Source organism: Vibrio sp. MA40-2 (assembly GCF_047302445.1).
GTDB lineage: Bacteria > Pseudomonadota > Gammaproteobacteria > Enterobacterales > Vibrionaceae > Vibrio.
Genome location: NZ_CP178627.1, coordinates 1,499,458 through 1,557,128, shown reverse-complemented (window position 1 = coordinate 1,557,128; position 57,671 = coordinate 1,499,458). Strand labels below are relative to the sequence as shown.

Below are 57,671 nucleotides of genomic sequence, written 5' to 3'. Positions count from 1 at the left end.
AATACCGACAATGAGAAAGGACCGAATAAGAATAGGCGCATCATGTTCTAGTTGAGTTACATGCGGCACGATACTGGCGAACAAACGACTGGTAAAAAACAGTGCCATAACTGACATAACAATTTTATTCATATATCCGGCTATTGAAGTAAGTGCGTTATATAGAACAAACTATCGGTAGATTGACTTCTTAACGAAAACAGATATGAGTTCTATGCGGATAAAAAAGAATGCGCCTCTCAAATGCAAGCGTCAATATTAAATCAATCTAAAATCGGTAAGCTAACATTTCATTTTTGAAAGTAACGCATGCAACTAAAAGTAACCCAAAATAACGCTATTATCCTATATTTTTGCAGTAATTTTCCGTAAAGCAGCTTGATCAACAATAGATAAACAACTATTTAGCCGTGTAAAAATGCATAAATCCCATTTTTGGTGCAATCCACCCACCAGTTATCACCATGATAGTGCTACCTTATCTTGAAAGCGCCTAACAAATGACCAAATTGAACAATAATAATACAAATCAAGCACTTGGTATGATATATGCTTCATAAAGCAAATGGAGTTATTACTCTAATTTAAGCTTACGTTACATTCATACATCAAATAAGTTGAAGTAACTAAGCTGACTACGTACCTAAGCTGACCATGTAAATAAGCTCAATACGTAAATAAGAAAATGTAATATAAAAAGCTAACTTTTGTTAAGTTCATTTCTATATTACTAATCAATGATCGTTATTAAATTATCTCTGTTGAAATAAATAGAGATAATTTTATGACGTTCATTATTTGTATTATTTAAGGACATTAAATGAAAAAAATCACATTACTATCATTAACATTAATGATGGCCTCAGGTTTATCGTACGCTGACAATGCAAAAGTATTCAAATACTCAAGCAATGGCACACCAACTACCTTTGATACAACACAAGTAGGTACGACCTATTCAAATACAATAGCCACTTCTGTATATGACACACTTTATGAGTATGAATATTTAGCAACACCTTTCAAACTAAAAACGAACCTAGCAACCACATTTCCAGTAATTTCTGATGATGGTCTAATTTATACGATCAAAATTAAACAGGGAGTAAAGTATGCAGATGATCCAGCCTTTCCATCTGGAAAAGGTCGTGAAGTAGTTGCAGACGATTTTGTTTACTCATTGAAGCGTCATTTTGATCCGGAAAATCGTTCTCAAGGTGCATGGCTATGGGCTGGTAAAATCGTGGGCTTAGATGAATGGAAAGCTTCAGGTTCTGACTACAATAAAGAGGTTTCAGGATTAAAAGCGTTAGATAAATATACCATTCAAATCACGTTAACGAAGCCTTACCCACAATTAATTTATACACTGACCATGGGTTACGCAGGCATTGTACCAAAAGAAGCGGTGGCAAAATACGGACGTGAGCTTTCGATTCATCCTGTGGGTTCGGGTCCATTCAAACTCATTTCACATAATAATACCAAAACAGTTTTGGTTAAAAATCCAAATTATCGCCATGAAACGTTTGATCTAGCTGCATCGGGATATGATCCAGAGTTGCAAGGAGAGACCGGCCTTGCAGAACTAGACGGAAAAACCCTACCAATCGTTGATCGAATCGAAGCCAACTGGATAAAACAAGGTTCAGCGCGTTGGAACTCATTCACTAAAGATAACGAGATTGTCAATACTAGTTTGCGCAACGAAGAAATGGAAACGGTATTGCTTTCGAAAGATCCCGTTCAATTGAAACCTGAATATGCGGAAAAATATAATTTTAAAGTCTCAACAGAAGCCGGTTTTGTCTATAACTTGTTTAATTTTGACGATGATTATTTTGGTTACTCTGATGACCCTAAAACAAATGCGCAAAATAAAGCGTTACGTTGTTCCATTATTAAGTCATTTGACTGGCCACAACGTATTGACCGCTTTTACCTTGGATTAGGTAAAGCTTATCCAGGATTTATTGTCCCTGGAACTGATGGTTTTGACCCAGATATGGATAAGACATCAATCACGCAAGATATTGAAGGAGCCAAAAAGCTATTAAAAGATAATGGCTGGACAGCTAAAAATCTGCCAGTACTTTATTACCCAAGTGTCTCAAGTACAACGGCTAAACAGTTCTTTGAGCAATTCCGTGGTAATTTAACTAAAATCGGCTATCCAAAAAACAAAATCAAATTTAAGACTTACGCAACTTTCGGCGACTTCAATAAAGATCTAAAACAAAGCAAGACCCAAATGATGGGGATGGCTTGGGGGTTAGATTATCCAGATGCTGAAAATACACTACAACTGTTTTACGGTCCAAACCGTTCACCAGGCTCAAACAGCTCAAATTACAATAACCCTGACTATAACGCACTCTATGAAAAATCGTCTGTTATGCAGCCAAGCCCTGAAAGAACAGCTATTTACAAACAGATGAATCAAATCTTAGTCGATGATTGCGTCGGGATAGGTAGCTTTTCTAGAACAAGTGTTAGTTTGTGGCATAAAAACGCCATAATGTGGCCACAGGAAAGCGTTATTGGTAATTACTTTAAATATGTTGATGTGAAGTAGGTCTAGCTACATGGAAACTATAAGATATTGTATTAAGAAACTGATTTATAGCATGCCACTATTGTTTGGCGTTACCTTGATCAGTTTTGTTCTCATGGTTTATTTCGGTCCGGATCAAACCTATAGCTTACTTGGTCGTAATCCTACCATAGAGGAAATCAATGAGATTCGTCATCAACTTGGCTATGATCAGTCATTTTTAGTACGGTACATGGAGTACATGCATCAGATTTTCACCTTTGATTTCGGTTACTCCGATTCAACTGGTGAAAAAGTCACAAGTATTTTAAGCAAGACTATCCCAGTCTCGTTTATATTACAGTTGCCCGGTTTTATAATCGGGCACCTTCTCGCTGTTGGGTTAGGCTTATTTGCCGCCCATCATCGTGGCACATTCATCGATAAATTAGTGATGTCATCATCGGTAGTTGGGATGAGTATTTCTTACCTGATTGTACTGATCTTGGCGCAATTAATATTCTGTTCAAGCTACGGATTAAATTTATTTCCAGTGTACGGTTGGGATATAAATTCCTTTTCAGATTATCTCTATTACACAACGGTACCGACATTCTGCTCTGTGTTTGTTTCGGTCGGCTACAGTACACGTTTTTATCGAGCGGTTTTGGTAGAAGAAACCAATAAAGATCATATTCGTACAGCTAAAGCATTTGGTCACAAACCTAGCACTATATTGCTAAAACATGTACTGAAGAACGCGATGATCCCAATTATTACCCGGATTATATTCTCTATTCCATTTGTAATAGTTGGTGGATCGCTGCTACTCGAAAGTTTTTTCGGTATACCAGGGATCGGATTAGTAACCTACGATGCAATCACAACAGGGGATTTACCTGTGTTAAAAGCAGTGACTGTACTCGTTACACTCTTATTTATCGCGGTAATTAGTATTGTCGATGTTATTTACCAAATGATAGATCCACGAATTTCTTTAAAATAAGGACGCATGATGTCAGAAACAGTATATGAAACGCTTAATGACGTTAAGCAACCTTTAAAACGAGAGTCATTGTGGAGTAAAGGGGTTGCCAAATTTATTCATGATAAAACCGGCATGATCAGCTTTGCTATCGTACTATTATTTTTCTTTATTGCCATTTTAGTATGGCTAGGCGTTATTGGACAGAATTGGGATACATTGTTAGCTAACGGATACTCTAGCCCATCTTCAACTTACTGGTTTGGTACCACTATCAATGGCCAAGACATATTTCAACGAGCCATTTTCAGTACCAAAACGGCGTTTGAAGTAGGTTTAGTAGTAGCAATATTTGCTACTGCTATCGGCGCGTTATCTGGTGCGCTCATCGGATACTTTTCAGGTTCATGGATCGACGAATTGATCCTATGGATAATGAACAGTCTCGATTGTATCCCATACATTTTAATGGTCGCGGCAATTTCAGTTTCACTTAATGAAAGTCCTTATGCCATGCATATAGCAATGATGGTTGCTTTTTGGACCGGCACTGCACGAGTAGTTCGTGGCGAAGTTATAAAACTCAAAAGCATGGAATTTGTAGAAGCCGCACACTCTCTAGGCGTTCCAACTTACCGTGTGATTTTTAAGCACCTTTTACCAAATACGGCGCATATTATTCTCATTGATATGACCCTATTATTTATTACCGCAATTAAAAGTGAAGTGATTTTAAGTTTTCTAGGGTTGGGAATCAAAGATAGCATCAGTTGGGGTGTCATGATATCCGAAGCCAGTGGCGAAGTAGCAGCAGGACATTTTTGCAACTTCTTTGCTGCATCAGGAATGTTATTTGTATTGGTACTCGCTTTCAGTATGTTTTCAGACTCACTGCAAGATGCGCTTGATCCAAGGAAACTGTAATCATGAATAATTTAAACACAAAGAAAATTGAACCATTGCTAACTGTTAATAACCTGACTGTCGATTTTTCGACAGATAAAGGAACCGTTAGAGCTATTGATGGTATCAGTTTTGATGTGCTACCCGGTGAAACATTAGCAATCGTGGGTGAATCTGGTTGTGGTAAATCCGTTAGTTCACTATCAATCATTGGATTAGTTCCATCGCCTCCTGGAAAAATTGTTGACGGCAGCATCAAATTTAACGACCGGGAATTAGTGGGTTTAAGCGAAAAAGAATATAGAAAAGTACGTGGTAACGATATTTCTATGATTTTCCAAGAGCCAATGACCGCACTTAACCCTGTATTGAAAATAAGTACACAGATGATTGATGTTATTCGTTTACATAACAATGTGAGTAAATCTGAAGCTAAAACCAGAGCGATTAAAATGCTGGAAACCGTCGGCATTCCCTCACCAGAATTACGTATTAATGAATATCCACATCAACTGTCAGGGGGGATGCGTCAGCGAGTTATGATTGCAATGGCACTCTCTTGTGGTCCGGATTTACTACTCGCGGATGAACCGACTACCGCTCTTGATGTAACCATTCAAGCTCAAGTGATGAAAGAATTGATCCGTCTCCAAAAAGAGCTAGGGATGGCAGTGATTTTAGTCACTCATGACTTAGGAGTGGTTGCTGAATCTTGTCAGCGCGTTGTGGTCATGTACTGCGGCCAAATCATCGAGCAAGCCTCAGTCACTGCACTTTTTGCTAACCCAAGACACCCTTACACAAAAGGATTACTTAAGTCCATTCCCATTGTTCGCGAACAGAAAATCCCAAGATTAGAAACGATCAATGGTATGGTTCCAGACTTACACAACTTACCATCAGGGTGTCGTTTTGCCGACCGTTGTGAGTACGCTACAAATAAATGTATGCAGGAAACTCCAATATTATCTGGACCGAAATCTCATCAAGTTGCATGTTTTACCCCATTAGGAGAATGTAATGAATAAGCCACTAATTGAAGTAAAAGGGGTTAAAAAACATTTTGTGGTTGGAAAAAATTTTCTTAAACGCCACCGCCAAGTTTGTAAAGCAGTTGATAATGTTAGTTTTACCATCGATAAGGGGAAAACCCTCGGTCTTGTCGGCGAATCAGGATGTGGTAAATCAACGTTAGGTCGGTGTGTATTAAGGTTATTTGACATAACAGCAGGTGAAGTCAAATTTGAAGGTGTTGACCTGTTCGATTTAGAGGCAAAAGATTTAAAAAAACTACGCCGAGATATGCAAATTATATTTCAAGACCCATTTGCATCGTTGAGTCCTAGAATGACCATACATGATATTTTACGTGAACCTCTAGATGTTCATAAAATAGGAACCATCGCAGATCGTGAAGCAAAAATAGCCGAAGTAATGGATATTGTTGGGTTAAGACCACAGGCGCTAAATCGTTATCCCCATGAGTTTTCCGGCGGTCAACGTCAGCGAGTGGGTATAGCACGTGCACTAGTTTTAGATCCTAAATTTATTGTTGCAGATGAACCTGTCTCTGCACTCGATGTATCAGTACAGGCGCAAGTATTAAACTTAATCGCTGAATTACAAGAAAAGAGAGGCATTTCATTTCTCTTTATTGCTCACGATTTAGCCGTTGTACAACATATTTGCGACGACGTTGGAGTAATGTACTTAGGCCGCTTAGTTGAGAAAGCGCCAGCTGAACTACTCTATAAAAACCCTAAGCATCCCTACACTAAGGCACTATTGTCTGCTATTCCAATACCTGACCCTACTATTACATCAGATAAAATCCATCTTCAGGGTGATGTTCCATCACAACTAAATCCACCAAGTGGTTGCACTTTTAGAACCCGCTGTCCTCAAGCAACGGTACGATGCAAAGAAGCCGTTCCTCTTACCTATAATACCGGTGAAAATGACAAAGAACACCTAGTAGCCTGTCACCTTTATCGATAAGAACGTTACATTAGCAACATAAAGGCCTACTTTTAAGTAGGCCTTTATGTTGTAAGCTCTCTTTATGCTGTTCACTAGCTTGATTATTCTACTAACTGATAGATAACCCATCCTCCTAGAGTCTTTGACTCAACATCATTTATACACTAAATCACTCAGTTTGTTATTTAGCTCAAAAAAACCAACATTTAATTATATTAATTAACATTTTAGTTAATATAAAAATCAACATAATTTATTTTAACAAAATAAAACAATCTACAAATATATAAAAAACGTCAATTTTACATATCGATCAGTGAGAAAAAATCCATTGCATTAAAAAATAAATTAATGCAACAATTAATCAATAAAAACAATGAAAACTTAAATTTAAAAAATAAAATCCCAATTAAAAACAAAATTAATTAACTATAGATTTTTAAATTAACTGATTTTATAATCACCAACAAATAATATTAAACTTTGCTATTTCAATAAGAATTATCTTAGTGACTATATAGACAAAAAAAATACCGCTGATTTTTTCAGCGGTATTTTTATAATTAAAAAGAAAAAAGATTAAAATTTAGCACCTAGAGTGATTTCTAATTCGTTATCTTTCCAACTATGTGTTCCTGCACTACCTTCAGATTTAAAATATTCATATTTTACAACATCATAAGAAACTGCAGCATAGCCATTTACGCTTTCATTTAGTTTCAGAGTATACTTCAACTCTGGAGCAATATGAGCATAAACCTCAGTAGATTTTTCGTCTATCGTATGATAAGCCTCTACATAACTTTCTACATTAAATGTAAAGTTTTCATTCAGTGGTAATGAATATGTCAAATAATCTTCCGTTCCGATCTGATAATCATACTCGTCGTCTTCTGAATCATAATAATTAAAATTATACCAAGATAAATTTAGTTCCCAGTTATCAGTTAACGCACCATCTAAATAAAAGTTCGTCTCTACACCACTGATATCTTGCAAACTACCTTCATTACTTGTCCCTACCTGAGCCCACAATTCAATACCTAGAGCGAAGTCTTTTTCTGCTATTTCCACTCCTTTACTTAACCAAGGAGTGATAATATATTGCTGTGCGTTACTAGAGTCACTGCCATCTTTTGTGTTCCAACTAGCGTCGTATCTTATTAAATATGAAAGAGAAACATCGAATCCAGCTAGTGTGGTCAGGTCGTGAGAAATACCAAATTGTGTATCCCATCCTTGTTGACTTGTACCATCCGATTTTTCGACAAAATCTTTATCTACATCGAATAGAAATTTATAATCATCATTCAACTGATATGATCCAAGACCCAGTGTCCATTCTGTTTTTTGGTATCCTTGGTCATAATCATTCACCTTAACTTGGTGAGAAAATGAGTTTAATTCTCCTGCAAAAACACTAGTACTTGTCAATGGCAAGCTAACTAATAATGCTGCTAGCGTTTTTGTTTTTATGGTATTCATCCTAGATTTTTTCCTTTTTTTATTTGTATTACATAATGCAACTTTATCTATAAGATGCTGTTATTAAGTGATATTTTTTAGGCAAATTATAGAAAAACCCTACTTTAGAGTTTTTGCACTAACACACTAAGCAAAAAGTAGGCCAAAACCAAAACCCCTTATTTAGTAAGGGATTTGTATGACAAGTGCTTTTTAGTTTGCACTATTTTAGTGCTTAACTGCACGTTAATGGGCGTGATATTTAAAATATTTCATCAATCATCTACTTACGACATCTCATAAATATTAAATTCACAATCAGATAGTTTTTATAAAAATCAAAATAAAATTTTTAATTCATTCTAAAGAATTATTTTATGGAATTTACGAATTATGTTTTTATAATTTATTATCTAATTTTATAAATTGCAATTTAGCTCAAACCTTGGATTGCTCGTTTTTAACCAACTTTAGACAAAGGGGACAAAGGGCACGGCGACGTAACTTGCAACTCGGCTATTTAGCCCAGCTATAATGCGGAACTAATGCGACAATAGAACGTGTTGATAACTGTACTGACAGAGGCGTATGTGAACTCAATCTCACTGCCCTCTCAATGTTTCATATACATTGACTAAACTACTTAGTGTCGATTGATTTTATAGGTATTGAGTTTGAGTATAAGAATTACACCAACCAGATTCGAAAAATCGAACTTAATCCTGGTAAATTAAAGGAAATACTCATAGCGTTAGCTCGTGAATACTTGAACGTTTTATTGTTACCACCGGCGTTACCACTGCATAAAAATTTCATTATTTTTATCTTTAAATAAACATTAGCAGTTACTAATATAAAAATAATGAGCCCAGCAATAAATTAATCAACGCAGACAATTACAATTTGAAATAATTTCATATATTTATTAGTATGATATAAGTCCCATCTATTAATTCACGCTATTAGATATGTTTATCTAAATAGATGAATTGATTCTTAGTGATCTTGGTTTTGAATGGAATCTCTAACCAATGAATAAGAATAGAATGGTCGGACACAAAAATCGAGCCATGTAAATAAATGAACCTCTCGAGTAAAGACACAGCATCAATAGCATGAGAGGCAAATTTAGACTTCCTTTAAATGCATCTGATTGCTTAATAGATTTATCAAATAGTCTTATCTCTTGAGAAGTTTTTGGATAAAAAACACCACCCATTGAAGTCGTCATTTGAATGCAATCAAATGAAAATAGAATATGGATAATTCATTAAATTAGGTTGCAAATGATTGAAAATAAAAAAGTTTTTCATACTCTCTGTATGATAATTAGCCTACTTTTTATCGCTGGCTGTCAAGCAACTAAACCACAGTGGTACTCTAAGCCCCAAGCCGATACCAATGAGTATATTTACGCGGTAGCACAAGCAAGAACTCTCCCTTCCGCTAAAAAAAGTGCATTAAATAACATCAACGAAAAGCTTTGGACACAAGTAGAATCCTCTTTTTATCTACGTGAAACTGCACGAGAAACCAATCAAACTGCAATTTCAAATAGCTTAGTTGACAACAAAGTTAATACCAAAACCGAGTCTCTTACCTTAAGCGGCGTAGAATATGTCTCAATGGAAGAGAATGATCTCGGCGCATTTGTTGAAGTTAAAGTTAAAAAATCATTGGTCATACAACAATTAACTCGCGAAATCAATGAGATAAACCATAAGTCTGTAACAGAGCTTGCGGCTCTTGAGCATGAAGACAAATTACTCTGGTGGTTAGACAATCGAGATGCTGACCAAATGTTGCACGATGTATCTGTACGTATTGCAATGCTCACACCTTTAATTCCAGAATATAAAGCCGACATCCGTTCTGTTCAAACGCTTGTTGAAACCCATCAAAAACTAAGCAGTCAAATTAATATTCGTCTGGCTTATGACAAAGAGTCGAAAAAAGCAACACAGTTACTCGGTAACCAGTTATCCAAGTTCAACATTGCTACCTCTACTTCAAAGAAAAATAATCAAACGCACGTACTACGCGTTGAATCTGAACGCCGACGAAATAAAGTGGCTGGTGCGTTCATTTCAACATTAGTTTCCAGTGTAAAAATAACGAATATTAAAGCAAAAACCATCTCTCGTAGTGAAATCATATCAACAGGCAATTCAGTGACCAGTTATCAGTACGCAGATGAAGGGGCGGCTCGCCATTTTAATGAGCAAATAGAAGAAAAAGGAATATGGACAGCATTAGGCTTGATTAAATAGCAAGCATAATGCGTGTCCCAAAATAATAAATTTCGCTTAAAATGTTCGGAGATGAATAGATGTTACAAAAAACGTTGATTGCTAGTACTGTATTAATCGCTTTAGCCGGCTGCTCCAGCCTTCCTTCGGATGAGGTTTGTACGCCAGATACACGAGTCGAGATAGAACAAGCTGACGTAAAAATCCCATCAACAGAAGATGTTAAGGTCGTTGTTCTTGCACCCAATATTACTTTTGATGATGAAGCAAAAACAAAATTAATTTCTTCTATGCGTAATGAACTTGAGACGCAAATATCTCACTCGGGCGCTGAACTGGTTGATCGCAGCTTAGCAAACAAGCTAAAAAAAGAAGTTATGTTTGCTGAACAAAGTGGCCGTTACAGCACTCAAGGAGCCTCGATTGCTGACATTGCAGTGATTACTGAAATTACAGCTTCTGATCTTACATATAAATACACAAAAGCGGGCAGTTACAAAAAAAGTAACGGTGAAACAGTTCGTTTCCCAGCAGAGTGTGACTTTAAGGTCAATGTCGAAGCCGTTGCAAAAGTGGTTGCTATTCCGAGTATGGAATTACTTAAGCGAATTGAGATGCAAGGTGATAAAACCGTTACGATTGAAGAAAGCAAATCTAGTTGTCCAATCAGTGTTGGGCAGTACCAAAGTCTTGCAAGTAAAGCCGCAATGGAAGCCGTTGAGTATACTTACGAACTTAAACAGATGTTAGCGGCAAGTGCACCAGTTTCAGAGTTCCGTCAATGTGAACATGGCAACATGGTTAAACTTAACATGGGAAAAAATAAAAAGGTGACACCAGGCTCTGAAATAATATTCACCAAAGGAATGCAATCTATGGAAGGTGATGTTGAAATTTTTCCTATTGGCACTGGTTATGTCGTAGACAATGAATATAACGCGGTTACCTCACAGAATTCTTGGGTATCCATTGATGATGAAACCGCATCAAAAATTCAAATAGGTTCTCTGGGTAAGATCGTTCCAGAAGATTGCCACTGGAGTAATCTTGAGTGTCTCATGAAATAAATTCGAAGATAGGATTATCGATAATGAAAAAAGTAATAATGACAGTAGTGGTTGCCACTGCATTAGCAGGTTGTCAAAGCACCGGCTCAACAGTTGAACAAACACAAAACTTTGCCGAATGTACGTTCCCTGACGCACCAACCGTTAAAGCGCCTGGTTGGATATGTGATGTAATGCCTACTGATCTCGCAGCAGGCGCTAAAGGATATGCGAAGAAAAGCGCAGCAGGTATGACCGTTATGCGCAAAATTGCTGTAAACGACGCTCGTGTAAACCTTGCCGCTGAACTTGAAACTGACGTGAGTAATCTATTCCAAGCTGCGACTGAAGGAACCACATCCACTTCTGCTGCAGAAGGGGTATTACTTGTGACTGAAGAAGTACAAGAAACGTTTGAAAATATTACTAAATCTGTAGTAAGTAAAACACTAACAAACAGCCGTATAGTAGTCAGTCAAACAAGCCCAACAGGTGGCTTATACGTGCTAGTTGGTATGGACCAAGCGGCTTACGATGCGAACATAAACAAAGTTATCGACGGAGTGAGTGATGATTCTGCATTATGGGATCAGTTTAATAATGAAAAAGCCGCTGCCGACCTTGCTGCAGCCTTCGATGCTTTAAAAAAATAATCACGGTTTGACGATTGGTCATAGAGAAAAGACCGCGAATATAGTCTTTTCTCTATACACACCCAGGGTACCCTATGTATAAAACAATCACTAAAACAGCATTAGCTGTTGCAATCTCTGCAACGGTTAGTTTCTCAGTACTTGCAGTATCCACAGACCAACAACAGCAGCTGGATAATGCAATTGCAAAAACAAACCAGTCTCAAGACGAGAAAATTCAAGAATTTCACACTTATGTAAATGCTTACTTAGATGAATATGAAGCATGGCGTGATGAGTACATCAATAACCTTGATGAGCGTCGTACAAGTCTTATTAAGACTTGGGGGGAAGGAGAGGTTTCTTCTAAAACGAAACAAGTCGATTACTCGCAAGACGATCAAGTTAAAGTCGCCGTTGATTACGAAAATAACACTGCCACGGTATCGGTTCTCGTTGATAAAAACAGCAGTGATCAAGAACTTGAAGAATTTATAAATAAAATACCGGTTGAGGTTGCAGGTCAAACTGTTGCACTGACAGATCTGAAAGCTGCAGATCATACAGTATTGTACTCCTTTGACAAGGAACAAGAAGAGAAAAACTTCGTTATTGAACAAACACAAAGCCAGATGAATGAACTTGATGTCCAAGCAGAACGATTAGTTCAATCAAACACAGGGATCCCTGATTCGTTCATCTACCAACGAGCTCATACCAAAAAAATGGCATTACTCGCTCAGGCACAAGAACGTATTACAGCTCAAGCTATTTTATATAAAGAAATGCGGGCGAAACATGGTATAAAAGTTAAGCAATCTGATTCTGTCGAACAATCAAATAAAACCAATCAAGATATTGCAGACATTGAACTCGCATCAGAACAAAAAACGCCAGAATCCGCTACCGATATCTCGACCACTCCAACTCAGTTGAAAAAAGTTGTCAGCTACAAAGTAAAACTTCCTGAGAACAGCTTAAAATCGCGGGCAAGCCAATACACCTCTCTTGCAGAGAAAGAAAGTGAACAATGGGCAATAGATGCAGCATTGATTATGGCCATCATGCACTCTGAGTCGGCTTTCCGACCAGACGCAAAATCACACGTCCCAGCATTTGGTCTTATGCAAATTGTTCCGACAAGTGCGGGCCATGATGTAAACAAGCAGGTTCGCAATATTGATGCGCCAATGAAGGCTGCAGATTTGTATCAGCCAGTCATTAATGTTGAAACAGGTACTGCTTATCTCAATATTCTAAATAACAAATATCTACGTAAAATAGACAACGATGAAAGTCGCTTGTACTGTATGATTGCTGCTTATAACACGGGTGCAGGTAACGTTGCTCGTGCATTTAACAAAGATGGTTCAACTAACATCGCTAAAGCTTCTGCAGTAATCAATAAACTTACACCAAAAGAAGTGTACAACCAATTAACTACTAACTTGCCGTACGACGAAACAAAAAATTACTTGAAAAAAGTGAACAGTCGTATCCAGCTATATAAATAAGACTTGTCGAAAGGCATAAACTTCATCCACCTTTAACATAATTAAGAGCAAAATGTATAAAATTTTCGCGTTATTTTTCCTTAGTATTGGTGTCTATCTAGGCCTTAATTACAGTAATGAAATGATGAGTATCATAGATAGCGATATTTTTGAGCAAGTACGCCAACATGTTGAAGAAGGCAAAAATTCATTGATGGATAAGATTGACGAGATTAAAGGTACATGATGTCTGAAGAACAAAATACTGGCGTTCAAAAAGAAATTCAAGACGAGCTACAAGAATTACAAGAGACGCAAGAATCATTATTAAATGCGCAAAAAAAAGGCGGTTTAGCGCGTACTATAGGTTTAGTATCGGTTATCTCAATCGCTTTAGGTGGTTTTAATGACAGCTTTGATGCTTTAACAAAGATCGCTGATTTTGGTCTGTCGCAAATGACCGATATCCCATCGCACAAGAAACTTGAGAAAATATACATCCGTTCATCGGCTGAAATTTTGGATCAAACATTTGGTGCCCCCGTGTACATCAAACGTTCGTCAAGCAATGACGTTATCAAATACTACCAAGACGATAACTTTATTCTTTCAGCTATTACCAGAGACAATGCCATTGCTGCTTATCTTGTGTTCCCAGATAAAACCTTTACACCAGAAACATTAGAACACGCAGGTGGTAGTGACTATTTCCATCAGCCTTTTAATGCAATAGAGAGTGTAAATGAAATTCGTGCATCGTTCGCCAAGACAGGAAACTATTACATCGAAGAAAATAATGGCGGCGAGTTTCGTTACCTATATTCTTCAATCAGTGGCGTGAGTGAATTCATTGCACCAATGACAGAGAACGATAAAAAATTGCTTGCTGAAGTAGTTGACTCTCTAACCATGAATAAAAACATTCAAAAGAGTGTCCATTCTTTACGCCTCAATGTAAAACCAAATTTCTACGGTTACAGTACCTTAGGCTTAGGTTCACTAGAAGAAGCGATTTTATCCAACACAGAATATCGCCTAATTCATAAAAGTTAACACCACATGGTTAGTGGTTTAGAGTTAGAAAAAAAGGCCAACATAATGAAGTGAAGTAACCCCATAACGTTGGCCTTTTACTTTTTTATATTAACTTATTAATAAGTAATTGTTATTTTTAGTTAATCCATCAAGCTCTTTGACTTAATCGCTTTCTTCGCTAACTCTTTGGCAAACACTTTAATATCGGCTTCAAACTCTTCGACACTTTGACGAATTTCATCCAGTTGAACCGTTTGCATTACACGGTTTTCCATCACGATCTGACCATTAACGATAGTGGTGTCAATATTACTTGGATTTGCCTGATAGACTAGCGTTGCGTAAGGATTATAACTTGGAAGCATGTTAGCTGATTGTGTCTCTACAATCACGATATCCGCTTTTTTACCCACTTCAAGAGACCCTATCTCATCTTCCATGTGCAGTGCTTTTGCACCACCTAACGTAGCCATCTCAATAACCTGTTCAGGAATCATGATAGTACGATCGGAATATTTCAAGCGTTGCATGTTAGCTGCGTAACTTAGCGTACGCATAATGTCGACTTGGTTTGAACTCATTGGGCCATCAGTCCCTAAACCTATTCTCATGTCGGCGCGATACATATCCCATGCTGGTGCGATTCCTGTTGCACCTTTGGCGTTCGCCATTGGGTTGTATGAAATACCAGCATCAGCTTGTTTCAGTAACTTTTGATCATTCTCTGAAAGATGAATACCGTGAGCTATGACAACTCGCTCATCCAGCACACCAATTTCATCCATAAATTCAATTGGCGACGTCGCTTTTGTTGCATCTTTTATGCGCTTTTCTTCATTGGGAAATTCCGCCACATGAATTAACACGGGCACATCGTATTGGGAAGATAACTTATTAATTTCTTGCAGCTTATCCTTACTGACTGTATACACGGCATGTGGCGCATAAGCAGGCGTGATTAATTCATCGTTTTGATATTCTTCAATAAAGCCTTTGGCATAATCAATTCCGCCATAAGGTTCTTTAGCGTCGACAACTGGAAACTTAATGACGGTTTCACCTAACACAGCACGCAAACCGACTTCTTTGGTCGCTTTGGCCATTTCATCCATGTGGTAGTACATATCGGCATAAGTCGTTACACCACTTTGCGCCAGTTCGATACTGCCTAGCTTAGTCGCATTGTAAATCAGTTCTCGGCTTAATTTTTCTGCTTCTAATGGAAAGAAATACGCGAACAAACGATTCGAAATCCCTTCTTCACCTAAACCGCGAAACGCAATCATTGGTAGATGGTTGTGCGCGTTAACCATGCCGGGCATAACGATTCCATCTTGCGCATCGATCGTGGTTTTGGCGCGATACTGAGTGATTAAATCCTCATTACCAACGGCAATAATCTGGTCATTTTTAACAACAACAACCCCATCTTCAATCACATCCATTGCTGAATTAATGGTCAGAACCTGTCCATTTGTAATGATGAGATCGGCGTTGTATGTTTGAGTCGCGGCTATTGAACCACAGCCTGAGAGTAAAACGGCACTAATAGTGCTTGCTAAGCTTTTGAGCGTCATTGCTAAACCTTAATGTTGAATGTGAGGTGCTTATAGATAGAGATCCAATTCTAACTTGTTATTTTTAATCAATAATATAACCCTATTTCATAATAAAATATCGGAGAAATTACAAAGCAGAGGTTGACGAAATTTACGCCGTGGGCGAAACGCGGAACAAGATTCATGGGGCTAGGTATGCCTGAAACTCAGTGTATAATTTAAGAATCAAGCACAATGAAGAATGACTGCCTTCTCTCTGAATTAAGTAACAAAACCTATTTAAAACTAAACGTGTTTAAATATGAAAAAGTTATAGGAGAGAGTGGGCTAATAAGAATTTATATTCCTAATATTTTGTCAGTAACAAAATAGTCGTATGAAATATCACTTAATACTTTATATGCTTTCGCTACATCACCATCATTTATTGGTTGTTTTAGCGCTTGCAAATAGCCCAACATCTGTTCTTTAGCGGCCGAAGAGTTCTCTGGAGAAACGGCTTGATCTTCGTATAATAAATGATGACTTCTAGAGATCTTATAAATAATCAAGTAAACAGCAGAAAAATTAGAGTTTTCTTTTATCAATTCTCCCATATCCTTTTTTAAAATAACGAAAGCATCCGTACAGGCCAATTCTTCTTCAAATTTTTTTATCGCATCATTAAAATTCATATTAAATCCTTTATGAACATTATCACTCTATACTAAATAAGATTTTTATTAATATAATCAATTGCTTTAATTCCCTTCAACGACCTATCCCACAAGTTATTTGTGATGTTCGAATGAAATTTTACAGCATCGGGAGCATTAGTAATCATCGCTACACCCAACCTAATATTAGGTAGATCACCTAATGAAAAAGGACTGATTGCAACGATATCCTTGCTTTTTTGTCGAAATATTTGGAAATTAGAGTTAGGAATAGTATCGATCAATACTCCTAACTGAACACCAATTGGCTGTTCTTCGAGGAGGTTTACGATATTTTGAACTTCTTTCCTAGCAACCTCTTCTCGATATTTTTTGACAGTATCGCTCAAATTATAGTGGCCAATAAAACCATTATGGATAAATCGTTCCAATTCAGAAATTGAAACCAAACTTAATATACTAGGTTTATTTTGACTATAATTTTTCTTTCTCTCTTTCAATATATCAGTAATGGTAGAAATTTCATTTAACGCTTCTGAATTTCGCTTAAATTCGTCTGGCAAACTTTCTATCAACACCTCATGCAGCATGGTGTCATAAGTGTCGGTCGTCAAGAGATAAGAAATCGGACCAAATAATGCAGAAATATGATGCGTTTCTGACTCTATTTGCCGCATTCTTTCCATAAAACTCAAACATGATGCAATATACTCAACACCAACACCAAGCAGTGTTGGAAGAGAAACTTCGAGCACTTCTGATATTTTCTCCAGTGTTTCAAGCTTTGGAGGAACGCCTTTTTCATATCGATATAAAGCTGCGCGAGATACACCAATTAGATCGGCAACCACCTCCGGTGATAGATTGCGTCCCAACCGATATGCTTTTAATCGATCACCAATACCTGAAAATAAATCTGACATTTTAATCCTAAAGTGCTCTATTTATAAAATCAACATCAGCGGGCAAATCATTGACCAAAAGAATACAGTCAAACATCTACCCCACTAACTTAATGTTTTAACCTTGAACCTCTACTACTTCCCTGTTCATGCCCTGCATATAATAAACGATACCGCCTAATCCCACACCCATAATCAAGGTTTCTAAACCGGGCCAGAAACACAAAACCGTCGTTGCAAGTAGCAAGAATCGCTCTAACTTAGTGGTTTTAGTTCTGAAAAAACCAGCCATCAATGCACCTTGAAATACAACACCAATAGCTGTTGAAATCCAAGTTATCGCGATGTCAATTGGTTCGCCATTCATTAACATAGGTGTAAAAGCAAACAATAGCGGCATGATATACAACATTTTCGCATAGCCAACCGCTTTCCAACCCGTTTTCCATGGGTCTGCTTTCGCTATCGCCGCCCCCGCATACGCGGCGACACAAACTGGCGGTGTAATGTTGGAGTCTTGACTCAACCAATACACAATCATATGTGCAGATATCAAAGCCACGCCCATTTCCGATAATGTCGGCACAGCTAACACCGCAACAACAATATAAGAAGCGGTAACGGGTAATCCCATACCTACAATCAAACTCGCAATCGCTATTAACGCTATTGCAATTAAAACCGAATCATTCGATGCTTGAAGCATAATATTAGTAAATTCTTGAGCTAAACCAGTAAGGCTAATCATGCCTAGAATCAACGAAATAACACCAACATTGGCACCAATAATGAGTGTATTAAGGCCACCTTCCGACAAAGCCTCAAAAACGCTTTTTAGATTCATTCGAGTTCGAGGGTTAAACCAAGAACAAGGAATAGTTGCTAAGATCCCCCAAAAAGCTGAGTATCCAGGCGTGAAACCACTTACTAATAAGGTAACCATAATAATCAAAGGGATACTTAAAAACCAGCGTTCACGAATAACATCTTTAAATTTCGGCACATCATCATCGGTTAATCCACCTAATCCTAGTGATTTGGCTTCATAATGAACAACTGACCACACGCTAGCAAAATATAACAAAGCAGGAACAATGGAAACCATCACCAAGGTTTGATATGGAACCCCAGTAAGTTCGACCATAATGAAGACACCAGCCCCCATTACTGGAGGTAAAAACATGCCCCCGATAGATGCTGATGCTTCAATAGCACCAGAGGATTCACGAGAAAAACCCACTTTTTTCATCAATGGAATGGTTAAAGAACCGGTCGACACCGTGTTCGCAATTGCACTCCCAGAAATGGAGCCCATCATAGCCGATGCAACCACCGCCACTTTAGCTGGTCCTCCCGACATTCTGCCCGCTAAAGATAACGCGATATCAATAAAAAACCCGCCGACACCTGACTTACCAAGAAATGCGCCTAAAAATACAAATAAAATAACATAGTCAACTAACACTCTGGCCATCAAGCCAAATACGCCATCTTCCGATAGATAGAAAAATAGTGAGATTCTCTCTAATGAAAAGCCTCTATGAGAGATGAGGTCTGGCATATAACGACCAAAAATAGCATAGAGCAAAAAAACCGCTCCAATAATAGGCATGGTCCAGCCAAGTACTCTTCTGCCTGCCTCAATAGATAAAACAAGCATAATGGCACTAAAAGCAAGATCGGTAGTGGTTTCAGCCCCTAAACGATCAATGATAGCGCCATAATTTAATACAAAATACAAAGTAGATGAGGCGGATAATACCACTAAGCTATAATCTAATAACGTCGGATTTAGCTTCTTTTCACCTATTTTTATGGGGTATATTAAAAAAATCAGAATTAAAGTAATGCCAACATAAACACCAAGATGATACTGCAGTGCCTGGCCGCCAAATGCGGCACTTCCCAGATAAAAAACAGCCATAATAACCGCAATAATTTCAGCAATACGACGAGACAAGCCGAGCAAATTAATCTCTGACGTTGAACCTGGCTCAATATCCTGATTCTGGCTATCTGTACTTGAAGAAGCTACTTCTTTAATCATAATGAATACTCATAATTTTTGATGTTGTCATTACGCATGTTTGCCATACGTAATGACGATTAAGCGCGGATCTTATTGATTAGGGATTTCGATACCAGCTTCTTTCCAAAAACGCTCTGCGCCTTTATGTAAAGGGATAGACATTCCAGCTAAACCATTTTCTAACGACATTTCACGTGTTGCATTACTCACTTGCAACATATAAGCCAAACCTTCTTCGCTGTACAATTTCTTCGCAATCTCATAGACAATATCATCGCTTAAATCGGCACTTGCCACTAAAATCGCAGTATCTCTAAAAGTATGTACATCATGATCTATATTTGCATACGTTCCCGCTTTGATTGTGGCTTCGGAATAGAACGGGTATTTGTCGAAGAATCCACTCGCGTCTACATCTTTCCATAAATCAATTAGCGTAGCGTTCATTGAACTGGTGCTATCAACAATGGCACCAGCAGGTGCGCCCCACATACCGTGGTATGCGTCAATTTGACCATTTTTAAGTTGGTCAGAAGAACCTGAGCCCCCCATGTTAATAAGATCCATTTTTTCGGTCAGACCAAGATGGTCAAGCAAACGCATCATGGTTTTTTGCGTACCTGAGCCAGCACTACCAACGGACATTTTTTTGCCTTCAAGATCATAAATAGATTTGATTCCTGAATCATCCGCCGTCACAACTTGAGAAATGGCACTGTATAAAAATCCGATTACTCGAATATTGTCTACTTTGCCTGTTGATTCAAATGCTTCTAAACCATTATAAGCAAGGTATGAGTCGCCAGAAAAAGCAACCCCCATTTGCAAATCGCCACCACCGATTCTACGTAAGTTTTCTACCGAACCTGCAGACCCTTCAACGGTAAATTTAGCATCGGGAATACTTTTTGAAACTAGAGAACCAACACCGCTTGCCATTGTATTAAAGGTACCACCAGCACCACCACCACCAATTGAAATAAACTCTTTTGCATTAACTGCGGAAACACTAGATAACGCAAGTAAAGTCGGGATAGCAAAGCTTACGAGGTTCTTTTTTAATTTAAATCCATTTTTTTTCAGCGACATAAATAAGTCCTTTTTTTACTTTTTTAGTTAATAAAAACATGAGTCTCTAAAATTAGACTCATGTTAATTAAATGTCAATAACATGAGATTACTTTATTTCATTATGATGAAAACTTGCTTTTAACGCCCTAAAATCGAGCGAAACGCACTATTTAAGGGCAATAAATATTTATAAAATGATTTGTTATTCAAATCTAAAAATTGAGACGATTTAAATTGACTTAACACCATTTCGAATGTAAATTTTTTTCAAACATATTTAAAGGATATGATTATGACGATTAAAACAACACAAAATAAAGCACTTAACAATGTGCACATTGATCAAACTTTTGAATATGCCCAAGAGTTATTTAACCAATTAGAACGAATCTCAAGTGACGGTATAGGAATCACTCGCCCGTCTTACAGTGAAACAGAAACTCAAGCTTTACAAATGCTAAAAACCTTTGCACAACGCCATGGGTTAGTTGTGCAAATCGATCCAGCACAAAATTATATTTTTTCCTTAGAGGAAGTAGCAGAAGATCAAGATTACACACTGATTGGGTCGCATATAGATAGTGTACCTGAAGGAGGCAATTACGATGGGGCAGCAGGGATTGTTGCAGGAATTTTATGTTTAGTTAAAGCAAAAAAACAAGGCATAACGTTTGCTACCCCAGTTAAAGTGATTGCATTAAGAGGGGAGGAAAGTGCTTGGTTTGGTCATTGTTACTTAGGTTCTAAAGCTCTATTTGGTCATATCAACGAAACCATTCTTCAAGCAGAGCATCGGGAAACACAACAAAAGCTCTCTACTCATATGGAAAATGTTGGTGTTGAAGTTGCAGCATTACGAGAGAAAAAAGTACTGATTGATAAAAAAAGAATCAAGCAATACTTAGAAGTGCATATCGAACAAGGCCCAGTATTAGTAGAAAAAAATAAACCTGTTGCTATCGTTTCAGGAATTCGCGGTAATATCCGCTATCAATCCATCCATTGTATTGGCGAGGCAGGTCATTCAGGCGCAGTGCCAAGAGAATATCGTCATGACTCAGTATTCTCAGTAGCAAATTTATTAGTGCGATTAGATGACCACTGGAGAACATTAAATGATCATAACTCCGACCTAGTACTAACCAGTGGCATTATGTCAACCAACCAACACGAACATGCCATATCACGCATTCCCGGCGATGTTTCTTTTAGCTTTGAAGCGAGAAGTGAATATCCTGATGTTCTTGAGACGGTTGAGAGTATTTTGAAATCAGAAGCTCAATCAATAGAACGCGAACGAAATGTTAAATTTGAATTTGGCTCTCAGATTTCATCTAAACCTGCGTTGTTGGATAAGAATATTATTAAAGGATTCCAGCACTCTGCTGAAAAATGTGGCTTAGATCCATTTTTAACACCAAGTGGTGCGGGTCATGACGCTGCGATTTTTGCTAATGAAGGTATTTCTACTGGAATGCTATTTATCAGAAACCAGCACGGTTCTCATAATCCTCACGAAGCAATGGAATTAGATGACATGATATTAGCAATCGATGTGTTATATCACTACTTACAAACCCATTAAGTCATACGCTTAATTTTACTCACCAGTTTATTTTGCTAACCAGCTTATTTTGTTAACTAATAGTATCGTTAGACCGTTTTAAGGAACCTGTCAATGCAAGCCACTATCGACATTTTGCAAAAATTAATCGCATTTAAAACCGTAAGCTTGCAGTCAAACTTAGAGCTGATCGACTATATAGAATCTTACTTAAACAGTTTTGCAATTACTTCAAAACGCGTCTACAGCGAAGATAAGTTACAAGCCAATTTGTTTGCCACAATAGGAAACTCAGAAAAGGGTGGAATTTGCTTTTCTGGCCACTCAGATGTCGTACCTGTTGAAAATCAACCTTGGAGTAGCGATCCATTTAGTTTATATAAGAATGGCGATAAATATTACGGCCGTGGAACCGCGGATATGAAAGGATACTTAGCGTGTGTCCTTTCATTGGTACCCGAATTCATTGCCGCGACGCGTTCTAGCAATGCCACTCCAATTCATATTGCCATTAGTTATGATGAGGAGGTGGGATGCGTCGGAGTAAGAAGATTAATTGATCAGCTTGCCGAACAGGAAAACAAGCCCATTGCTTGCATCATAGGTGAACCGACCATGATGCAAGTCGCTACCGCTCATAAAGGAAAAAGCGCATGGCGTTGCTCTGTTCATGGTGTCGCGGCTCATTCTTCTCAACCACATTTAGGCATTAACGCTATTGAATACACCGCTGAACTTGTCACTTTTTTGCAAAAAAGTGCTCGTGAATGGCAAACTACGGAAAATGATAATCGCTATTCACCGCCTTTTTCAACTATACAGGTTGGTACAATAAAAGGCGGAACAGCGGTAAACGTAGTGCCTGATTATTGCCAATTTGACTTTGAAGTTCGTCCGTTACCTACCACCTCAACAGAAAAACTATTGCAACCATTTAATTCGCTAGTCAACAACACATTAAAACCAGCCATCCAAAGCCAAAACCCGCAGTCAGATATAAAACTAAAGGAACAAGTGAACTATCCGGGTTTAGTCGATGACGACAGTCTTGCAGAGTTAAAAACGATTTGTTCAAACGCGGTCGGCGCTACCTCATTTTGTTCTTTATCATTTGGCACTGAAGCAGGCTTATTCCAACAAGCTGGAATACCTACCGTGGTCTGCGGACCAGGTTCTATCGACGTAGCACACAAAGCCAATGAATATGTGGAACATGAACAATTAGAGCAATGTATGGCATTTTTAAGAAAAGTGATCGCTTCAGATTGAAGTTTCTACTTTACCGATCCTCAATTTACGCAAGAAATGAGTGATCCTCCAAACGTAACTTAGTGAAACAGCGTAAATCATAAAACAGATCATAAATAACAGGAACATGATTGATTCATTGATCGCCGCTATTTCACCATAAATACCAAAACCAACATGACAGCTTGAAATTAGGCATATTATAAGTAGTGTTTGACCTGAGGAGCATCCTAGGCGTTGGAAGGTGTGGTGAAGATGCTCTCTATCGGGTTTAAAAGGTGAAGCACCACGACGTATTCTTCGGATCATAATCGCTGCCATATCCATCAATGGGACAGCGATAAGCCATAAAGCGGTTACTGGACGCATTAGAGGAGTACTTTGAGAGATATTTTGGCTCGCTTCAAGTAACAACCAAATGACAGTAAAACCAATCACCATACTACCTGCATCACCCATGAATATTTTTCGCTTCCGTCCTAATATCCCAAGGTTCATACAAATATAAGGGATCATCGCAACAATAATTACCACGGCAAAATAAGCCAAGCCATTTTGCCCGCCCCTAAAAAGTAAAAAAGAGAGACCAGCGAAGGTGGTTATCGACAAGCCACCCAACAACCCATCAATACCATCGACCATATTAAACGCGTTGATTGCTCCAATAACCGCAGTAATAGTGGCAACGGGCCCAATTAAGCCTAAATGTATGTTGCCTTCTCCCACTAAGTTGCCAATATCTATCAATTCGATATCGGCTAAACTCAACATCAGAATCGCCAGCACAGTTTGAATACATAACCGGATCTTTACACTAATATCAAACTTGTCATCAAAAGCACCGAGTACCGCTAATAAAATGATACAACCCAAAAAGACGTTACTATGAGGAATAAGTTCAGGCTTAAAGACTAAAAATAGAGTAATAGAAATGCAGATCGAAATTCCACCAACAAGAGGAATCGCTCCGTCATGAAGTTTACGGCTATCTGGTTTATCAACTAAGCCTACTTTTCTAGCCAATTTGCGCAGAATAAATAGCGACAAAAAAGAATATAAAAATACAAAAAATAGTTCTACAAACATAATATTATCTATTCGTTTTTAACGCGGTCTAGCAGCATTGTAATGATCACCAGTTCGCCACGACATGCGCCTAATATCACCTGTCATAACGTGCAATGTTTAAATGGAATATTAAAAATACTCAGCCTCAATCTAAGCTTTCGGTAACTACTTCGCTATCTGATTTTAAGAACGTTTGGGTAAACTTCACGTTTCATAATCGTCGAGGTCAAACCAGATATAAGCGGTGGCAGCAATATCACTTTTCAGAAATATCACTTTTCATAAATATCTATTCAAACAATCCCAACCGAGCCACCGTTATAGCCTTTTCTTGACTGTGCTTTAGCTATCTGATCATTTTTCACTCTCTCCTTGACGTTATTAACCTCAATCACTTCACTAGAATTTGATCAAAAAAGCCGAGCATCAACGTTGCTCGGCTTGGAAAATAATGTCTTATGCGGATGTATAATGCACCATCCATTTCACGCTAAATAATCATTCATCATATATTAATGATTGAGCGGGGATCGTATCCGCGCCCCAACCACGATACATACCTTCAGTATTAAATGGCAACGTTACGTTGCCATCACTGTCGACAGCAATCAATCCCCCACTACCGCCGGTCGATAATAAATCAGTAAAAACTACGTGTTGGGCAGCAGACTGTAAGCTTTCTTTAGCCAACGCCATACGCGAAGAGACATTATAGCCCACTACATGCCTTAGAAAGTGTTCTCCATGGCCGGTAGCAGAAACCGCGCATGTTCTGTTATTAGCGTATGTCCCCGAACCAACAACAGGCGTGTCACCGATACGACCATATTCTTTATTAGTAATACCACCCGTCGATGTCGCAGCAGCAAGATTACCATTCTTATCTTTTGCAACAGCACCAACTGTACCAAACTTATAGTCATTAGAGGTTGGTTCTAAAATGACACTCTGTGCTTTTAAAGCCGACTGTAATTGTTGGTAACGCATGTCGGTAGAAAAGTAGTCGTTGTCAACTTCCGGCAAACCCTGATCGCGGACAAATTGCTCTGCCCCTACCCCGCCTAGGTAAACATGTGGTGAGCTATCCATTACCGCTCTTGCTACATCAATCGGGTTTGCACTGTACCTAATGCCAGAAATCGCACCTGCCTCTAAATCTTTCCCGCACATAATAGCGGCGTCGAGTTCATGCTTCCCTTCATGATTAAATACCGCACCTTTACCCGCATTAAACCAAGGACAATCTTCCAGTTGATTCACTGCTTTTTGCACTACATCCAAGGCACTCTGTCCCTCTTGTAAGCTGGCCAATCCTTGGGTAATAATCTGCTGCAATACCGTTTTAATTTCACTTTCTTGCTCTAAAGATAATTTTCCTTTTGACATCGCACCCGCGCCGCCATGTATTGCTATTGAATATTCGTGAGACATTTCACATCCTTAATGCTGAATTAATTGATTTAAGAACAACTGTGTTCTTGGCGATTGCGGGTTGGAGAAAAAATCTTCGGGATTGTTTTGTTCGATGATTTGACCTTGATCCATAAAAATCACTCTGTCCGCCACTTTACGAGCAAATCCCATTTCGTGAGTCACACAAATCATGGTCATACCGTCTTGAGCAAGATCAGTCATTACATCCAAAACTTCAGAGATCATTTCAGGATCTAATGCCGATGTAGGCTCATCAAATAACATCACATCTGGTCTCATACAAAGCGCACGGGCAATAGCCACACGTTGCTGTTGCCCACCAGATAATTGATTAGGGTACTTATTAGCTTGTTCTTGTATCTTTACTTTTTCCAACAGAGTCAAAGCCGTTTCGATGGCTTGTTGCTCATCGATTTTTAGATTTGACGTTTGCGGCAAAACACAATTTTCGAGTACCGTTAAATGAGGAAAAAGATTAAATGACTGGAAACACATTCCAACTTGTTTTCTAAGTTCGATTAAATCACTTGGTGAATCTTTAACTTCATCACCAAAAACAACAAGCGATCCGGATTGATGTTTTTCCAATTGATTAATACAACGAATCAAGGTCGATTTTCCTGATCCCGAAGGGCCACAAATAACAATACGTTCACCCTTTTTGATTGTCAGGTTAATATCTCTGAGTGCATGATAGGCGTCGTACCATTTATTAAGTTTTTTTATATTAATAACATCCATTGAACTATTTCCTTGAATTATTTTAGGCGACGCTCAAGATGAGCAGCATACTGAGATAAAGAGAAACAACACACGAAGAAGAAAAGGCCTAAAAAGGCATACATCTCATTTTCCAATCCAACCCATTTAGCATTTGACAAAGTGCTTGATGCGACACCAACGATATCTAATACACCGACGATCATCACAAGTGTGGTTTCTTTTAAAATACCAACAAATTGATTCAATAAAGAAGGGATAGAATTTTTTAACACTTGTGGCAAAATAATTTGCCCCATCATTTTCCAATAACCAAAACCCAGTGCTTTTGCCGCTTCAAACTGACCCTGAGGAATAGATTGCAATCCACCTCTTATGGTTTCTGCCATGTAAGCCGCTGTAAATAAAATAAGCACAGCCACAACGCGAAGTAATACATCAAATTCTTGGCCCGGAGGTAAGAATAACTGAATCATCAACGACGCCATAAATAAAAGGGTAATAACAGGTACAGAGCGAATTAATTCGATATACGCGACACTTAACCAATGAATAACCGGCTTATTGGAGCGTCTGCCTAACGCGAGCAATATACCTAAAGGAAGCGCGAACACCATACCAAAAATAGCTAAAAATAGGGTCAGCATCATACCGGCAAACTTAGTAGTAGAGATCGTCTCTAAACCAAAATGTCCACCTTTTAGAATCATCCACATGGCAAAAGGGAGGACGACTAAATAGAACAAAATGAACGGTTTGTTAACACGTTTAAAATACAACATGGGAATCGCTAATGCCGCTAAACCAAAAGCAACATCTACTCGCCATTGTTGCTCGTCTGGATACATACCGTAGGTAAACAATTCAATTCGATTCACTACAGGCAACCAGCATGCGCCTCCCGAGACACAATCGGCTTGAGTTTCACCAATAAACGTGGCATCAAACAGCAGCCAGTTCAGCATGGTTGGAACAAACCATGCGACAAACAGTGCACCGACTAACGTTAAAAAAATATTAAACGGGGTCGAAAAAAGATTTTTCTTACTCCAGTCTACCCAATCTGTTTTAATTTGAATTGCTGGTTTCGGCTCTATCATGGTATGCGATGTTGTTGCAGAGATAGTATTGTCATTACTCATTATTATTTCCCTATCTCGATATGTGAGTTATACCAGTTCATTAACACGCTGGTGATCAAGCTGAAAATACAATACGTTCCCATCACTATCAAAATGCATTCAATAGCTTGCCCTGTATTGTTAAGTGTGGTGCCACCTGTCGAGGAAACCAACTCCATAAAACCAATCACTACACCCAACGAGGAGTTTTTAATAATGTTAAGATACACGCTAGTAATTTGTGGCACCATTGGGTAAACCGCTTGAGGAACAATCAGCTTCCACATGATTTTTGATTCGGTAAAGCCAAGCGCTTTGCCTGCTTCATCTTGTCCAGACGATACCGACTGGATGCAGCCACGAACAATTTCAGCTATGTAGCTGGCGCTATAGACAGACAGTGCCAAGCACAATGCAACCAATTCAGGGATGACAATCATACCGCCTTGAAAGTTAAATCCAGTCAGTTTAGGATCGCTAATTGAAATATGCCCATTAGTGAATGCGATAACCGTCAAAACTAGCGGGATTGAGACTACAATAACTATCATCTTTGGCCAAAGAACCGGGTGGAATCCTTGCCATTTTGACCGTCTACGAATGACATTACGGTAGGTGAATGCACAAAAGATAGATATAACAAGGGATAGGATAAAATATTCACCCCAACCACCAAAAGAAACATGAGGTATAGCAAGCCCACGGTTAGATAGAAAAACGCTGTCAGTCAATGCAATACTGTTTCGTACCGATGGTAAACTTAAGAACAGCGCATACCACCAAACAAGCTGTATAACCAAAGGGACATTTCGAATAAGTTCCACATACGATCGGCTAAGTTTATTAACTACCCAGTTTTTCGAGACACGGCCAACACCCACAATAAAACCAATAAGTGTAGCCAAAATAATACTCATAAAAGACACAAGTAGAGTATTGGCCACACCAACCCAATAGGCTCGTAAATAAGTGTCATTTTGGTCATAGTCAATAAGGCTAAATGTAATGTCATAGCCTGCTCGATCGTCTAAAAAATCAAAGCCGGTCGTAATGCCCAAACTATCAATGTTTTCTGACATATTAGTGCCAAGGTACAAAAATAAGCTAGAAACAACGATCAGTAATAAGGCTTGTTGACCCCAGTCGATCAGGGTCCCTTTTGTGATGTTCATGAGAGTATCCACTTGTCCATGTGAAGTAAGCCTGCCTAAAAGGCAGGCTTGGAGATGTATACGAAAAGATTAACGGAAAGGGGGAGCGTACATTAGGCCACCATCGGCATAAAGAGCATTAGCACCACGCTCAAACTTAAGCGGAGAATTCGCACCTACATGGTTGGCGTAAATTTCACCATAATTACCTGTTGCTTCAATCGCTTTAAGTGCCCAATCATTACCTAAACCAAGTGCGGTACCTAAATCACCACTGGTTCCTAATAAACGTTGTACCGCGATATTGTTAGTTTCTTTAGCTAAGTTTTTCGCCGTGTCTTTAGTTACATTTAGCTCTTCCGCTTCAATTAATGCATAACCGACCATGCTAACGATGTCTCTCCAATCGTTATCACCCTGCTTAACATAAGCGCCTAAAGGTTCTTTTGAGATAACTTCAGGTAAAATCATATGCTCATCAGGAGATTTGAACAAAGTACGACGAGCAGCAAGGCCAGTAACATCGTTAGTCAATGCGTCGCAACGTCCTTTTTGATAAGCAGCGTACAGTTCTTCAGTTTTTTCAAACACAACAGAACGATACGTCAATCCTCTTGCACTGAAATAATCAGCGAGGTTATGTTCTGAAGTGGTTCCTGGTGACAAACAAAATGTTGCGCCATCTAATTCGTCTACAGATTTAATACCCAATGATTTACGCGTCATGAACCCTTGACCATCATAAAACCAGATTGTAGTAAAATCCGCACCTAATTTTGCATCACGTGATACCGTCCATGTAGTCGAACGTGACAATATATCAATTTCGCCAGAAGCAAGTGAAGTGAAACGATTTTTTGATGTCGTGGTTATATATTCAACTTTGTCTGGTGAACCTAAAACAGCCGCGGCAACAGCACGACAGTAATCCACATCCATGCCAGACCATTCGCCATCATCATTGATATATGAAAAACCCATTTTATCGCTGGAAACGCCACACTTTAATGTACCGCGTTTGATAACATCCTCTTTTGTATCTGCATAACTGTGTGTAGCAAGTGTGCTGGCCAATAAACCAGAAAGCACTAAACCTATTGCTTTAACCTTCATAATAAATCCCTATATATGGTGTTTTGGTGTAATATAAATTCGAAATCCAATATCGCCTTTCAATATAATTTATGCGTTTATCTGCAAAGATGGAAAGTATTTATGTCTTGTATTTTGCATGCATTATGCAAAATTTCGATGATGTGAAGTAAGGGAAATAATGAACATTCGCTGGTTAAAAGATTTTATCACATTAGCTGACTGCCAAAAATTTTCTGTGGCAGCACGATTAAATGCCTCATCTCAAGCGGCTTTTAGTCGAAGGATCCAGCAATTAGAACAACATTTAAAAGTTGAATTATTCGACCGTTCTAGCACACCAATAAAAATGACAATTGAAGGTAAGCGGCTTTATCCAATAGCATCAGAAATGGTCCATATATCAGAGCGTTGTGAAGAAATGATCACAACAAAAGACAACCCCATTGTTATCGCTTCTTTGCATACGCTAGCGTGTAATTTTTTTCCACAATGGTATACCCATATATTAAATAGAGTGGATTCTCCACTGTTAACTAGCATTGATTCAGGAGTTCGTTCTGTATCTGGGTACCAAGCGGCATTACAATCTCAGAGAGCCGATTGCTTACTGTTTTATCAAAATGCATTTGTTGCAAATTATTTCGAATCGGACGATTTCGAGGTGCTTAAATTAGCAGATGATGAATTGATTTGGGTCTGTGGGGCGCATTTCTCTCAAGCTCGCTTAGAACAAAATGATATTCCGCATCTAACCTATGCAGCTTCATCGCAATTATTAGAATTATCCGCTCCTCTTATTTCTATCACTCCGCAATCGCAACAACTATCAGCTTACTTTCAATCTACAATCTCTGAATCGTTATTACCTATGGCAATCCATGGACATGGCGTAGCCTGCATCCCTAAAACAGTCGCATTACCTTATATAGAAGATGGGCGGTTAATTCACATTTGGTGCGATTATAAGATCCCATTAGAAATTACCTTGATACGCTTGCAACACGCCAGAAATCCACATCCATTCTTAGATAAACTATTTGAGACCGCTAAACAGTTATCGCTAGAAACCACAATAACTAATAAATAGGGGAAACAGTACTAGGCTACCAATTCATAAGAGATAACATACAACTCATTTACATTGGGATAGATACTTCTAATCACTTCGCGTAACTCCGGTAAAGTCATGTTCTCTTGATTGGCATGAAACTCGGTGAGTTCATCAAACTGGATAGGTGCTACTGATTTAATCATTAAATCACAAAACCATCGGCTAGTTTCGAAGGTAGAAACCTCAACCACCGCTCCTGGCTGGTAATCCTTTTCTGCTTCATCTCGAATAGTAATGACCTTTTTCCCCGATAAAATATCCGCTTCAAATCGTTCAAAAAACGTCATTTTAGTCAAACTCATACTCAACAACCCTTAGTGGTAAATTTATGTATCTTGTATTCGGTGAAGTGTAGAACTTCAAAAAACTTTATAAACTAACCTTTCATATTTACCTTTTGTATATAAATAAACCACCGCCGATCAGCGGTGGTTTTAATTAAAGGAAATAGTCTAGTTAGAAATAATGTTACTTTTTAAATCTTATAAAAGAGAATACCATCAAGCACAGCAGTGTAAATGGCCCAAAACTACCACCACCGGAACTCGAAGTACTTGCTTCAACATCCAAACTATCATCAGTGGATTGAGCAACTTCTATATTAATAACACCCTCAGTATACCCATCATCGCCATCACCAATATAGTAACTAAAAGAATCAGTTCCAACGAAGCCATTTACTGGGCTATAAGAAAATATACCATTTCCATCATAAGTGATATTACCGCCATTTAATGAGGTTTGATCAAATTGAATAATATCAAGTGTATCCCCATCAATGTCTGATGCTAAAGACAATACGTCGATAGTATTTCCGGGCTGATTTGCTTTTATTAAAAGAGTATATTCCCCTGCAATAGGATTATTATTCGCCGTTTTTGCAACGGTTATTCTTCGATAAGCTTGCGCTGTACCATAAGAAGCAACAACATCCACAACTCCATGCCTGTTAGCATTCAGCGTACCTTTTGAGGAAATGTCAGCAATTAACGATCCATCACCACCATCAGGAGTCTGAGTCGAATAAGAAACACCAACATCCGTAATATCTCGCTGATAACCATCATTGAACAAACCAGATACTCGAATAGTCCGGCTATCACCTGAAGTTAGATAGAGCGCTTCACCATCAGAAAAACTAACCGATTTAATATCTTGCTCTGAAGGACTCACTGTTATTGTAACTTCTGATGAAACGATAACTTGATCAAGAAATAAAACAACTGCCTGATAAGTCGTTTCGCCTGAATCTTCTAACTCGCTATCAATAGTCCACTGATAAGGTGCTGAATTATCAAACAACGTATCTGCACTATATTTAGATTTTAAACTTATACCCGAATATAGTTCACTTACGGCTACACCTGTACTAGCTTCATCCCATCCTTCTAAAGAAGCGGTCAAAATTACCGAATCACCTGGGGCTATCTCGGTTTTATCTGCTGTAAGCTGCAATGTCGGTAATTCATAGCTTGCACAAGCTAAAAAGCTCACCAACGATAAAAGTAGCAACCCAAAACACTTTTTTAACATAGTCATTCGTACTTCTCCTTAGTTTTGAGTGCTATAAAAATGCACCAGCTTAGTTTCATTTAATAAGCTTTCGGCAGCGGTAGCAATATCATCAGATGTTCCCATTCCTAGATGAGGTTCATTAGGCATTTCTTTTATGTAGTCATCCTCATCTGAACTTGCGGCAATATAGGAACTCCATTTACCACTCGATAATGGAACAATGCCATCTGATTCCTCTCCTTGAAACAAATCAGACACCGTACAACCTGTTAAATATTCCAAGACTTCATCCGCACAGTCATTCAAATCCGGACAGCTATCTTTAATCGAGCTAGGTGCATAATGCGCAAAACCATTAAGATCTAAACCAAGATTGCTACCAATGTTACCGTAGACAGCAAAAATAGGAACATCAAGATCTTCAGTCATAACATCTTGAGATAAAAAGGTGTTTTGATCCCCTACTTTCAGATCATCAATTGCGGAATCCACCTTATGATTACCTACCGACTCTAATAGAGTAACGATCAAATCAACCATTTCATGTCCAGTTTTTTTAACATCTAACCCAAATGGACCATCAAAATAAGTTTTTTCTTCATCTCGAATACAACTACCAATTTCTGTGTCATTGTGCGTAAGAAGGTTAGCGAGTCCACTACCTGTATGAGGTGTACCTAACGTAACAAGTCTACGAATTGAGCCTTGATTGAAGTTAGACGCTTCCTTATATTTCAAATGTCGCAGAATATAGGATCTAGCCATCAATCCTCCCATGCTATGCCCAATAATATCAGCTCGCGTACAAGCAACTCGCGTTTCATTTCGCAATTTTGCACACAAGTTATTAATCGGATTTTCAATATAAGGAGAAATAGGGTTACTGAGTTCAGATGGGCCTTTATAGTTTGGATAGTTATCTGCATCAGAAGAATATTCTACAAAACTAACCAGATAATTTTTAGCTTTCAAGTATTCAAAAAGACCTGAAGATGAATCACTTTCAACACCAGGGCCAATTTTACCAAACGAGTTTGGCATAGCCCACAACCCATGATTTAGTACAACCGGTGCTTTCGTGTCTATAAGAGAAGTGGTTTCACTTGTCGTCGTCTCACATTCATCTTGATCATCTAGAATGCAAGTATCAACTTCAAATTCAGAATATGCGGCATCTTTTCCTAAAAAGCGCTCACCTGCTCTCAATACAACAGACGCTTGGCCATATCCATCATTACTAGCAAAAACATCAATATCGATACTTTCACTGCCAGCTTGATAATTTCTAGTGTCGCCTATATAAGTTGGAGCATTATCCAACGTAAATAAACGAGCTTCGGTAATGGATGGATCGTTAATTTTGAATCTAATTTTACCTTCAGTTAATCTGGTCCTTGCTCTTAAAATCAAGCGAGAATTCCCATCAGCCACAAGTCCTATTCTAAGATATTGTTCATTGTTATCGAAAAACGTTTCGAGATAACTCTCATCTACTGGCTGCTCATTCGCCATTAACGCACCGCTGTCACTAATATCAGATACAGCTGGGTAAGCATCATAAGCTGAAATAGCTAAACAAGCTGGTACGCTGGAATCCACCTTACTTGATAGCATAGAAGTGTATATACCTTGTGAACCCAAGCTGTCAGTCGTACTAGCAGACAAAGAAGCAATATACGTAGAACCATCTTCAGGTGTTGAGGTAGGAGTAAAACGAACAAAAACATCTATAGAAGACATAGGTGCAATTGTTAACGGATAACTTAACGTATCGGATGGTTTACCACCAACTGATATTATTTCAAAGTGCTCTTCGTCAGCACCTGAAATTTGCAAAGAATCAACAAAAGCTCTCTGATTACTATCATTTCTAATAGTAAGTAACTCCCCATCGTTTGCACAAATTTGAGCATCTTCAATCACCGTCGAGCGATTAAAAGACCCAAAGTCAACAATTGATGGAGAAACCTCAATATTTAACGCACTTTGAACCGTTCCAAGACAATCGTTTGTTACTACTGTAGCAAACTCGATAAAGTCAGCTGGATTAGGTACTGGTGGATTTGATGAAATACTATCGAGAAACGTTTTATTATAAGAACTTAAACCTATTCCTACAGGATTCAGATATATACCCGCATCTCTTACAATTTCTGCTTCTGAGGTAGTACTCGTTCTACTATTAGGAGCGCCATCAGTAGCAAGGCAAATAATGCGACTTTGTGCCACAGAGCTACTAACGTATTGAGCAGCAGAGCTGATTGCATCAGACATATTTGTACCGCCATTTTTCTGGCTGTTTGATGAAAGTTGTGACTTCACGCTATCAATCGTGTTTGCATTTAACACTGTAGGGTCTACAATTACCTTAACATAGCTAGAAAAACCTAAAATAGAAAGTTCAATGCTGCTGTCTAGTGGTAAATTATCTAAAGCCGATAAAAACCCATCCTGCTCCAAATGGAAATTAGAACTAGAAACGCTTCCCGATTCATCCATAACAAAAGAAACCGCAATTCGAGGGTCTGCACGAAGAGAAAATGAAAGCAGGCACAAAAACACAATGCATATTTTATTAATAATTTTCATATCGGTAGTCCCCTATTCTTCAAGTCTTGTTGCTGATTGTAACCAATAAGAAGATTGATCTTGGTCTATATCCAACCCCAACAATCCTGAAGAGTACGCATCCGATAACAAATACATTGCTTTTTGGTGACCTGATACCGCAGCTTCCTTCAACCAATTCAGCTTTTCTGATTCGGTATCAGACAAATCATACAAAGACCACGCCGCTTCCTTTTTAGCCCCATTAGTAAATGATTTCTTAAGCCAGTATTGTGCTAACTCCTTATCTACTCCAATATTATTTGCATTCGAGTAAAAAAGCCCTAGTTCCAATTGTGCGAATGGATTACCAAGCTCTGCAGACTTGATAAACCACTCTAAACTAGTCTCAGAATCAGAGTAGGCATCCCTATACAGCCTACCCAATGCATACATCGAATCTGACAAATTTTGTTCATTTGCAGACTTATCGTAATATTTAACTGCGAGAGCAATATTGCCAGCAGTTTCTGCTCTTAAACCCTCTGCATACCAATTTTGAGTGCTATTTACTGACGAAGCACCAAAAAGAAGCAGAGATGATATTAATATTATTTTTTTCATCTTTTCTTTTCCATGTGAATAAACAACCATTTCCTGTAGTTATACTACAAAATATGCATATATATTAATACATGTGATGGCTATAAATTGAGTATTAAGTCTAAGTTTCATATTCATAAATGAGACATGATTAAATAACCTTTAGCTACATGCAAAGTGTACGAAAATGCGAAAAAGAGAGTAAGAGCTTAGATATTGCTCAAGAATGTCGAATAATTCGAACTAAGCAACATATTGATATATTAATATTTTTTCTATTAATTATTGAAAGGGTTACCTGATCATTTTTTCTAAACGTGAATCATAGAAATAGTCGCGTGATTCTACCACTTTAATTTTTTCGACATCTTGATGACGAGGATTGAGTACAAAATTATACTCTTCGGCAACAATCGCACTGGGAATTTGCATAAGAAGCGATTCACCTCTAGTGAAGAATTCCTGACCAAGTGGTCGAGAAATTCCTGCATCTGGAATCGTATCCCATCCTTGAGGTAATTGATCGATAGAATATCGTTCAATGCTAACATCATCTGGAATCCAGAGGGTCAACATCACAAGATTAGGCATATCTGACAAAGATTCATGCACCATTCGCTCTAAAACCGCTAATGATCTGGTGGATGCCAAATAACAAGACAAGCAACCTCGTTCATGCCAGCGGCCAGCGCCATACAGGCCACCAACTCCAGTCAAATCAGTATAACCAGCGTGGCAGAGCCTAAATATCTCCATTGTTATGCTGTTAGCCCGTATTTCATTTTGTTAATTTCTTCCATCGCCATATTGATGCCGATCACTGTGTCACAAACAGACAACGGAGAAGCGTTGGCGAAAGCCAACGTAGGACGATTCAACCATCTTAATGTTGCCTCTCTATCATTAAAATATTCATCTGCAACTCTCACTAACTCAGCAAGCATTAAAGCATGTTCACTGGATGTTGGGCTAAGTTTGCCACTGGTTCGCTGTTTTCGCTGAATACTTCGCAAATTCGCACCAATCAACTGAGCATACTCAGTTTTATTTACACCAAGTAATTCTGTTCCATTATCAAGGATAGAAACGGGTAATCCCGAACGAATAATAGACAATATTTCTGATGCAGAACCTATTTTTACTTTTGTGCCACTAAGCATTTGATAAGCATTTGCATACATAATGCAGCCCTTTATTGTAAATAGCACTTCAATTTTAGGCGACAAATGACGCCTTATCAAGTGACAATTGTTAGTAGTATTGATAATAGTAAATCGAATGATTTCGTTGTTATATTTCGTAGAACGCTATAAAAATGTTTTTATCGAACAAATAAAAAAGAAGGGCGTCCTTGCCCTAGTGCCGTTCACTTAAGGTGAGCGGCATTGTTTTTTCTAGGATATCGGCTTGGCTTTTTCTTCACGACTCTAGGGAAAGATCTGTCTCGCCTTGGCTCTAATATTAAACTCTCACTCATCGAGTAAAAGTTCTGGAGTTGCCGCGGGATTGCTCCCGGTGATGAATATGGAAGACCGACTATTAAACGCATAATATGGGCTAATGCACCGTTGAAGCTTAGCTGGTATGGCAAGTAATCTCCATTTAACGTATTACACATTTGTACCATTTGATACCTAACCAAGTTATATGTGAGTAGGACTCCCCAAAGCTCTTGTTTCACTAATTCTGGAAGTCGACTTCTGAGTGTAAGACGGTTACCAAGCATATATTGCTTTTGCTCTCTATATCCAAGTTCAATCTCCCAGCGATATCCATACAAGCCAACTATGTCAGATTTAGGGTAAAGCATTGGGTCGGTCATTGAGGTCAGGACGTCGTATGACTTCCCATTTTTGACCCTTGTGATTAGACGTACAACCACTTCTTGTTCTAGCGTTGGCCACTTCTTCCGAGCTTGTGGATTACTTTTCAGTTTAATGAGTTTGTCTTGTCGACCAAGGGACTGAACAACTTCGTAGTTTAGCCCCTTTTTCATTGGAATAAGCCAATGTCGATTTACGCCTGTAGAGCTCCACTCTTGAAGCAATCCAAGAGAGTAAAAGCCTTTATCGAAAAGGGTTAGGCTGTTATCGGGAGTCGTTTCTATCAGTTGCTCGGCCAACTTCATTTCATTCACGGTATAGCAGTCAAAAGCGCTACCTGTGATTAAATGGCTACTTAGCTCCATCTGACACACCATACGCACTTGAGGATACTGTGTTTCTTTACCACCATGATTGGTCGGCTTTGCAAAAGCTTCTGCGTTATCTTTTGAATCTTCTGTTCGCCACACAACCCCATCAACACCAAGCAATGTGAGCCCATTCCAGTTTGGTAAATTTGCATGCTTAAACCAATGCTGTTGCGTACATTGGAAAAGGGCTTTAGCCGCTGCTTCACCGAGATTTTTTCTACGCTGTGTTAATGCACTGGGAGCAACGAATGGCTTACCTGAGCGGTCAACAATGTCGAGCATGTTGACGATATCAGCCATAGACTTGTCGTTATAAATAGCCATTCCAACTAATAGCCACGCCATCGACTCCAAAGTCAGTTTACGCTTTCTCAGGGTGACAGTATCTGTCAGCTCATAGGCATCTTTTATTAACTCAATCGGTAGGAGGTCAGAGAGAGTTTCGACTTGATTTGGTTTATAGTTATTGATGATGTCGAGGGCTTGAGAAACGTGCATAAAAAAAATCCGATAAACAGGGTCTATCGGATTTTTACATGTTGGTAGGATCATTCAACTGATCTGCCGATTATTGTCTTAACTGATCGGCATTAGGGCATCTTTGCCCTTCTTTTCCTAACACCATTGATACTATTTCACCTTATTCGTTGTCAGTAGTATAAATGAATTAATATCCGCGAATTATCAGCCGCGATCTAAGTGGCTTTTTGCACGTTTACTGTCTGACTAACTTTGGCGGTCCTTTTTAACAACCAACCAATAAACACAATAGTTGCCGCACAGAGGGCAAAGGTCACTCGGCCCCAAAGTGGGTTTGGAATTAATACCATTAAGAATAGACCGGCCCCCATACATAGCACCATAGAGCCCAGTTTCTCGCGCTGCTCTAAATCATAGGTATCTTGTTGTTCATCGGCAATAATTGGCGTTTCAACATCTTTGAAAAATTTATCCGTTTCGACGCGGTGTTTATCAGCACTTTCTCGGTAGAAGAAAGTGGTTGAACAGAAGAAGCCCGCAGTAAAGAATAGATGCGCAGCAATAGTCCACATTACACGCGTTTCGCTAAACTCACGACGAGTTAACTCTTCGATGCCAAACCAAGAAGCCACAATATCGGCCGTCACAACATTGGTTACCATCCAAGTCACCCCTGCTCCAACAAAAACAGTCGCCCAAGGAGCCCATTGAGGAGTACGTTTTACTAACAAGCCAAAGAACAGTGGCACAAGTAACGGTACTTGAATCATAGTAGACACAGACATCATTAGTTCAAATAAACTAAGCTCTTTCAATGAATTGAAAAACAAAGCAACCACGATAACTAATGTGCCACTCAGTAAGCTGACAAACTTGCCCACTTTGAGCATTTCTGTATCGGTTGCTAAGCCTTTCTTAATAATTGGTAGGTAAATACTTTTAACGAAAATACCAGAGTTACGATTAAGTGCTGAATCCATAGAAGACATCGTTGCAGCAAACAACCCTGCTAACAAGAGACCTACAGTACCAACTGGCATCGCATTTCGCGCAAACACCAAATACACGGCATCAGCAGCTTTACGACCTAACTCAGGATAAGCGGACGCCGCATCTGGGTACAAAATAGCCGAAGCCCACGGTGGAATAAACCACACAAAACTACCGACTCCCATCAAGACCATGGCAAACAAAGCAGCTTTACGTGCGTGGTCGGTATCTCTAGCATTCAAAAAGCGATAAGAATCCTGCAAGTTATTGATACTTTGCAGCTGTTTCACCAAAAAGAACACAAATGAACAGACTAAAAGCAAGCTGTAATTCATGTCTGGTCCCATGATAAAATCGCTTGGGAATTGAGTGACCAAATTAGTTGGGCCACCAACCATCACCAAAGCAACAATCGCACAGGCAACAGACACAACTGCTACCACTAACGTTTGTACAAAATCGGAGGCAACCACACCCCACGCGCCAGAAATAACAGAAACTAAAATAACCGCTAAGCCTGTGATCACAATAGTTAACGTAATATCGGCGTTAAATACCGCACTGGCAAACACACCCAATGCATTCAACCATACACCCGCACCAATAAAGCTAAAAATAATCAGTGCCCAAGAGAAAAACTGTTCATTTTCAGAACCAAAACGACGACGAACACCTTCTGTTGGGGTATCTACCCGCATCTGACGAAAACGATGCGAGAAATAGACATAACCACAAAAATAAGCAAAAGTATTGGCTAAAAAAACTAACGCAACAGCAAAGCCATCGTTAAACGCCTTACCGGCTGCTCCTGTAAAAGTCCACGCAGAAAACTGAGTCATAAATGCAGTGGCACCTACCATCCACCACAACATACGACCGCCGCCACGAAAATAATCACTGGTAGAACGGTTTGCCATCTTTTTAAATACGACACTTACTCCAACAATCAGGGAGAAATAGCCGGCAATAACTAGATATTCATAAAACATAAGTTTGTCCTATTTTATTTACTCACATCGAGCCAACGATCATTTCGACGAATAATATCAATCAGGACTTGATACTCAGCGCCTTGTTCGAAAGTTTGATAAGTTTCAACATTTTCACCTTGCACATCTTTCACTAATAACCCAGCTAAATGTGTCCAACTACGCAAAGTGTCGTCTTTAATAGCTGGCAAACTGGCGCTAATATCTTGTGGCAACTCTATTTCACGCCACGATTTGTCATCTTGTTGAGAGAAATAGGATAATGGACCCCCGCCATAGTGTCCTTTAATGTAAATCGACCCTTTAGAACCATGGAAAACGATATGGTCATCATTAAAATTAGGCACTAAACCGCCATGCTTAAACAATACAGAGACAGGACGCTCTGCTGGAACTCGACTTTCTAACTGGGCCAGTACGGTATAAGACCATTCAACATCGGTTTCTTTCCATTCTAGGTTTGGATCATTAAGATCTTTAGGAATGAAGTTACGACGTTGGATAAAATTGTGAACCCCTTCTACTACAGGTGCTTTGGGCATATCGTTACGAACTTCGCCATTAATGGCTAAAATATTTTCACCTACAACAGAAGTCACAATAGACAATAAATGGGTAAAGTTATTGTTTAAACGACCACCACCAGCATCCGCACTATGTGACCAACCAAATGGGATGTTTGGATCTAAGTTAAAGTGAGACATGCATTCAACTTCTCGTGGTTCACCTATCATACCCGCATCCACTAAACGTTTAGCATGGATGATTTCTGGCATGTATCGGAAGCTAGCAGCAAAAGCGGTTTTTACCCCTTTTTCTTTGGCCAATCGGTTCAATTCCAATGCTTTTTCGCCACTTTCGCACAGCGGTTTATCACAGAAAATATGACAACCGAATTCAATGGCTTGAGTAATGGCCTCTACATGAGCACCACCTGGCGTAGCAATAGAAACAATATCAGGACGACATGCTTTCAGCGCCGCAAGCCAATCGGTACCCGCGTACGGAATATTCAACTCTTTGGCTACTTGGTGCACCACTGATTCAGTACGACCAACAATGCCTACGACTTCAGCATCATGGTAACGAAAGGCTTCTGCATGGCCTTGACCCGCAAACCCAGTTCCATAAATTAAAACTTTTACCATTGTATTTTTCTCCTACTATTTTAAATGCGTTAATTCAAAGTTACCCGATTACCAATGCCACAATGTACCGTCTTCTAGGCGACTGACTGGAAGGTATGAACGTTTATATGGATATTTCTTCGCTTCTGTTTCATCAAACTCAACACCAAGACCCGGTTTATCACTGACATAAATCATGCCATTTTCTAAGCGCATCTCATGTTTAAATATTTGTTGTGATTTTTCATTGCCAAAACCCACAAACTCTTGGATCCCAAAATTAGGGGTTGAGATGTTTAGGTGCATGTGAGCAGCAAAACAGATTGGAGATAGATCGGGTGCACCATGAGGGGCCGTACGTACATTATAAAGCGACGCAAAATCGGCAATACGGCGCATTGCAGTAATACCACCCGCATGAGTAGCCGCCGCACGAATATAGTCAATTAATTGGTTTTCCAGTAACTCTTTACAATCCCAAATCGTATTGTAAGTTTCGCCTAGAGCTAATGGCGTCGTAGTATGCTGACGAATTAATTGATAGTTCTGCTGATTTTCAGCAATACTTGCATCTTCCAAAAACAAAAGGTTATACGGTTCAAGTATTTTACCTAACTTAGCCGACTCGATTGGTGTTAAACGGCTGTGAACATCATGGCAAAGTTCTATCGAATCACCAAAGCGTTCACGCGCTTTGGCCATTAATTCAGGGACCAGTTTAAAATATTTAGTGGTAGACCACTCTTGCTCTGGAGGAAGTGGACGTTCTCCTTGCATCTCAAAATAATCTTTTTTATCGCCAAGAATACCGTACGTTTCACTCAAGCCTGGAATAGCCGTTTGTAAACGTACCGCTTTAAAGCCTTGATCAATATACTCCGCTACTTTATCTAGCGTATCTTCAATATTATCACCATTGGCATGTGCATATAACGTCACCGCTTTTCGGCTTTTACCACCCAATAATTGATATAACGGCATTCCGGCAACTTTGCCTTTAATATCCCAAAGCGCCATATCAATCGCGGCAATAGCTGCCATGTTAATCGGCCCACGTCGCCAATAAACGCCGCGATACAAATACTGCCAAATATCTTCAATGTTATGAGCATCACGTCCAATAATACAAGGGGCAACGTGTTCTTCTAAATAAGTCACAACGGCCAGCTCTCTGCCATTTACCGTTGCATCACCCACGCCGTAGACACCAGATTCAGTCGTAATCTTAACCGTAACAAAGTTACGACCCGGATTGGTTACAAACACTTGTAGATCTCTGATCTTCATTCTTTACCTCTATGGCTTAAAGCCATCATTCATTTGTGAGTTGGGTCGATTAACTGAGCCTTTAACTTAATTTAAGTTAACTTAACTTAACTTAACTTAACTTAAGTCAAGTTAGTAAATCGTTCCAGTAAACCGATTTACTAACAAATACTAAACTCATGCTGTAAGATGTCAAGATCGTAAGTTGGATCAACTTAACAAAAAAACAAGTCATGAAAAAAGCACAAGACTTGCCCTCCACCTCTGTTTATTTATCGTATAATCACGCTAACATTAAACAACTGGATGCTTATGTAATGAAAACTATCTTATGCTTTGGGGACTCAAACACTTGGGGCTACTCACCTGATTTACCACGTCGATACAACAGTACAGAACGATGGACAATGCTTCTGCAAGACAAGTTAGCCACTGAATATCGAATAATTGAAGAAGGGCTGAATAGCCGAACCACAGTATTTGAGGACCCTTTTGAACCGGGTAAAAAAGGGCTCGATTATCTTTTGCCATGCTTGCAAAGTCACCATCCCGATCTAGTTGTGATTATGCTTGGCACTAACGATCTAAAATCACGTTTTAACCTTAGTGCAAGTGATATATCCAAAGGTGCTGCTAGATTAGTACAAGTCGTTCAAAGCTTTCATCACGATTTCATGCTTAAGCCAGCAGAAGTTTTACTTGTCTCACCGGCGCACGTTTTTGAAGTCACCCCGGCCAAAGAAGGCTTTACCCATGCGGAAGCGAAATCGAAGGAATTTGCTCATTACTATAAACTTCGAGCGGAAGAATTAGGATGCCATTTCATCGATGCAGCGGAATTTGTTCAACCATGTGCCAAAGAAGGTCTCCATTGGCAGCAAGATCAACATAGTAAATTTGCTGAAGCATTAGCGAAGAAAATTCCAACGATATTATAGAGGCCCGTTGGCCGTTTTTATCCGCGTATGTACAAGTCGTGTGTCATAAGGTAGCGGTATGATTACACGACTTTGATTTCACTTAGGCTTTGCTGGTAATCATTGATAATAAAACGACATTCTTTGGCAAAATCACATATAAAATCCAAATGCCAACAGACTCATATCAGTAAGCAACATTGAACCTCGGTATTTTCATTGACAAAATAGTAGGTTACTTGGTAAGTCTGTCTGGTTCGTTGAAAAATTATAACAATAGGAGAATATTGTGGCTCAAGGGTTTGAATTGGATGTAGACATCGGTAATCAACACATAGTAATTCAACGTCGATATGAAGCTTTAGGCGCACTAAATGACTTATTGATTGCTATTTGGTTTTTAATTGGCAGTTTTTTCTTTTTAAATGAATCACTAATTGAAAGTGGCACCTGGTTATTTATAGTAGGAAGTGCTCAGTTAATCATTAAACCATTAATCAAACTCACCAGCTTGATCCATGTTGGTCGTGTTTCTCAAAAGCCGACATAACCACTCGACGCTTTTTTTAGTGCAGCCCAGACTCTACTGTGCTTACTTATAAACGATGCTTATTTATAAACTATAGTTACTTATAAACTATGGTTACTTATAAACTATGGTTGCTTAGAAGCTAGTTTACTTAGAAGCTATATGTTCGCAGCAAATACGCTTTATCAAAAGCTGAAGTTCAGCAAATACTGGGCTCCAACAACGACTAACCATCAAAAATGCTATGCGTTGAAATCGCTAGGTGCAACGCATGATCTCTTTTAACAGCCATTGGATACTATCTTGGCTGTCATACAACTGATGAGTAAACATACTCAATGACAGCGGTGGAATGTCCTGCGGTAGTTCAACAATTCTAATAGGCAACATCTGTTGTAATTCAAGCGCGATCTTCAAAGGCACACACATCAAACTGCGAGTTTGTGCTGCCACCATTCCACCAACCGCAAAACTTTGCACAATCATGGTTATCTGACGCGACTGATGCTGTTGATGTAACCACCGATCAATAGGGTCGGCACCAGAATTAATCAAAGGCAGATGTATTTGGGGGATCTCTACAAAGGATTTTAGCGTTAACTTATCCGCAATATTGACGTTGTTAGCCACAATTCCCACATAACTATCGGTTAACCAATGGTATCGATTGTAATAGCGAGGCATAAGCTGAAGTTCATCAACGGCAAGAATAACATCAATGTGGCCTTGCTCTACACGTTCCATTTGCATATTTTCTGTCAAAATATCTATCGCAATCCGCACATTAGGCGCAGATGACTCGAATCTTTTGGCCAACTTAGGTAACGCATAAAATTCAAAGTAATCAATTGCGCCAATATAAAATGTTTTGGCATCCAACATAGGATTAAATGGTTTTACTTTATCGAACGCCATATCAATAGCATTCAATCCTTTTTGTATATCTGGCAAAAGCGCTTTAACTAAAGGGGTAGGCTCCATACCTGTTCTGGTTTTAATAAACAGTGGATTATCAAAACGATCACGCAGTTTAGCAAGCACATGACTTGCAGCAGATTGACTAATAAAAAGTTTTTTAGCTGCTTGGGATAAATTTCTTTCCTTTTCCAACACAACCAAAAGACGAAGCTGACTGATATCCATGTCCATAGGTTATCGAAATCCTTCATATTAGAATAAAAATAATGCATTTCCATAATAACCTAGATTCTATGAAAATGATAAAAAGGCAACAAGGATACGAGGACTACAATGAGAAAAGTGACAGTTGCAGCCACCCAAATGGCATGCTCATGGAACGTAGAGCAAAACATCGAAAAAGCAGAAAGATTGATACGTGAAGCCGCTAATAAAGGCGCACAAATCATTCTTATTCAAGAATTATTCGAAACCCCTTATTTTTGTATAGAAATTAATGAGTCATACCATAACTTGGCAACAGTATTAAATGAAAACCAAGCTTATCAGCGTTTTTCTTCGTTAGCTAAAGAGTTAGAAGTGGTGTTACCGTTTAGTTGGTTCGAAAAAGCAGGTAACGTTAAATTTAATTCATTAGCAATGATTGACGCCGACGGTTCTTTTCTAGGTGTCTACAGAAAAACACACATTCCTGACAGCGATGGCTATCTTGAAAAATACTATTTTAGTCCGGGAGATACGGGCTTCAAAGTTTGGGACACTCGCTACGCCAAAATAGGTGTTGGCATATGCTGGGATCAATGGTTTCCCGAAACGGCTCGTAGTATGGCACTTCAAGGAGCAGAACTCCTATTTTTTCCAACCGCTATTGGCAGTGAACCAAGCCAACCAATGATGGACAGTCAACCACACTGGCAATGTGTTATGCAAGGGCACGCGGCTGCAAATCAACTACCCGTTATTGCATCTAACCGTATAGGTGTGGAAAAAGCCAAATCAAGAGATCTAACCATAACCTTTTATGGCAGCTCATTTATTGCCAACTATAATGGTGAAATTGTCGTAAACGCCGACAGAACAAGCGAATGTGTGTTAGTGCATGAGTTCGATCTAGATGATATTGCTTTCCAACGCAGTGCATGGGGAACATTCAGAGATAGACGACCAGAACATTATCAACATCTACTGACCCTCGATGGACAATTGAAATAGCAATGAGACTCAACGACAAAGGACATTGGTATGAGTAAAAAATTAACCTCACAACCAGCAAGTGATAATTTTCGCATGCCAGGCGAACACGAACCACAAAGTGAAATATGGATGGCTTGGCCAACCAGAAGTGATAACTGGCGTCACGGTGGAAAGCCAGCGCAGCATGCATTTGTCGAAGTCGCTATAGCCATTTCCAAGCACACTCCTGTCATTATGCTAGTCCCTCATTCACAATTTGCTAATGCTCGCAAACACTTACCTTCTGAAATCACCGTAGTAGAAATGTCGTATAATGACTGTTGGATGCGAGATATCGGCGCAACCTATGTAGTGAATCAAAACGGTGAACGTAGAGGTATAAATTGGACGTTTAACGCATGGGGTGGTTTGCTCGATGGGCTCTATTTCCCTTGGGACTTAGACAATGCCGTTGCAGAAAAGATGTTAAATTTAACTCAAGATGACATTTACCCAACCTCATTGGTTTTAGAAGGTGGTTCTATTCATACCGATGGCGATGGCACTTTATATACTACCGAAGAATGTTTATTGCACCCAAGCCGAAACCCTGATTTATCAAAAAAGCAAATTGAACAACAGCTTAAAATGTTATTAGGTGTAAAAAAAATAATCTGGTTGCCACGCGGATTATATAACGATGAGACCAACGGTCATGTGGACAATATTATGCATGTGATAAAGCCAGCTGAAGTGGCGCTCACGTATTGTGAAGACAAACAGGATCCTCAATATCAAATTAGTCAGCAAGCGTACGATATTTTAACCACGCAAACCGATGCTAAGGGTCGTTCAATTAAGGTACATAAACTGCCAATGCCAGGGCCTTTATTCATGACAGCGGATGAAGCGGCAGGGATCGATCAAAGTGAAGGAATGGAACGAGGGGCTGGTGAACGCCTTGCCGCTTCGTATGCAAATTTTCTTATTAGTAATGGCCAGATCATTTTTCCACTATTCGACCAACCGACCGATGCTGTCGCACAATCAATCTTAGCAGAGGCTTTTCCCGGCTACACTGTTCGTGGGGTCAACACTCGAGAAATCGTACTCGGTGGCGGCAATATTCACTGCATCACTCAGCAAGTCCCTAGAGTTAATGCTTCTGTCGAGTAAATAGCTATTTTTCAGTGAGTAGTTTGTTTGAGTGGATTAAGACAATCTTTCACTTAAAAAATCAATTAACAGTCGAACTTTGGGCGATAAATTTTTATTTTGTGGGTAAACCGCCCAAATACCTTCCTTATCATTTCGATAGTCACTGAGCACTTCCTTCAACTCACCTTGTTCTAGTGCCTCTTTTACATAATAGTCAGGGAGCTGAACCAAACCAAAATGACGTTTAGCCGCATCTAAAAGTGACAATCCGCTATTACATCTTACTCTCCCGGAAACTCTCAAACTTCGCTCTCTACCTTGTTCGTTAAAACGCCAATACTCTAGAGACCCAACCAGACAACTATGCTGATTTAACTCTGAAAGCGTATGAGGCTCTCCGTTGTGTTCTAAATACTTAGGGCTGGCACAAACGTATAATTGGCGCTCAGAGAGACGTTTTGCCACCAAACTAGAGTCTTCTAACCGGCCTAAACGTATCGCGACATCCATCCCCTGTTCAATAAGATCTAACTTTTGGTTGCTCAAAACTAAGTCAAGATCAATCAACGGGTGAAGAGTCAAAAACTGATAAATCAGTGGAGCAATACGTGTTTCGCCGTACGTGACTGGCGCGGTGACTTTCAATACTCCTTTGGGAGAACTCTGCATTTGCATAACAGAAAGCTCTGCAACCTCTAATCCTTCAATTAAATGTCGACATTGTTGATAATAAATTTGCCCCGCTTCTGACAACGTAACCTGTCGTGTAGTCCGATGAAGAAGCTTAACCGCCAGGCGTCCTTCCAAAGCAGAGACTCTACGGCTCACTTGTGCAACCGAAGTATTTAACCTTTTCGCAGCAGCGGTAAAACTTTCGGCTTGGGCTACCGCCACAAATTCACTTACTCCTTCCCAATTGGCCATGTTAATTTCCTTAAAGTCACCATTTCATGCAATATTATTACATATAGGTAATAATGTTTTCTATTTTACGGCAATTATCTTTAATTCTAAAACTGACTATACTGATTGACTAAAGGTATTGGATAATTAGGAAATTACTATGGCTATCGAAATCAAACCGGGTCAAACATCAATTAAATCTAAAGCAATGGTCGCATGGGCAGCTGGAGAGCCGCTTAAAAGAGAAGAAGTAGACGTTGAATTACCTAAAGCAGGCGAAGTACTGGTTAGAATCGTTGCTACAGGAGTTTGCCACACTGATGCATTTACCCTTTCAGGTGACGATCCAGAAGGCGTTTTTCCATCGATTTTAGGTCATGAAGGTGGCGGTATTGTCGAAATGGTTGGCGAAGGTGTCACCAGCGTTGAAGTCGGTGATCATGTTATTCCACTCTATACCGCGGAATGTGGTGAATGTAAATTCTGTACATCTGGTAAAACCAATTTATGCCAAGCGGTACGTGAAACCCAAGGTAAAGGCTTGATGCCAGATGGCACCAGTCGTTTTTCTATTAATGGCGAAACAATCTACCATTATATGGGCTGCTCGACATTCTCTGAATATACGGTGCTACCAGAAATATCACTGGCAAAAGTAAACAAAGCTGCCCCACTTGAAGAAGTCTGTCTACTAGGTTGTGGCGTAACCACTGGAATGGGCGCAGTAATGAATACGGCTAAAGTTGAAAAAGGCGATAACGTTGCTGTATTCGGTCTTGGTGGCATTGGCCTTTCGGCCATTATTGGTGCGCGAATGGCTGGTGCTAATCGCATTATCGGCATCGATATCAACGAAAGTAAATTTGAATTAGCGAAACAATTGGGTGCAACCGATTGTATTAACCCTCAGAAATTTGACCGACCTATTCAAGACGTCATTGTCGAAATGACAGATGGTGGAGTGGAATATTCCTTCGAGTGTATCGGCAACGTCGATGTTATGCGTCAAGCACTTGAGTGTTGCCACAAAGGATGGGGCGAGTCAGTTATTATTGGTGTTGCTGGAGCTGGTCAAGAAATATCAACACGTCCATTCCAGTTAGTCACAGGACGAGTATGGCGTGGCAGCGCATTCGGCGGAGTTAAAGGTCGCTCTGAATTACCAGAAATAGTTAACCGTTATATGGCGGGAGAATTTGGTCTACAAGAGTTTATCACTCACACGATGAGCCTTGATGATGCCAATGAAGCATTTGACTTAATGCACAGAGGGGAATCTATTCGCACTGTTTTGCACATGGACAGATAAATAGAAAAAGCTTAATGGACCCAATCACGGTTTTACAAATGCTAAAACCGTGATTGTAAATTGGTACTTTTTGGAAACGGTTATGACTATCGAAAATATAAGCCAAACTAAAGTTGCCGGAGGCTGGCACAAGCAATTTACTCACCCGTCTCACACGTTAAATTGCACCATGCGTTTTGCGTTATTTTTGCCTCCAAACGCATCAAAAGCCAATCCAGTTCCTGTTTTATATTGGTTATCAGGGCTCACCTGCACCGATGAAAATTTTATGCAAAAAGCAGGGGCTTTTAAAAAGGCAGCAGAACTGGGTATCGCAATTGTCGCACCAGATACAAGCCCTCGTGGCGATGACGTAGCTGATGATGAGAACTATGATTTAGGCCAAGGAGCAGGTTTTTACTTAAATGCGACTGAGCAACCATGGTCAGATCATTACCATATGTATGACTACATAACGCAAGAACTGCCTCAATTAATTGAAAATACTTTTCCTATTAGTTCGATAAAATCTATCTCAGGCCATAGTATGGGAGGTCATGGCGCGTTAACCATCGGATTAAAAAATCCCGATTTATACCGTTCTATTTCTGCATTTAGCCCAATCAGCCACCCTTCTGCTTGCCCTTGGGGACAAAAGGCCTTCAATGCCTATCTGGGTTCAAATAGACAAGAGTGGAAACAATATGATGCAACAGAATTACTCAATTCCACCTACTCAGCTCTGCCTATTTTGGTCGACCAAGGAGAAGCAGATAACTTTTTAATTGAGCAGTTGCAGCCTGAATTTCTTATAGAAGCGGCAAATAAGCATCAAACACAATTGCAATTAAGAATGCAGCCCGGCTACGACCACAGCTACTTCTTTATTGCTAGTTTTATCGATGATCATCTAGCCTTTCACAGCACTTACTTACACGAATAAAATTAAAATCACTTACCAATCCCGTATGGAAAAACAGCCACTATTTCAGTGGCTGTTTCTGCTTAGCAAAGATGACTAGAGTGAAACCAATAATCATATGCGCGTGACAACTTTAGCTACGGTTGAATAAACGGTGGAGTGGCTCGCTGAATTGGATACATGGTAACCTGAGTGACTCCGCCATGTAGTGATAGATTTGTCGCGTCATTATCGGTAAATATACGCGCAGATAGCACCTGTTCTCCGCCATTAACAAAGATTTCAATTGATGAACTATCGGCAAGAATACGCAATGACACTTGCTCACTCATTAACGGTAATTCGCGAATAACATCCCCTTGTTTAATCAGAGTTTCAGTTCTATCTAAACGCAAGATACGTTTGTTTTCATCCAGATCTATTTGGCAAGATTGGTGGCTATTTTCAAATAAACACAGCGTTTGTCCCCACTGCATTGTAATAGATAGATCAAATGACTTGGTACCTAAGTCAATACCCTCAGAGCTCAATGATACATTTTGCTCAACACCATGAAGTTGCGCTATTTCTGCAATTGGCCATTGTTTCAAACACCCATCAACTAGGCTTAATTCTCGTAACGCGGTCAATTGATGAACCCAACCTTGACTAGGGTGCTCTATTTCATCGGGTAGTCCCATCCACCCAGACATTACTCTTCGCCCATCGGGGGTTTGCAATGTTTGTGGCGCATAAAAATCGAAACCATGATCTAATGGCTGCGGTTGTTCTAGAATCAGCCGATTGGTATCAGACTTTGTCGCTTTAGCAATTCTATTATGGTGAGGGACTGTATGGTAAGGGCTCTCTGACGCTATGCCTTGCGGACCAATCACGACCCAAGATTGGCCACCAAGCTCAAACATATCAGGACACTCCCACATGTAACCCAATTGGCCTAATTCATCACCGTATAACTTATCAAATTGCCAATTACGTAAATCTGTTGACGTATAAACAGCCAATCTTCCAGTCATATCGTTGCGTTGTGCGCCGAGTAACATTAGCCACTCATCCTGCTGACGAATAATTTTAGGATCTCGCATGTGTTCAGTAACATTTGGTGCCGGACAGTCTATTACTGGCCCAAGCTTTTCAAAATTCACTCCATCTTTTGAAATGGCTAGGCATTGCGTAGTTTGTCGTATCCGCTCCGAACCAATACGAGTATTACCTGTGTAATACACCCACAGTTCATCCGCAACACTTAACGCATGACCAGAAAATACACCGTGAGAATCAAACCAATCCGATGGTGTTAATGCAACAGGCAACCATTGCCAATTAATTAAATCAGTACTGACTAAATGTGCCCAGTATTTATCCTTATGCGAGCAAGTAAACGGTGACCATTGATAAAAGAGATGATATTGACCATTATGAAAAATGAAACCATTTGGATCGTTAAGTAACCCTTGAGGAGGCGAGATATGCCAATTAGGACGATGTATACATTCAACAGGCTGTTGCACTTGGGTTAATAAATCGCGTTGACTGAGGCTAATCTCAGCAGCTATCGCTGATAAAAAACTCGGATCAATCTCTTGGCTAAGAGGATACGCAATCTGTATTTTCCCAGTCACTTCAGTACAGGAAATCTCTGAATTATCAAGGTTCAATAGCGTATCATCGTTCACTTCTAAAATAAGCTGTTCGTTAGCCACCAGAACTCGCGCAAGATTTCTTTTTCCACCGCAACATTTAAATATATGGTCCAACATCATCGTCTCACTGTGAATTATCATCATTAAAATTGGGAACGATTGCAATACTAGTAGATAAAGATGAAAATGACAATTTATAACTTTCTCTTTTTTGAACCCGACTAATTTATTTTTTTAATCCAACCAATCTATTTTTTGCACTCAATCAATCTAAAGTTAACAGGTTTCCCGCTCTACACTTTGGAAGCCAAGTACCATTTTACTCATAATATTGGTTTTTCCTTCGATGACTTCAAGTAAAAGTGTTGCTGCACTTTCTCCTGCATAATCAAATGCATAATTAAAAGTAGATAAGCCTGGACTGGCAATTTTTCCAAGTTCATCGTTACCTACTCCAAGTACTTTAATATCAACGCCAACAGTTTGACCTTGTTCTTTAATTGCTTTTATTGCGCCCAGTGCCATACGGTCCGTCGCAGCAAAAACACCATCAACCTTGATATTTTGTTCAAAAATCCGGCGCATTTGCTGGTAACCTGACTCGATAGAGAAATCCCCATGAACATGAAACGTCATCGCTTGTTTATTTTGCGTTAATGCTTGTTCTAAACCTTGAGAACGTAAGCCATCCACTGCTAAATCATGGTTTTCAACCCCAATAAATCCAATGTGCTTACAACCCGCTTTCAGTAATCTATTTCCTGCTTCATAGCCCACGCGAAAATCATCATGAATCACACTGGGAATATTATGCAATGAACCGTCTTGTCCAACGAGAACAACCGGTGCATTAGATTGTGCAATCGCACCCAAAATATCTTCATCAAGATGGGTCGCATATAGAATAATCCCTTCCACTCTTTTTTGATTAAAAAGGTTAATAAATTCAACCTCTTTTCTGTGCTCTCTTTGACTATTCGCAAGTAACACATGTTTTTGATTATGTTCAAAAACGAGGCTAAGTCCATCAACCCCTTGTGCGGTTGCATTGGATGCCATACGAGGAACAATAATGCCAACCAAATTAGTCTTCTGTGACTTTAAATCTTTAGCCACTTGGTTAACGACATAGCCACATTCTTGAACTGCTTTCTCTACCTTAAGCTTCGTACTGGATTTCACACCATACTCATTGTTAATAACTCTTGAAACCGTCGATTTAGAGACGCCTGCGAGTTTTGCTACATCGTGCAAGCTAGCCATACTCATTCCTTATTGGGATGGTTTGCGAAAAATAATCATTATAAAGATTATAATACTGTTACTGCTAGCTCTGATTGTTCTAATAACTCGTTAAATTTGATCTAATTCACAATAAAAGCGTTACTATTTTGACTTTATCTATGAATTTATAAACAATCACAATTGCAAACGTTCCCAAAAATACACATATTAATAAATGGAGCAGGATATGAACTACCCCGCTGTTGCTACAAAACTACTTGCCGCCTTGGGTGGTAAAGAAAATATTCAAGCGTTGGCGCATTGCGCGACACGATTACGTTTAGCCTTAAACGACGAATCTCTAGTGGACGAAAAAACGATTGATTCATTAGATGGCGTGAAAGGTCAATTTAAAGTGGCAGGCCAATACCAAATTATTTTTGGCTCAGGAATTGTCAACCAAGTGCACGCAGAACTCGCTAAATTGACTAATATGCAAGAGATGTCGACCAAGCAAGTCGCTTCGGCTGGTGCCAGTAAACAGAACATTGTTCAACGTGCAGTAAAAGGTCTCTCTGACATTTTTGTACCAATTATTCCTGCTATTGTAGCCGGTGGTCTTTTAATGGGGGTGTTCAATCTTCTCACCGCCAACGGTCTATTCATTGAAGGTCAATCTCTTATTGATGCTAATCCAGGATTGGCGGATCTAGCTTCAATGATCAACACCTTTGCTAACGCACCTTTTGTCTATCTTCCGATTTTGTTGGCTTTTTCGGCTTCTAAACAATTTGGAGGTAACCCTTATCTTGGTGCCGCTTTGGGTATGTTGATGGTTCACCCAGATCTACTCAATGGTTGGGGGTTCGGCAGCGCATCTATAACCGGAGATATCCCAGTTTGGAACATATTGGGTTTTGAAATTCAAAAAGTTGGCTATCAAGGGTCAGTATTACCAGTTTTAGTCTCTGCATTTATATTGGCTAAGGTAGAACAGAATCTACGCAAGGTTATCCCATCTATTTTGGATAACTTGTTAACCCCAATGTTAGCTATTTTTATTACCGGCGTTATTACTTTCACTGTTGTTGGTCCTTTCACTCGTGATATTGGCTTCTTGCTAGGCGATGGATTAACTTGGTTATATGAGTCCGCTGGCTTTATAGGTGGCGCAGTGTTTGGATTTATTTATGCTCCATTTGTTATTACCGGTATGCATCACAGCTTTATTGCTATCGAAACTCAATTGCTGACCAATATTGCCGTAACCGGTGGTAGCTTTATTTTCCCTATCGCGGCTATGTCTAATATTGCTCAAGGTGCGTCGGCGCTCGCGGTAGGCCTAACAACAAAAGATATTAAAATGAAAGGCGTAGCAATGCCATCCGGCGTAACCGCTTTGTTAGGTATCACCGAACCTGCGTTATTTGGTGTTAACTTAAAATTACGTTATCCCTTTATTGCCGCGATTACTGGTGCAGCTATAAGCAGTGCGTTCATTAGCTTCTTCCAAGTGAAAGCTCAAGCGTTAGGAGCGGCAGGACTGCCGGGTATTATCTCTATTACACCTGATAAAGTTGGCTTATATATCGCAGGTATGGCAATTTCATTTGCGGTAGCCTTCTCGGTAACCATTGTATTGGGCAAACACCAGCAAATGAAGCAAGCTAAATTAGCGGCAAAATAAATAACATTACATCTCGACGTTCTGTTCTATATTTATCAGTAAGCTAAGTCTGTAGTGTGGTCAAAGAAAACGCCACACTACAAAAACAACAAAACTCATCTGACAAAAGGTAAATAAAATGACTAAAGTGTGGGTCACCGGAGATGCCGTAATTGATCTCATTCCGAATGATGAAAACACTTACTTAAAATGCCCAGGAGGTGCACCTGCCAATGTTGCAGTCGGTATCGCTAGGCTTGGTGGCGACAGCGCTTTTTTCGGTCGTGTCGGTCATGACCCACTCGGTAAGTTCATAAAACAGGTGTTACATCAAGAAGGCGTTGACACTCAATACATGTTATTGGATGAGCAACATAGAACATCAACCGTTATCGTCGATCTTGATGATGATGGCGAACGGAGTTTCACTTTTATGGTTCTCCCTAGCGCAGACCAGTTTTTGCAACCTAATGATGTTCCTTCTTTCAATAAAGGCGAATGGCTACATGTATGTTCTATCGCTCTAGCTAACGAACCTTCTCGTTCCACTACTTTAAATGCGATGAAAGCAATAAAAGCAGTAGGTGGGTATGTTTCATTTGATCCTAATTTACGTGATGATGTTTGGCAGAACATTAATGAAATGAAGCCAGTCGTGTTAGAAGCGATTGCTTTAGCAGATGTTGCAAAGTTTTCTGATGATGAATTACTCTATTTAACCGACCAAGATGATGTTGATTCGGCATTGTCGTGGCTAAGTCTTCATTTTACGCTTCCATTAACCATTGTTACTCAAGGTAAAAAAGGCGCATTAATTACATTAAACGGTGAGAAAAAGCTGATTGCTGGTAAAGCAATCAAGCCTATTGATACTACCGGAGCAGGTGATGCCTTTGTTGGTGGGTTACTGGCTGGCCTTGCAAATACAACGAATTGGCACGACTTAGAAAGTATCGAATCAATTATCGTTCAAGCCAACGCTTGTGGAGCATTAGCCACCACCGCCAAAGGAGCAATGACAGCACTGCCAACCTATAAAGAACTACAACAATACCTTGCGAATTTTTAAACAATCGGGGTTATCCACCCCGAAGTTGCTAATAATCTTTATGTTGCGGTGTAAGTTGAATAGAAATTGAATCGCACACTTTAATTAATTCATTTTTAGTGGTTTCGATACTATCTACGGCATGATGGACCGCATCAGAATCAAGAGTGACATAAGGAACCGTTAGGACCGCTAACAGCTCTGTACCAGTAAAAATAGGCACACTTACGTTGGTTATTCCAGAAATTTGTGGACTAGGTCCAATAAAATAGCCTTGTTTACTTGTTTCTTTTATTGGTGCTTGAGCTTGTTGTATTTCACTGGCGGTAGCACCACTGTGTTGTAAGATTTGCTCTCTTTTCGAAGTACCACAAAAACTCAACAAAACAATACCAGAACCAGATGAACAAACATCTAATTTCGCCCCTATTTTAAGACTGAAACCCATTTTATACGGGCTTTCTTCTCGGCCTATCACCACTAAGTGTTGATTATCGTACCAGGATATATGACAAGATTGGTTTATCTTTTCACTTAGCACTTTCATTAAAGGTTTAGCAATGTTGAGTAACTGCAACTGTGGCGGGTATTGATTTGCAACCGTAAACATCTGCATAGAAAACATATATTTACCGGTTTTTTCATTAAACGTCACATAGCCACGACGTACCAATACAGACAAAACTCGGAAAATTTCACCTACACTTCGCCCCATCATCTCGGCAATCTGCTTCTTTGACAACGGCACTCCTGAGCTTGCTAATAACTCTAAAATATCCAACCCTTTTTCTAGAGCAGGTGCGTTATATTCTTGCCGAGAGACTTTTTCCAAATAGTTACCCCTTATTTAACTAATCCCATCCATTGCGGCAGTGTCATAGATATGGCAGGAATATAGGTAACCGCCATCAACACCAAAAATATTGCTGCAAAAAATGGTAACAACGTTCTTATTACCTGATCAATTTTTATCCCACTGACCTGACATCCGGTAAATAATATCGGTCCAACCGGTGGAGTAATTGTGCCTAACGATAAATTAAAAACAAGCAAAATGCCAAACTGGACAGGATCCATCCCTAAATTCATACAAATTGGTAAAAATATGGGCGTAAAAATTAAAACAGCAGGCGTTGGATCCATAAACGTGCCCACAAAAAGCAGCACAACGTTAATGATTAACAAAATAATAATAGGGTTGTCGGTCAAAGACAGCAACGTATCCGCTATAACACTTGGTATTTGGGTAAACGCCATCACCCATGACATAATAGATGACGCCGCAATCATAAAAATAACAATGGCAGAGAGTTTAGCCGTAGCTAGAAAAATACTCGGTAGTTGTTGTACTTTTAAAGCCTTATAGATAAACCCAAGAGCAAGAGAATAAACAACCGCTATTGCCGAGGCCTCTGTTGGCGTGAATATTCCCGCCAGAATGCCGCCAATAACAACCACGACCAATGAAAGGCTTGGGATAGCATCAAGAAAAAGTTTTACACGTTCTGAAGCCGTCATTTCA

The 57,671-nt window shown here is 39.3% G+C and carries 51 protein-coding genes (2 of these 51 only partly in view); 22 read left to right on the top strand and 29 right to left on the bottom strand.

Annotation, left to right across the window (positions count from 1 at the left end; genetic code table 11):
- Window positions 1–132, bottom strand: the 5' portion of a protein-coding gene (locus tag ACLKML_RS06845; RefSeq protein ID WP_413282965.1) for a hypothetical protein. Its footprint begins 84 nt before the window's first position; the window shows 132 of its 216 coding nt (coding positions 1–132); it begins with the start codon at window positions 130–132; its stop codon lies beyond the left edge, outside the window.
- 688 nt (window positions 133–820) lie between these two features.
- Between ACLKML_RS06845 and ACLKML_RS06840 the strand changes: the two genes are divergently transcribed.
- Genes ACLKML_RS06840 through ACLKML_RS06820 form a run of 5 tightly spaced genes read left to right on the top strand, consistent with a single transcriptional unit; the run spans window position 821 to window position 6,419 of the window.
- Window positions 821–2,575, top strand: coding sequence for an ABC transporter substrate-binding protein (locus ACLKML_RS06840; RefSeq protein WP_413282964.1), 1,755 nt, complete (start codon window positions 821–823; stop codon window positions 2,573–2,575).
- A gap of 10 nt (window positions 2,576–2,585) precedes the next feature.
- Window positions 2,586–3,539, top strand: a complete 954-nt coding sequence (locus ACLKML_RS06835) for an ABC transporter permease (protein ID WP_413282963.1) — start codon at window positions 2,586–2,588, stop codon at window positions 3,537–3,539.
- Window positions 3,540–3,545: 6 nt separating this feature from the next.
- Window positions 3,546–4,442, top strand: a complete 897-nt coding sequence (locus ACLKML_RS06830) for an ABC transporter permease (protein WP_413282962.1) — start codon at window positions 3,546–3,548, stop codon at window positions 4,440–4,442.
- Between the two features lie 2 nt (window positions 4,443–4,444).
- Window positions 4,445–5,449 carry an ABC transporter ATP-binding protein gene (locus ACLKML_RS06825; protein ID WP_413282961.1) on the top strand — a complete coding sequence of 335 codons (1,005 nt, stop codon included), beginning with the start codon at window positions 4,445–4,447 and terminating at the stop codon, window positions 5,447–5,449.
- Entirely contained in the window at window positions 5,442–6,419 is a 978-nt protein-coding gene (locus ACLKML_RS06820; RefSeq protein WP_413282960.1) for an ABC transporter ATP-binding protein, read from the top strand. The genes ACLKML_RS06825 and ACLKML_RS06820 overlap by 8 nt, the downstream gene beginning before the upstream one ends.
- Before the next feature lie 561 nt (window positions 6,420–6,980).
- Here ACLKML_RS06820 and ACLKML_RS06815 read toward each other — a convergent pair.
- On the bottom strand, window positions 6,981–7,886 hold the full coding sequence (locus ACLKML_RS06815) for a hypothetical protein (protein WP_413282959.1): 906 nt from the start codon (window positions 7,884–7,886) through the stop codon (window positions 6,981–6,983).
- Between the two features lie 1,265 nt (window positions 7,887–9,151).
- On the opposite strand from ACLKML_RS06815, the gene ACLKML_RS06810 reads away from it, so the two are divergent.
- The 6 genes from ACLKML_RS06810 to ACLKML_RS06785 all read left to right on the top strand — a co-directional run bounded on the left by ACLKML_RS06810 (window position 9,152) and on the right by ACLKML_RS06785 (window position 14,338).
- Window positions 9,152–10,135: an LPP20 family lipoprotein gene (locus ACLKML_RS06810; RefSeq protein WP_413282958.1), complete on the top strand. Its 984-nt coding sequence runs from the start codon at window positions 9,152–9,154 to the stop codon at window positions 10,133–10,135.
- Between the two features lie 59 nt (window positions 10,136–10,194).
- Window positions 10,195–11,181: a hypothetical protein gene (locus tag ACLKML_RS06805; RefSeq protein WP_413282957.1), complete on the top strand. Its 987-nt coding sequence runs from the start codon at window positions 10,195–10,197 to the stop codon at window positions 11,179–11,181.
- Window positions 11,182–11,204: 23 nt separating this feature from the next.
- Entirely contained in the window at window positions 11,205–11,813 is a 609-nt protein-coding gene (locus tag ACLKML_RS06800; protein ID WP_413282956.1) for a hypothetical protein, read from the top strand.
- A 74-nt stretch (window positions 11,814–11,887) separates the two neighbouring features.
- Window positions 11,888–13,306 carry a transglycosylase SLT domain-containing protein gene (locus ACLKML_RS06795; protein ID WP_413282955.1) on the top strand — a complete coding sequence of 473 codons (1,419 nt, stop codon included), beginning with the start codon at window positions 11,888–11,890 and terminating at the stop codon, window positions 13,304–13,306.
- A gap of 52 nt (window positions 13,307–13,358) precedes the next feature.
- A complete protein-coding gene (locus ACLKML_RS06790) occupies window positions 13,359–13,532 on the top strand; it encodes a hypothetical protein (RefSeq protein ID WP_413282954.1) in 174 nt (57 codons plus the stop codon).
- A complete protein-coding gene (locus ACLKML_RS06785; RefSeq protein WP_413283735.1) occupies window positions 13,532–14,338 on the top strand; it encodes an ETEC_3214 domain-containing protein in 807 nt (268 codons plus the stop codon). Before ACLKML_RS06790 ends, ACLKML_RS06785 begins: the two co-directional genes overlap by 1 nt.
- Before the next feature lie 122 nt (window positions 14,339–14,460).
- Here the strand turns inward: ACLKML_RS06785 and ACLKML_RS06780 are convergent, their stop codons facing one another.
- The 5 genes from ACLKML_RS06780 to ACLKML_RS06760 all read right to left on the bottom strand — a co-directional run bounded on the left by ACLKML_RS06780 (window position 14,461) and on the right by ACLKML_RS06760 (window position 20,555).
- Entirely contained in the window at window positions 14,461–15,897 is a 1,437-nt protein-coding gene (locus ACLKML_RS06780; RefSeq protein ID WP_413282953.1) for an amidohydrolase, read from the bottom strand.
- A gap of 320 nt (window positions 15,898–16,217) precedes the next feature.
- Window positions 16,218–16,553: a hypothetical protein gene (locus ACLKML_RS06775; protein WP_413282952.1), complete on the bottom strand. Its 336-nt coding sequence runs from the start codon at window positions 16,551–16,553 to the stop codon at window positions 16,218–16,220.
- A gap of 32 nt (window positions 16,554–16,585) precedes the next feature.
- Window positions 16,586–17,458 (bottom strand): helix-turn-helix domain-containing protein, encoded by an 873-nt coding sequence (locus ACLKML_RS06770; protein WP_413282951.1) that lies wholly within the window; start codon window positions 17,456–17,458, stop codon window positions 16,586–16,588.
- A gap of 97 nt (window positions 17,459–17,555) precedes the next feature.
- Window positions 17,556–19,484: a TRAP transporter permease gene (locus ACLKML_RS06765; protein ID WP_413282950.1), complete on the bottom strand. Its 1,929-nt coding sequence runs from the start codon at window positions 19,482–19,484 to the stop codon at window positions 17,556–17,558.
- Between the two features lie 72 nt (window positions 19,485–19,556).
- Window positions 19,557–20,555: a TAXI family TRAP transporter solute-binding subunit gene (locus ACLKML_RS06760; RefSeq protein WP_413282949.1), complete on the bottom strand. Its 999-nt coding sequence runs from the start codon at window positions 20,553–20,555 to the stop codon at window positions 19,557–19,559.
- A gap of 274 nt (window positions 20,556–20,829) precedes the next feature.
- On the opposite strand from ACLKML_RS06760, the gene ACLKML_RS06755 reads away from it, so the two are divergent.
- A complete protein-coding gene (locus tag ACLKML_RS06755) occupies window positions 20,830–22,122 on the top strand; it encodes a hydantoinase/carbamoylase family amidase (protein WP_413282948.1) in 1,293 nt (430 codons plus the stop codon).
- A gap of 93 nt (window positions 22,123–22,215) precedes the next feature.
- Window positions 22,216–23,370, top strand: a complete 1,155-nt coding sequence (gene argE, locus ACLKML_RS06750; protein ID WP_413282947.1) for an acetylornithine deacetylase — start codon at window positions 22,216–22,218, stop codon at window positions 23,368–23,370.
- Here argE and wecA read toward each other — a convergent pair.
- The 6 genes from wecA to ACLKML_RS06720 all read right to left on the bottom strand — a co-directional run bounded on the left by wecA (window position 23,362) and on the right by ACLKML_RS06720 (window position 29,956).
- On the bottom strand, window positions 23,362–24,435 hold the full coding sequence (gene wecA, locus ACLKML_RS06745; protein ID WP_413282946.1) for a UDP-N-acetylglucosamine--undecaprenyl-phosphate N-acetylglucosaminephosphotransferase: 1,074 nt from the start codon (window positions 24,433–24,435) through the stop codon (window positions 23,362–23,364). The genes argE and wecA overlap by 9 nt on opposite strands.
- Before the next feature lie 480 nt (window positions 24,436–24,915).
- The gene (locus tag ACLKML_RS06740) at window positions 24,916–25,848 is read right to left on the bottom strand and encodes an isoaspartyl peptidase/L-asparaginase family protein (RefSeq protein ID WP_413282945.1); all 933 of its coding nucleotides are present in this window, start codon (window positions 25,846–25,848) and stop codon (window positions 24,916–24,918) included.
- A 9-nt stretch (window positions 25,849–25,857) separates the two neighbouring features.
- A complete protein-coding gene (locus ACLKML_RS06735) occupies window positions 25,858–26,592 on the bottom strand; it encodes an amino acid ABC transporter ATP-binding protein (protein WP_413282944.1) in 735 nt (244 codons plus the stop codon).
- 17 nt (window positions 26,593–26,609) lie between these two features.
- Window positions 26,610–27,713 carry an amino acid ABC transporter permease gene (locus ACLKML_RS06730; RefSeq protein ID WP_413282943.1) on the bottom strand — a complete coding sequence of 368 codons (1,104 nt, stop codon included), beginning with the start codon at window positions 27,711–27,713 and terminating at the stop codon, window positions 26,610–26,612.
- A gap of 2 nt (window positions 27,714–27,715) precedes the next feature.
- Window positions 27,716–28,864 (bottom strand): amino acid ABC transporter permease, encoded by a 1,149-nt coding sequence (locus tag ACLKML_RS06725; protein ID WP_413282942.1) that lies wholly within the window; start codon window positions 28,862–28,864, stop codon window positions 27,716–27,718.
- Window positions 28,865–28,933: 69 nt separating this feature from the next.
- Complete coding sequence (locus ACLKML_RS06720; RefSeq protein ID WP_413282941.1) at window positions 28,934–29,956, bottom strand: amino acid ABC transporter substrate-binding protein; 1,023 nt, start codon at window positions 29,954–29,956, stop codon at window positions 28,934–28,936.
- A 160-nt stretch (window positions 29,957–30,116) separates the two neighbouring features.
- Between ACLKML_RS06720 and ACLKML_RS06715 the strand changes: the two genes are divergently transcribed.
- The gene (locus ACLKML_RS06715; protein WP_413282940.1) at window positions 30,117–31,025 is read left to right on the top strand and encodes a LysR family transcriptional regulator; all 909 of its coding nucleotides are present in this window, start codon (window positions 30,117–30,119) and stop codon (window positions 31,023–31,025) included.
- Window positions 31,026–31,036: 11 nt separating this feature from the next.
- Here the strand turns inward: ACLKML_RS06715 and yqfB are convergent, their stop codons facing one another.
- The 10 genes from yqfB to manD all read right to left on the bottom strand — a co-directional run bounded on the left by yqfB (window position 31,037) and on the right by manD (window position 42,781).
- Window positions 31,037–31,336 carry a N(4)-acetylcytidine aminohydrolase gene (gene yqfB / locus ACLKML_RS06710; protein WP_413283734.1) on the bottom strand — a complete coding sequence of 100 codons (300 nt, stop codon included), beginning with the start codon at window positions 31,334–31,336 and terminating at the stop codon, window positions 31,037–31,039.
- A gap of 181 nt (window positions 31,337–31,517) precedes the next feature.
- Window positions 31,518–32,588: an Ig-like domain-containing protein gene (locus ACLKML_RS06705; RefSeq protein WP_413282939.1), complete on the bottom strand. Its 1,071-nt coding sequence runs from the start codon at window positions 32,586–32,588 to the stop codon at window positions 31,518–31,520.
- 12 nt (window positions 32,589–32,600) lie between these two features.
- The gene (locus ACLKML_RS06700; protein ID WP_413282938.1) at window positions 32,601–35,153 is read right to left on the bottom strand and encodes a VWA domain-containing protein; all 2,553 of its coding nucleotides are present in this window, start codon (window positions 35,151–35,153) and stop codon (window positions 32,601–32,603) included.
- A gap of 12 nt (window positions 35,154–35,165) precedes the next feature.
- Complete coding sequence (locus ACLKML_RS06695; RefSeq protein WP_413282937.1) at window positions 35,166–35,735, bottom strand: tetratricopeptide repeat protein; 570 nt, start codon at window positions 35,733–35,735, stop codon at window positions 35,166–35,168.
- 273 nt (window positions 35,736–36,008) lie between these two features.
- Window positions 36,009–36,470, bottom strand: coding sequence for an RES family NAD+ phosphorylase (locus tag ACLKML_RS06690; protein ID WP_413282936.1), 462 nt, complete (start codon window positions 36,468–36,470; stop codon window positions 36,009–36,011).
- A 2-nt stretch (window positions 36,471–36,472) separates the two neighbouring features.
- Entirely contained in the window at window positions 36,473–36,895 is a 423-nt protein-coding gene (locus ACLKML_RS06685) for an antitoxin Xre/MbcA/ParS toxin-binding domain-containing protein (protein ID WP_413282935.1), read from the bottom strand.
- Between the two features lie 185 nt (window positions 36,896–37,080).
- Window positions 37,081–38,406 (bottom strand): IS4 family transposase, encoded by a 1,326-nt coding sequence (locus ACLKML_RS06680; RefSeq protein WP_413282934.1) that lies wholly within the window; start codon window positions 38,404–38,406, stop codon window positions 37,081–37,083.
- Window positions 38,407–38,603: 197 nt separating this feature from the next.
- Window positions 38,604–40,367 carry a sodium:solute symporter family transporter gene (locus tag ACLKML_RS06675; RefSeq protein WP_413282933.1) on the bottom strand — a complete coding sequence of 588 codons (1,764 nt, stop codon included), beginning with the start codon at window positions 40,365–40,367 and terminating at the stop codon, window positions 38,604–38,606.
- Between the two features lie 14 nt (window positions 40,368–40,381).
- On the bottom strand, window positions 40,382–41,515 hold the full coding sequence (locus ACLKML_RS06670) for a Gfo/Idh/MocA family protein (RefSeq protein ID WP_413282932.1): 1,134 nt from the start codon (window positions 41,513–41,515) through the stop codon (window positions 40,382–40,384).
- Window positions 41,516–41,563: 48 nt separating this feature from the next.
- Window positions 41,564–42,781 carry a D-mannonate dehydratase ManD gene (manD, locus tag ACLKML_RS06665; RefSeq protein WP_413282931.1) on the bottom strand — a complete coding sequence of 406 codons (1,218 nt, stop codon included), beginning with the start codon at window positions 42,779–42,781 and terminating at the stop codon, window positions 41,564–41,566.
- A 296-nt stretch (window positions 42,782–43,077) separates the two neighbouring features.
- Here manD and ACLKML_RS06660 point away from each other — a divergent pair, with 296 nt between their 5' ends.
- Both ACLKML_RS06660 and ACLKML_RS06655 read left to right on the top strand, forming a co-directional pair.
- Entirely contained in the window at window positions 43,078–43,698 is a 621-nt protein-coding gene (locus tag ACLKML_RS06660; protein ID WP_413283733.1) for an SGNH/GDSL hydrolase family protein, read from the top strand.
- Between the two features lie 268 nt (window positions 43,699–43,966).
- Window positions 43,967–44,227, top strand: a complete 261-nt coding sequence (locus tag ACLKML_RS06655; RefSeq protein WP_413282930.1) for a YrhK family protein — start codon at window positions 43,967–43,969, stop codon at window positions 44,225–44,227.
- 237 nt (window positions 44,228–44,464) lie between these two features.
- Here ACLKML_RS06655 and ACLKML_RS06650 read toward each other — a convergent pair whose 3' ends face one another.
- A complete protein-coding gene (locus ACLKML_RS06650; RefSeq protein WP_413282929.1) occupies window positions 44,465–45,355 on the bottom strand; it encodes a LysR substrate-binding domain-containing protein in 891 nt (296 codons plus the stop codon).
- Window positions 45,356–45,457: 102 nt separating this feature from the next.
- Between ACLKML_RS06650 and aguB the strand changes: the two genes are divergently transcribed.
- Together aguB and aguA are read left to right on the top strand one after the other, a co-directional pair.
- Window positions 45,458–46,336, top strand: a complete 879-nt coding sequence (aguB, locus tag ACLKML_RS06645; protein ID WP_413282928.1) for an N-carbamoylputrescine amidase — start codon at window positions 45,458–45,460, stop codon at window positions 46,334–46,336.
- Between the two features lie 30 nt (window positions 46,337–46,366).
- Entirely contained in the window at window positions 46,367–47,473 is a 1,107-nt protein-coding gene (gene aguA / locus ACLKML_RS06640; protein WP_413282927.1) for an agmatine deiminase, read from the top strand.
- Between the two features lie 36 nt (window positions 47,474–47,509).
- Here the strand turns inward: aguA and ACLKML_RS06635 are convergent, their stop codons facing one another.
- The gene (locus ACLKML_RS06635; RefSeq protein ID WP_413282926.1) at window positions 47,510–48,379 is read right to left on the bottom strand and encodes a LysR family transcriptional regulator; all 870 of its coding nucleotides are present in this window, start codon (window positions 48,377–48,379) and stop codon (window positions 47,510–47,512) included.
- A 139-nt stretch (window positions 48,380–48,518) separates the two neighbouring features.
- Between ACLKML_RS06635 and ACLKML_RS06630 the strand changes: the two genes are divergently transcribed.
- Both ACLKML_RS06630 and fghA read left to right on the top strand, forming a co-directional pair.
- A complete protein-coding gene (locus ACLKML_RS06630; RefSeq protein WP_413282925.1) occupies window positions 48,519–49,667 on the top strand; it encodes an S-(hydroxymethyl)glutathione dehydrogenase/class III alcohol dehydrogenase in 1,149 nt (382 codons plus the stop codon).
- 82 nt (window positions 49,668–49,749) lie between these two features.
- Window positions 49,750–50,589: an S-formylglutathione hydrolase gene (fghA, locus tag ACLKML_RS06625; protein ID WP_413282924.1), complete on the top strand. Its 840-nt coding sequence runs from the start codon at window positions 49,750–49,752 to the stop codon at window positions 50,587–50,589.
- A 116-nt stretch (window positions 50,590–50,705) separates the two neighbouring features.
- On the opposite strand, the gene ACLKML_RS06620 is transcribed toward fghA, so the two are convergent.
- Window positions 50,706–52,328, bottom strand: coding sequence for a glycoside hydrolase family 32 protein (locus ACLKML_RS06620; protein ID WP_413283732.1), 1,623 nt, complete (start codon window positions 52,326–52,328; stop codon window positions 50,706–50,708).
- A gap of 159 nt (window positions 52,329–52,487) precedes the next feature.
- Window positions 52,488–53,474, bottom strand: a complete 987-nt coding sequence (locus ACLKML_RS06615; RefSeq protein WP_413282923.1) for a LacI family DNA-binding transcriptional regulator — start codon at window positions 53,472–53,474, stop codon at window positions 52,488–52,490.
- A gap of 208 nt (window positions 53,475–53,682) precedes the next feature.
- Here ACLKML_RS06615 and ACLKML_RS06610 point away from each other — a divergent pair, with 208 nt between their 5' ends.
- Both ACLKML_RS06610 and ACLKML_RS06605 read left to right on the top strand, forming a co-directional pair.
- Window positions 53,683–55,122 (top strand): sucrose-specific PTS transporter subunit IIBC, encoded by a 1,440-nt coding sequence (locus ACLKML_RS06610; RefSeq protein ID WP_413282922.1) that lies wholly within the window; start codon window positions 53,683–53,685, stop codon window positions 55,120–55,122.
- 118 nt (window positions 55,123–55,240) lie between these two features.
- Window positions 55,241–56,170: an aminoimidazole riboside kinase gene (locus tag ACLKML_RS06605; RefSeq protein ID WP_413282921.1), complete on the top strand. Its 930-nt coding sequence runs from the start codon at window positions 55,241–55,243 to the stop codon at window positions 56,168–56,170.
- 28 nt (window positions 56,171–56,198) lie between these two features.
- Here ACLKML_RS06605 and ACLKML_RS06600 read toward each other — a convergent pair whose 3' ends face one another.
- Window positions 56,199–56,981 (bottom strand): IclR family transcriptional regulator, encoded by a 783-nt coding sequence (locus ACLKML_RS06600; RefSeq protein WP_317717111.1) that lies wholly within the window; start codon window positions 56,979–56,981, stop codon window positions 56,199–56,201.
- Window positions 56,982–56,992: 11 nt separating this feature from the next.
- A protein-coding gene (locus ACLKML_RS06595) for a TRAP transporter large permease (RefSeq protein WP_413282920.1) crosses the window boundary here: on the bottom strand, window positions 56,993–57,671 show its 3' portion. 629 nt of this gene lie beyond the right edge of the window; only the last 679 of its 1,308 coding nucleotides appear in the window; its start codon lies off the right edge, out of view; its stop codon occupies window positions 56,993–56,995.

Bases quoted from the DNA above. Each gene is read 5' to 3' on its own strand.
- ACLKML_RS06615 (WP_413282923.1), bottom strand. From the start codon at position 53,474: ATGGCTAGCTTGCACGATGTAGCAAAACTCGCAGGCGTCTCTAAATCG.
- ACLKML_RS06800 (WP_413282956.1), top strand. From the start codon at position 11,205: ATGAAAAAAGTAATAATGACAGTAGTGGTTGCCACTGCATTAGCAGGT.
- ACLKML_RS06805 (WP_413282957.1), top strand. From the start codon at position 10,195: ATGTTACAAAAAACGTTGATTGCTAGTACTGTATTAATCGCTTTAGCC.
- ACLKML_RS06795 (WP_413282955.1), top strand. From the start codon at position 11,888: ATGTATAAAACAATCACTAAAACAGCATTAGCTGTTGCAATCTCTGCA.
- ACLKML_RS06730 (WP_413282943.1), bottom strand. From the start codon at position 27,713: ATGAGTAATGACAATACTATCTCTGCAACAACATCGCATACCATGATA.
- ACLKML_RS06790 (WP_413282954.1), top strand. From the start codon at position 13,359: ATGTATAAAATTTTCGCGTTATTTTTCCTTAGTATTGGTGTCTATCTA.
- ACLKML_RS06650 (WP_413282929.1), bottom strand. From the start codon at position 45,355: ATGGACATGGATATCAGTCAGCTTCGTCTTTTGGTTGTGTTGGAAAAG.
- ACLKML_RS06820 (WP_413282960.1), top strand. From the start codon at position 5,442: ATGAATAAGCCACTAATTGAAGTAAAAGGGGTTAAAAAACATTTTGTG.
- ACLKML_RS06695 (WP_413282937.1), bottom strand. From the start codon at position 35,735: ATGAAAAAAATAATATTAATATCATCTCTGCTTCTTTTTGGTGCTTCG.
- yqfB (WP_413283734.1), bottom strand. From the start codon at position 31,336: ATGACGTTTTTTGAACGATTTGAAGCGGATATTTTATCGGGGAAAAAG.
- ACLKML_RS06620 (WP_413283732.1), bottom strand. From the start codon at position 52,328: ATGTTGGACCATATATTTAAATGTTGCGGTGGAAAAAGAAATCTTGCG.
- ACLKML_RS06705 (WP_413282939.1), bottom strand. From the start codon at position 32,588: ATGACTATGTTAAAAAAGTGTTTTGGGTTGCTACTTTTATCGTTGGTG.
- ACLKML_RS06830 (WP_413282962.1), top strand. From the start codon at position 3,546: ATGATGTCAGAAACAGTATATGAAACGCTTAATGACGTTAAGCAACCT.
- aguB (WP_413282928.1), top strand. From the start codon at position 45,458: ATGAGAAAAGTGACAGTTGCAGCCACCCAAATGGCATGCTCATGGAAC.
- ACLKML_RS06610 (WP_413282922.1), top strand. From the start codon at position 53,683: ATGAACTACCCCGCTGTTGCTACAAAACTACTTGCCGCCTTGGGTGGT.
- aguA (WP_413282927.1), top strand. From the start codon at position 46,367: ATGAGTAAAAAATTAACCTCACAACCAGCAAGTGATAATTTTCGCATG.
- ACLKML_RS06725 (WP_413282942.1), bottom strand. From the start codon at position 28,864: ATGAACATCACAAAAGGGACCCTGATCGACTGGGGTCAACAAGCCTTA.
- ACLKML_RS06770 (WP_413282951.1), bottom strand. From the start codon at position 17,458: ATGTCAGATTTATTTTCAGGTATTGGTGATCGATTAAAAGCATATCGG.
- ACLKML_RS06670 (WP_413282932.1), bottom strand. From the start codon at position 41,515: ATGGTAAAAGTTTTAATTTATGGAACTGGGTTTGCGGGTCAAGGCCAT.
- argE (WP_413282947.1), top strand. From the start codon at position 22,216: ATGCAAGCCACTATCGACATTTTGCAAAAATTAATCGCATTTAAAACC.
- ACLKML_RS06735 (WP_413282944.1), bottom strand. From the start codon at position 26,592: ATGGATGTTATTAATATAAAAAAACTTAATAAATGGTACGACGCCTAT.
- ACLKML_RS06780 (WP_413282953.1), bottom strand. From the start codon at position 15,897: ATGACGCTCAAAAGCTTAGCAAGCACTATTAGTGCCGTTTTACTCTCA.
- ACLKML_RS06680 (WP_413282934.1), bottom strand. From the start codon at position 38,406: ATGCACGTTTCTCAAGCCCTCGACATCATCAATAACTATAAACCAAAT.
- ACLKML_RS06785 (WP_413283735.1), top strand. From the start codon at position 13,532: ATGTCTGAAGAACAAAATACTGGCGTTCAAAAAGAAATTCAAGACGAG.
- ACLKML_RS06690 (WP_413282936.1), bottom strand. From the start codon at position 36,470: ATGGAGATATTTAGGCTCTGCCACGCTGGTTATACTGATTTGACTGGA.
- ACLKML_RS06675 (WP_413282933.1), bottom strand. From the start codon at position 40,367: ATGTTTTATGAATATCTAGTTATTGCCGGCTATTTCTCCCTGATTGTT.
- ACLKML_RS06840 (WP_413282964.1), top strand. From the start codon at position 821: ATGAAAAAAATCACATTACTATCATTAACATTAATGATGGCCTCAGGT.
- ACLKML_RS06630 (WP_413282925.1), top strand. From the start codon at position 48,519: ATGGCTATCGAAATCAAACCGGGTCAAACATCAATTAAATCTAAAGCA.
- ACLKML_RS06605 (WP_413282921.1), top strand. From the start codon at position 55,241: ATGACTAAAGTGTGGGTCACCGGAGATGCCGTAATTGATCTCATTCCG.
- ACLKML_RS06825 (WP_413282961.1), top strand. From the start codon at position 4,445: ATGAATAATTTAAACACAAAGAAAATTGAACCATTGCTAACTGTTAAT.
- ACLKML_RS06660 (WP_413283733.1), top strand. From the start codon at position 43,078: ATGAAAACTATCTTATGCTTTGGGGACTCAAACACTTGGGGCTACTCA.
- wecA (WP_413282946.1), bottom strand. From the start codon at position 24,435: ATGTTTGTAGAACTATTTTTTGTATTTTTATATTCTTTTTTGTCGCTA.
- ACLKML_RS06755 (WP_413282948.1), top strand. From the start codon at position 20,830: ATGACGATTAAAACAACACAAAATAAAGCACTTAACAATGTGCACATT.
- ACLKML_RS06775 (WP_413282952.1), bottom strand. From the start codon at position 16,553: ATGAATTTTAATGATGCGATAAAAAAATTTGAAGAAGAATTGGCCTGT.
- fghA (WP_413282924.1), top strand. From the start codon at position 49,750: ATGACTATCGAAAATATAAGCCAAACTAAAGTTGCCGGAGGCTGGCAC.
- ACLKML_RS06765 (WP_413282950.1), bottom strand. From the start codon at position 19,484: ATGATTAAAGAAGTAGCTTCTTCAAGTACAGATAGCCAGAATCAGGAT.
- ACLKML_RS06740 (WP_413282945.1), bottom strand. From the start codon at position 25,848: ATGTCTCACGAATATTCAATAGCAATACATGGCGGCGCGGGTGCGATG.
- ACLKML_RS06835 (WP_413282963.1), top strand. From the start codon at position 2,586: ATGGAAACTATAAGATATTGTATTAAGAAACTGATTTATAGCATGCCA.
- ACLKML_RS06760 (WP_413282949.1), bottom strand. From the start codon at position 20,555: ATGTCGCTGAAAAAAAATGGATTTAAATTAAAAAAGAACCTCGTAAGC.
- ACLKML_RS06815 (WP_413282959.1), bottom strand. From the start codon at position 7,886: ATGAATACCATAAAAACAAAAACGCTAGCAGCATTATTAGTTAGCTTG.
- ACLKML_RS06720 (WP_413282941.1), bottom strand. From the start codon at position 29,956: ATGAAGGTTAAAGCAATAGGTTTAGTGCTTTCTGGTTTATTGGCCAGC.
- ACLKML_RS06700 (WP_413282938.1), bottom strand. From the start codon at position 35,153: ATGAAAATTATTAATAAAATATGCATTGTGTTTTTGTGCCTGCTTTCA.
- ACLKML_RS06635 (WP_413282926.1), bottom strand. From the start codon at position 48,379: ATGGCCAATTGGGAAGGAGTAAGTGAATTTGTGGCGGTAGCCCAAGCC.
- manD (WP_413282931.1), bottom strand. From the start codon at position 42,781: ATGAAGATCAGAGATCTACAAGTGTTTGTAACCAATCCGGGTCGTAAC.
- ACLKML_RS06685 (WP_413282935.1), bottom strand. From the start codon at position 36,895: ATGTATGCAAATGCTTATCAAATGCTTAGTGGCACAAAAGTAAAAATA.
- ACLKML_RS06810 (WP_413282958.1), top strand. From the start codon at position 9,152: ATGATTGAAAATAAAAAAGTTTTTCATACTCTCTGTATGATAATTAGC.
- ACLKML_RS06715 (WP_413282940.1), top strand. From the start codon at position 30,117: ATGAACATTCGCTGGTTAAAAGATTTTATCACATTAGCTGACTGCCAA.